This window comes from Ottowia sp. (genome assembly GCF_016703145.1).
Classification (GTDB): Bacteria; Pseudomonadota; Gammaproteobacteria; order Burkholderiales; family Burkholderiaceae_C; genus Ottowia.
The window spans coordinates 1005778-1047500 of record NZ_JADJCO010000003.1 but is presented as its reverse complement, the minus strand read 5'-3'; the positions used below and the strand labels follow the sequence as shown (position 1 = coordinate 1047500).

At 67.6% G+C, this 41723-nt stretch carries 37 protein-coding genes and 2 pseudogenes (2 of these 39 only partly in view); 9 read left to right on the top strand and 30 right to left on the bottom strand.

Going from position 1 to position 41723, the window contains the following annotated elements; translation table 11 throughout:
- On the bottom strand, positions 1 to 143 hold the start of the coding sequence (locus tag IPG65_RS08715) for a glycosyltransferase family A protein (RefSeq protein WP_293188830.1). Its footprint begins 667 nt before the window's first position; only the first 143 of its 810 coding nucleotides appear in the window; it begins with the start codon at positions 141 to 143; its stop codon lies off the left edge, out of view.
- 34 nt (positions 144 to 177) lie between these two features.
- On the opposite strand from IPG65_RS08715, the gene IPG65_RS08710 reads away from it, so the two are divergent.
- Positions 178 to 627, top strand: coding sequence for a dTDP-4-dehydrorhamnose 3,5-epimerase family protein (locus IPG65_RS08710; protein WP_293188829.1), 450 nt, complete (start codon positions 178 to 180; stop codon positions 625 to 627).
- Between the two features lie 105 nt (positions 628 to 732).
- On the opposite strand, the gene IPG65_RS08705 is transcribed toward IPG65_RS08710, so the two are convergent.
- On the bottom strand, positions 733 to 1731 hold the full coding sequence (locus IPG65_RS08705; protein ID WP_293190006.1) for a LysR substrate-binding domain-containing protein: 999 nt from the start codon (positions 1729 to 1731) through the stop codon (positions 733 to 735).
- 72 nt (positions 1732 to 1803) lie between these two features.
- Here IPG65_RS08705 and IPG65_RS08700 point away from each other — a divergent pair, with 72 nt between their 5' ends.
- The 3 genes from IPG65_RS08700 to IPG65_RS08690 all read left to right on the top strand — a co-directional run bounded on the left by IPG65_RS08700 (position 1804) and on the right by IPG65_RS08690 (position 6230).
- Positions 1804 to 2343 (top strand): DUF2917 domain-containing protein, encoded by a 540-nt coding sequence (locus IPG65_RS08700; protein WP_293188828.1) that lies wholly within the window; start codon positions 1804 to 1806, stop codon positions 2341 to 2343.
- Between the two features lie 128 nt (positions 2344 to 2471).
- Positions 2472 to 4781 carry an NADP-dependent malic enzyme gene (locus IPG65_RS08695; protein ID WP_293188827.1) on the top strand — a complete coding sequence of 770 codons (2310 nt, stop codon included), beginning with the start codon at positions 2472 to 2474 and terminating at the stop codon, positions 4779 to 4781.
- A gap of 204 nt (positions 4782 to 4985) precedes the next feature.
- Complete coding sequence (locus IPG65_RS08690) at positions 4986 to 6230, top strand: lytic murein transglycosylase (RefSeq protein ID WP_293188826.1); 1245 nt, start codon at positions 4986 to 4988, stop codon at positions 6228 to 6230.
- A gap of 62 nt (positions 6231 to 6292) precedes the next feature.
- On the opposite strand, the pseudogene IPG65_RS08685 reads toward IPG65_RS08690, so the two are convergent.
- From IPG65_RS08685 to IPG65_RS08590, 20 genes and pseudogenes are all read right to left on the bottom strand, one after another.
- Positions 6293 to 7871: pseudogene (locus IPG65_RS08685) on the bottom strand (IS66 family transposase).
- A 123-nt stretch (positions 7872 to 7994) separates the two neighbouring features.
- Positions 7995 to 8336 (bottom strand): IS66 family insertion sequence element accessory protein TnpB, encoded by a 342-nt coding sequence (gene tnpB, locus IPG65_RS08680; protein ID WP_293188825.1) that lies wholly within the window; start codon positions 8334 to 8336, stop codon positions 7995 to 7997.
- Positions 8333 to 8740, bottom strand: a complete 408-nt coding sequence (locus IPG65_RS08675; RefSeq protein ID WP_293188824.1) for a transposase — start codon at positions 8738 to 8740, stop codon at positions 8333 to 8335. Before IPG65_RS08675 ends, tnpB begins: the two co-directional genes overlap by 4 nt.
- A gap of 265 nt (positions 8741 to 9005) precedes the next feature.
- Positions 9006 to 9455, bottom strand: coding sequence for a phasin family protein (locus IPG65_RS08670; RefSeq protein ID WP_293188823.1), 450 nt, complete (start codon positions 9453 to 9455; stop codon positions 9006 to 9008).
- A 45-nt stretch (positions 9456 to 9500) separates the two neighbouring features.
- On the bottom strand, positions 9501 to 10844 hold the full coding sequence (locus IPG65_RS08665; protein ID WP_293188822.1) for an MFS transporter: 1344 nt from the start codon (positions 10842 to 10844) through the stop codon (positions 9501 to 9503).
- Positions 10845 to 10886: 42 nt separating this feature from the next.
- Positions 10887 to 12497 carry a wax ester/triacylglycerol synthase family O-acyltransferase gene (locus IPG65_RS08660; RefSeq protein WP_293188821.1) on the bottom strand — a complete coding sequence of 537 codons (1611 nt, stop codon included), beginning with the start codon at positions 12495 to 12497 and terminating at the stop codon, positions 10887 to 10889.
- 69 nt (positions 12498 to 12566) lie between these two features.
- On the bottom strand, positions 12567 to 13919 hold the full coding sequence (locus IPG65_RS08655) for an amidohydrolase (protein ID WP_293188820.1): 1353 nt from the start codon (positions 13917 to 13919) through the stop codon (positions 12567 to 12569).
- A gap of 21 nt (positions 13920 to 13940) precedes the next feature.
- A complete protein-coding gene (locus IPG65_RS08650) occupies positions 13941 to 15641 on the bottom strand; it encodes a long-chain fatty acid--CoA ligase (protein ID WP_293188819.1) in 1701 nt (566 codons plus the stop codon).
- A 177-nt stretch (positions 15642 to 15818) separates the two neighbouring features.
- Positions 15819 to 16589 (bottom strand): SDR family oxidoreductase, encoded by a 771-nt coding sequence (locus tag IPG65_RS08645; protein WP_293188818.1) that lies wholly within the window; start codon positions 16587 to 16589, stop codon positions 15819 to 15821.
- A gap of 32 nt (positions 16590 to 16621) precedes the next feature.
- Positions 16622 to 17149 (bottom strand): GNAT family N-acetyltransferase, encoded by a 528-nt coding sequence (locus IPG65_RS08640; RefSeq protein WP_293188817.1) that lies wholly within the window; start codon positions 17147 to 17149, stop codon positions 16622 to 16624.
- A 65-nt stretch (positions 17150 to 17214) separates the two neighbouring features.
- Positions 17215 to 18306 carry an alpha/beta fold hydrolase gene (locus IPG65_RS08635; protein WP_293188816.1) on the bottom strand — a complete coding sequence of 364 codons (1092 nt, stop codon included), beginning with the start codon at positions 18304 to 18306 and terminating at the stop codon, positions 17215 to 17217.
- Positions 18307 to 18309: 3 nt separating this feature from the next.
- The gene (locus IPG65_RS08630) at positions 18310 to 18735 is read right to left on the bottom strand and encodes a hypothetical protein (protein ID WP_293188815.1); all 426 of its coding nucleotides are present in this window, start codon (positions 18733 to 18735) and stop codon (positions 18310 to 18312) included.
- 68 nt (positions 18736 to 18803) lie between these two features.
- A complete protein-coding gene (locus IPG65_RS08625) occupies positions 18804 to 19640 on the bottom strand; it encodes an SDR family NAD(P)-dependent oxidoreductase (protein WP_293188814.1) in 837 nt (278 codons plus the stop codon).
- Positions 19641 to 19725: 85 nt separating this feature from the next.
- The gene (locus tag IPG65_RS08620) at positions 19726 to 20490 is read right to left on the bottom strand and encodes a class II aldolase/adducin family protein (RefSeq protein ID WP_293188813.1); all 765 of its coding nucleotides are present in this window, start codon (positions 20488 to 20490) and stop codon (positions 19726 to 19728) included.
- 93 nt (positions 20491 to 20583) lie between these two features.
- A complete protein-coding gene (locus IPG65_RS08615) occupies positions 20584 to 21717 on the bottom strand; it encodes an acyl-CoA dehydrogenase family protein (RefSeq protein ID WP_293188812.1) in 1134 nt (377 codons plus the stop codon).
- Between the two features lie 14 nt (positions 21718 to 21731).
- A pseudogene (locus IPG65_RS08610) lies at positions 21732 to 22944 on the bottom strand (acyl-CoA dehydrogenase family protein).
- A 21-nt stretch (positions 22945 to 22965) separates the two neighbouring features.
- Positions 22966 to 23880 (bottom strand): alpha/beta hydrolase, encoded by a 915-nt coding sequence (locus tag IPG65_RS08605; RefSeq protein ID WP_293188811.1) that lies wholly within the window; start codon positions 23878 to 23880, stop codon positions 22966 to 22968.
- A 31-nt stretch (positions 23881 to 23911) separates the two neighbouring features.
- Positions 23912 to 25114 carry a CoA transferase gene (locus IPG65_RS08600; protein WP_293188810.1) on the bottom strand — a complete coding sequence of 401 codons (1203 nt, stop codon included), beginning with the start codon at positions 25112 to 25114 and terminating at the stop codon, positions 23912 to 23914.
- 93 nt (positions 25115 to 25207) lie between these two features.
- A complete protein-coding gene (locus IPG65_RS08595) occupies positions 25208 to 26185 on the bottom strand; it encodes a 3-hydroxyacyl-CoA dehydrogenase NAD-binding domain-containing protein (RefSeq protein WP_293188809.1) in 978 nt (325 codons plus the stop codon).
- 20 nt (positions 26186 to 26205) lie between these two features.
- Positions 26206 to 26370 carry a hypothetical protein gene (locus IPG65_RS08590; protein ID WP_293188808.1) on the bottom strand — a complete coding sequence of 55 codons (165 nt, stop codon included), beginning with the start codon at positions 26368 to 26370 and terminating at the stop codon, positions 26206 to 26208.
- A 229-nt stretch (positions 26371 to 26599) separates the two neighbouring features.
- On the opposite strand from IPG65_RS08590, the gene IPG65_RS08585 reads away from it, so the two are divergent.
- Positions 26600 to 27631 carry an AraC family transcriptional regulator gene (locus IPG65_RS08585; protein ID WP_293188807.1) on the top strand — a complete coding sequence of 344 codons (1032 nt, stop codon included), beginning with the start codon at positions 26600 to 26602 and terminating at the stop codon, positions 27629 to 27631.
- Positions 27632 to 27737: 106 nt separating this feature from the next.
- On the opposite strand, the gene IPG65_RS08580 is transcribed toward IPG65_RS08585, so the two are convergent.
- Positions 27738 to 28916 (bottom strand): serine hydrolase, encoded by a 1179-nt coding sequence (locus IPG65_RS08580; protein WP_293188806.1) that lies wholly within the window; start codon positions 28914 to 28916, stop codon positions 27738 to 27740.
- An 85-nt stretch (positions 28917 to 29001) separates the two neighbouring features.
- Entirely contained in the window at positions 29002 to 29160 is a 159-nt protein-coding gene (locus tag IPG65_RS08575) for a hypothetical protein (protein ID WP_293188805.1), read from the bottom strand.
- Positions 29161 to 29284: 124 nt separating this feature from the next.
- Here IPG65_RS08575 and IPG65_RS08570 point away from each other — a divergent pair, with 124 nt between their 5' ends.
- Entirely contained in the window at positions 29285 to 29632 is a 348-nt protein-coding gene (locus IPG65_RS08570) for a helix-turn-helix transcriptional regulator (protein ID WP_293188804.1), read from the top strand.
- A 22-nt stretch (positions 29633 to 29654) separates the two neighbouring features.
- Here the strand turns inward: IPG65_RS08570 and glmS are convergent, their stop codons facing one another.
- Positions 29655 to 31535 (bottom strand): glutamine--fructose-6-phosphate transaminase (isomerizing), encoded by a 1881-nt coding sequence (glmS, locus tag IPG65_RS08565; RefSeq protein ID WP_293190004.1) that lies wholly within the window; start codon positions 31533 to 31535, stop codon positions 29655 to 29657.
- A gap of 134 nt (positions 31536 to 31669) precedes the next feature.
- Between glmS and IPG65_RS08560 the strand changes: the two genes are divergently transcribed.
- On the top strand, positions 31670 to 32149 hold the full coding sequence (locus IPG65_RS08560) for an Lrp/AsnC family transcriptional regulator (RefSeq protein ID WP_293188803.1): 480 nt from the start codon (positions 31670 to 31672) through the stop codon (positions 32147 to 32149).
- A 184-nt stretch (positions 32150 to 32333) separates the two neighbouring features.
- On the opposite strand, the gene IPG65_RS08555 is transcribed toward IPG65_RS08560, so the two are convergent.
- Both IPG65_RS08555 and IPG65_RS08550 read right to left on the bottom strand, forming a co-directional pair.
- Positions 32334 to 36446, bottom strand: a complete 4113-nt coding sequence (locus IPG65_RS08555; protein WP_293188802.1) for an IPTL-CTERM sorting domain-containing protein — start codon at positions 36444 to 36446, stop codon at positions 32334 to 32336.
- A 789-nt stretch (positions 36447 to 37235) separates the two neighbouring features.
- Positions 37236 to 37721: a DUF411 domain-containing protein gene (locus IPG65_RS08550; RefSeq protein WP_293188801.1), complete on the bottom strand. Its 486-nt coding sequence runs from the start codon at positions 37719 to 37721 to the stop codon at positions 37236 to 37238.
- A 49-nt stretch (positions 37722 to 37770) separates the two neighbouring features.
- On the opposite strand from IPG65_RS08550, the gene IPG65_RS08545 reads away from it, so the two are divergent.
- Both IPG65_RS08545 and IPG65_RS08540 read left to right on the top strand, forming a co-directional pair.
- Positions 37771 to 38610, top strand: a complete 840-nt coding sequence (locus IPG65_RS08545) for a creatininase family protein (RefSeq protein WP_293188800.1) — start codon at positions 37771 to 37773, stop codon at positions 38608 to 38610.
- Positions 38611 to 38668: 58 nt separating this feature from the next.
- A complete protein-coding gene (locus IPG65_RS08540; RefSeq protein WP_293188799.1) occupies positions 38669 to 39631 on the top strand; it encodes a Bug family tripartite tricarboxylate transporter substrate binding protein in 963 nt (320 codons plus the stop codon).
- A 237-nt stretch (positions 39632 to 39868) separates the two neighbouring features.
- On the opposite strand, the gene IPG65_RS08535 is transcribed toward IPG65_RS08540, so the two are convergent.
- The 3 genes from IPG65_RS08535 to IPG65_RS08525 form a co-directional block, all read right to left on the bottom strand.
- A complete protein-coding gene (locus tag IPG65_RS08535; RefSeq protein WP_293188798.1) occupies positions 39869 to 40546 on the bottom strand; it encodes a histidine phosphatase family protein in 678 nt (225 codons plus the stop codon).
- Positions 40547 to 40685: 139 nt separating this feature from the next.
- Complete coding sequence (locus IPG65_RS08530) at positions 40686 to 41405, bottom strand: VOC family protein (RefSeq protein ID WP_293188797.1); 720 nt, start codon at positions 41403 to 41405, stop codon at positions 40686 to 40688.
- Positions 41402 to 41723, bottom strand: partial view of a PhzF family phenazine biosynthesis protein gene (locus IPG65_RS08525; protein ID WP_293188796.1) — the end only. The gene runs 590 nt beyond the window's last position; only the last 322 of its 912 coding nucleotides appear in the window; its start codon lies off the right edge, out of view; its stop codon occupies positions 41402 to 41404. Before IPG65_RS08525 ends, IPG65_RS08530 begins: the two co-directional genes overlap by 4 nt.

Here is a 41723-nt window from a genome sequence, read left to right as displayed (position 1 = left end):
GCCTTGTGGGCCTCGGGCACCCCGTCGCCGACGATGAACACCTCGACTGGCACGCTCTGGCGCAGCGCACTGTCCACCGCCAAGCCGAGCAGCGGACCGTGGTCGAAGGTCGGAATCACCACCGTGGCCCGAGGTGTTGTCATAAAATGTATCTTACACCCTCGACAACCCTCTCCCATGCCCGTCCGCCCCACCGCCATCACCGGCCTGCTCGTCCTGACCTGGGACGCGGCGCGTGACGCGCGAGGATTTTTCAAGCACACCTACCAGCACAGCGAACTGGCCCAGGCGCTTGGCCGCGAACCCCGGCTGCGGCAAGGCAACCACTCGCGCTCGCAGGCCCGGGTGCTGCGGGGCTTCCACATCGAGCCCTGGGACAAGCTGGTCTACGTGCCGCGCGGCCTGGCCACCTGCGTGGTGGCCGACGTACGGCCCGACAGCCCCAGCTTCGGCCGCACTGAGTGCTTCCTGCTGGGCGACAGCCCGGGCAGGCTGGACCGCTTGTTCATCCACCGCGGCCTGGCCAACGCCTTCTACTGCCATGCGGAGACCGATTACCTGAACGACGTATCGGAGGAGTACGACCCGCCGGCCGCGGCGGCGTGGCCTGGAACGACCCGCACCTGAACGTGCCTTGGCTGGACGCGGCCCCCATCCTCTCGGACGCCGACCGCCGCCAGCCAACGCTGCAGGCGCTGTTCCCGCGGCATCCGGCGCTGGCGCCGGGAAACCTCAGTCCAGGTCGTTGATCTCGTCCGGGTCCCCCGCCTCGCCGGTGACCTCGCGCGTGGCCACCGCCTGCGCGGCCAGCCAGTCGGCGAAGGCCCTGACCTCGGGGCGGGCGGCGCTGCGCGGCGACACCAGCAGCCAGTAGGCCATGGGCGAATGCAGGCGCGCCGCCGGGAAGTGGCCGCCGGCGAACACCTCCACCAGATCGCCGCGCGCCAGGCTCTCGGCCACCAGGGGCGGACGCGCCAGCACGATGCCCTGGCCGCTGAGGGCCGCCTGCACCATCTGGTAGGCGTAGTTGAAGCTGAGCCAGCGCTTGGGCTGGGCCTGCTCCAGCCCGTTGGTGTCGAGCCAGCGCCGCCAGGTCAGCCATTCCAGGTGCGGGGTGTAGGCGTCGCCGGCCTCGATGAGGGTGAAGCCGAGCACGTCCTCGGGCTTCTTCAGCGCCGGGCCGCCCTTGAGCAGCCAAGGGCTGACCATGGGCGTGACCGATTCGCCGAACAGCCGCCGCGCTCCCGGCGACATGCGCGCGGGCAGGGCGTAGCGCACGGCGATGTCGATGTCGGCCACGTCCAGGTCGAAGGCGGTGTCCGAGGCGTCGATGCGGATGTCGATGTCGGGGTTCTCGCGCTGGAAGGCCTCCAGCCGGGGGATGAGCCACATCGACGCGAACGAGGCGAAGGTGGTCACCGCCACGTGCCGGCGCCCGGCGCTCTGGCGGATCTGGCGCACGGCGCTGTCGATGCGCGGCAGCGCCTGCGCGACCGCCTGCAGCAACTGCATGCCGGCGGCGGTCAACTCGACGGCGCGGGTGTGGCGCAGGAACAGGGACACGCCGACCTCATCCTCCAGCGCCTGGATCTGGCGGCTGACGGCCGACTGCGTGAGCGCCATCTCCTCGGCCGCGACGCGGAAGTTGAGGTGCCGCGCCACGGCCTCGAAGGCGCGCAGGTGGCCAGCCTGGATGGGACGCGAGCGCAGGTGGGTCTGGGAGTGAAGCATGGCCATTGATGTGATTTGCGAATCAATAGCGTGGCGTGAATTCATTGGACTGTCAATGGCGCGGCGCGCACCATGGCGGCCTGGATTCATTCCCGAATCAACGCACACCGGAGTCCGCCATGCGCCCGTTCGACGCCCCCCCGATCCCTCACCCTGTCCGCCGCCGCTCCGGCCGTACGCACGCTGGCGCCGGGCCAGGCGCTGGCCCTGCGGGCGCGCGCGGCGGGCGAGCTGCGCGTCGCGCGGGGCGCCGTCTGGGTCACGCTGCAGCGTCCGCGCAGCGCGCAGGCCCTGGGCGACGTGCACCTGGGCGCGGGCGAACGCCTGTGCCTGCAGGCCGGCGACCGGCTGGTGCTGGAGCCAATCCACCCCCGGGGCGCGCCGGCCCACGCGGTCGAGGCCGCCGCCTTCGACTGGGCGCCGCGCGCGGCTTGCGGCGCTGCCGATGTCTCGTGGCAAACCGCCGTGGCCGCGCCCGCTGGCGAACTGCGCCGGGCCCTGCGCGACGCCGGCGGGGCGCTGGCCCGGCTGGCGCGCGGCCTGCTGGCATGGGCCGGCCTGGCGCGCCAGCCTCGGGCGGCGCCGCGCACCGGAGCGCTATTGAATACATAGCTTCTGGCCCAATCCTAATGCGGGCTGGAGTTCGAAATGACTTGAATTTTGTGGTTCCGACATAGGGCGAGGCGGGAATTTGCGGTAGGCTAGCGCCCGCCCCCCAAGACCTATATACCGGAGACACCATGAGCAAGCCGCTGACCCCCGCCGAGGCTGCGCTGCGCGACGCCGCGCGCGAATACCACCGCAGCCCCACGCGCGGCAAGATCGCCGTCACCCCCACCAAGCCGCTGTCCAACCAGATCGACCTGTCTCTGGCCTACTCGCCCGGCGTGGCCTACCCGTGCCTGGACATCCAGGCCGACCCGTCCAAGGCGGCCGAGTTCACCGCGCGCGGCAACCTGGTGGGCGTGATCACCAACGGCACGGCCGTGCTGGGCCTGGGCGACATCGGCCCGCTGGCGGGCAAGCCGGTGATGGAAGGCAAGGGCTGCCTGTTCAAGAAGTTCGCCGGCATCGACGTGTTCGACATCGAGCTGGATGAGCGCGACCCGGATAAGCTGGTGGACATCATCGCCGCGCTGGAACCCACGCTGGGCGGCATCAACCTGGAGGACATCAAGGCGCCCGAGTGCTTCTACATCGAGAAGAAGCTGCGCGAGCGCATGAACATCCCGGTGTTCCACGACGACCAGCACGGCACCGCCATCATCTCGACTGCGGCGCTGCTCAACGGGCTGGAATTGGTGGGCAAGCGGATCGACCAGGTCAAGATCGCCGTCTCCGGCGCCGGCGCGGCGGCCATCGCCTGCCTGGACGTGATGGTGGCCCTGGGCGTGAAGCCCGCCAACGTGTTCGCCTGCGACTCCAAGGGCCTGATCTACACCGGCCGCGCGGGCGGTTTCGACGAGTCGAAGGCGCGCTTTGCCCAGCCCGACACCGGCGCGCGCACGCTGGCCGACGTGGTGCAGGGCGCCGACGTGTTCCTCGGCTGCTCGGCCCCCGGCGTGCTGACGGCCGAGATGGTGGCCACCATGGCCGGCCAGCCCATCATCCTGGCGCTGGCCAACCCCGAGCCCGAGATCCGCCCCGAGCTGGCCAAGGAGGTGCGCCCCGACTGCATCATCGCCACCGGCCGCTCGGACTACCCCAACCAGGTCAACAACGTCCTGTGCTTCCCCTACATCTTCCGCGGCGCGCTGGACTGCGGCGCGACCAAGATCACCGAGGAGATGAAGCTGGCCTGCGTGCGCGAGATCGCCGCCCTGGCCAAGGCCGAGACCAGCGCCGAGGTAGCCGCCGCCTACGCCGGCAAGGACCTGCAGTTCGGCCCCGACTACCTCATCCCCACGCCGTTCGACCCGCGCCTGATCCTGCGCATCGCCCCCGCCGTGGCCGAGGCGGCGGTGCAGTCCGGCGTGGCCACGCGCCCGATCGAGGACATGGACGCCTACCGCGCCAGCCTGGGCCGCTTCGTCTACCAGACCGGCATGGTGATGCGCCCGGTGTACGCCGCCGCCAAGGCGGTGGCGTCGGGCAGCAAGCGCGTGGCCTACGCCGAGGGCGAGGACGAGCGCGTGCTGCGCGCGGCGCAGATCGCGGTGGACGACGGCATGGCCGCGCCCATCCTCATCGGCCGCCCCGCCGTGATCGAGCAGCGCATCCAGAAGGCCGGCCTGCGCATCCGCCTGGGCCAGGACGTGCTGAACGTCAACCCCGAGGACGACCCGCGCTTTCGCCAGTACTGGGAGGCCTACCACGGCCTCATGGCGCGCGACGGCGTCACCGCCGAGGTGGCCAAGGCGCTGGTGCGGCGCTCCACCAGCCTCATCGCCGCGCTGATGGTGCGCCTGGGCGACGCCGACGCCATGCTGTGCGGCACGCTGGGCCGCTTCGACCAGCACCTGGAGCACATCCGCAGCGTCATCGGCGTGGAACCCGGCGCGCCCGGCTTCGCCGCGCTCAACGCCATCATGCTGCCGGAACGCACGCTGTTCATCACCGACACCTACGTGCACGACGACCCCGGCCCCGAGCTGCTGGCCGCCATCGCCAAGATGGCGGCCGACGAGGTGGGCAACTTCGGCATCCCGCCCAAGGTCGCCTTCCTGTCGCATTCCAACTTCGGCACGTCCAAGCGCCCCTCGGCGCTGAAGATGCGGCGCGCGCGCGAGCTGTTCCGCGAACTGGCGCCGCACGTCGAATGCGACGGCGAGATGCACGGCGACAACGCCCTGTCGGCCGCGCTGCGCGCCGGCACCGTGCCCGACAGCACGCTGGAGGGCGAGGCCAACCTGCTGGTCTGCCCCAGCCTGGACGCGGCCAACATCCTGTTCAACGTGCTCAAGATCACCGTCGGCCACGGCGTCACCATTGGCCCCATGCTGCTGGGCACCGCCGCGCCAGCCCACGTGCTGACGCCCTCGGCCACGGTGCGCCGGCTGGTCAACATGACGGCGCTGGCGGTGGCCGAGGCACAAGCGCGCCGGCGCTGACCCCCGCCTCGGGCGTCCTCCTTCCCAAGCGGGCCCGTCCGCCCGCTTTTATTTTGATAGCTGTCAGCGTAGCTTGGGTGCGGACTGGAGGCCGATTCGATTCTGAATCCGGCTCTTCCAGCCGACTCGACCGGAACGCTGCTGTTTCAAACGTTTTCAGGCTTCAGCCAGCATGCAATCTACGCTGTCCGCTATTATTTTTGAATGAATCCACCGATCTTTCCGAGGCACCACCTTCGTCCCCTGGCCTGCGCCCTCGCCGTGCTGGCCGTGTCCACGGCCCAGGCGCAGGAGGCGCCGCCGGTGCTGGGCACGGCCGAATTCAGCGCCTGCCTGGCCGGGCTGAAGGATGCGCCGGCCTTCCGCCCCATCACCGCCGCCACCTTCGCCCGACACATCGACGGCCTGGCGCCCGACCCGTCGGTGCTGCCGCTGCTGGATCGCCAGCCCGAGTTCACCCTGCCCGTGTGGGACTACCTGGCCGTGCTGGTGGACGACGAGCGCGTGGCCGACGGCCGCGCCGCCCTCGCCCGCTGGCGCGAGGTGCTGGGCCGGATCGAGCAGCACAGCGGCGTCGCCCCGTGGGTCGTGGTCGGCGTCTGGGGTGTGGAGAGCAACTTCGGCCAGAACCTGGGCGGGCGGCCGCTGGTCGCGTCGCTGGCCACGCTGTCGTGCTTCGGGCGGCGGCAGGCGTACTTCAGGGGCGAGTTCGCCGCCGCGCTGCGCATCCTGCAGGAAGGCCACATCGCGCCCGAGAAGCTCACCGGCTCGTGGGCCGGCGCCTTCGGGCAGACGCAGTTCATGCCCAGCACGTTCTTCCGCAGCGCGGTCGATTTCGACGGCGACGGCCGGCGCGACATCGTGGACAGCGTGCCCGATGCGCTGGCCTCCACCGCCCGTTTTCTGCAGAACGCCGGCTGGCGGCGCGGCGAGCCCTGGGGCTTCGAGGTGCGGCTGCCCGCCGGCTTCGACACCTCGGGCGCCGGCCGCAAGAACAAGCAGCCCATCGACGCCTGGCGCCGCGCCGGGCTCACCCGGGCCGACGGCTCACCGCTGCCAGACAGCCTGCCCAGCGCCGGCCTGCTGGTGCCGGCGCGCACGCGGGACGGCGGTCCGGCCTTCCTGGTCGGACGCAACTTCGACACGCTCTACAGCTACAACGCCAGCGAGAACTACGCGCTGGCCATCGCCCACCTGTCCGACCTGGTGGCCGCGACGGACGGCGGCGTGGCCTTCGCCGCGCCCTGGCCGACCGACGACCCGGGCCTGTCGCGCGCGCAGAACCGCGAGCTGCAGACCCTGCTGCTGGCGCGCGGCCACGACATCGGCGCGGCCGACGGCCTGATCGGCGCCCGGACGCGCGAGGCGATCAAGGCCGAACAGCAGCGCCTGGGCATGAAGGCCGACGGCCGCGCTGGGCAGAAGCTGCTGGCGGCGCTGCGCGGCTGACGGGCCGGCGTAAGCGGCTGGCGATCCCCTCTTGACGCTGGCAAGACTGAGCGCAGAAGTCCTCAAGCGGCAGGCATCCAGCGGTGCGGCAACAGTTCGTCGATGCGGTGGTTGGGGTGCGAGAGCAGCCGCTCGAGCACATCCTTGAGGTAAGCCCATGGATCGTGCCCATGCAACTTGGCCGAGTGCACCAGACTCATGACCATGGCCGCACGCTGGCCGGCCAGTTCACTGCCGGCGAACAACCATGCCTTCCTGCCCATCGCCCAGGGGCGCATGAGGTTCTCGATATGGTTGTTGTCGATGCTTACCGCGCCATCGTGCAGGAATCGCCCCAATGCCTGCCAACGTCTGAGGCTGTAGTCCAGCGCCGCAGCGATGCCGCTGCCGTCGGGCACGCGTGCGCGCTCCAGGCATAACCAAGCGTGCAATTCGTCCCACAGCGGCTGGGCATGCTGCTGCCGGTGCGCCAGCCGCTCAGCATTCGTCTTTCCACGCGCCTGGGGTCTCGACGCGGTACAGCCACGCGATGCGCTGCAGGGCTTGCTCGGCCACGGGGCTGGTGTGGGCCTTGGCCAGTTCATCGAACTTGCGCCGCGCATGTGCCAGGCATCCCGCCTCGATACAACCCTGGCGTTTGAACACGGCGTCGTAGCCTGCGTAATCGTCGCAACTGAGCGTGCCCCCCCATTGGGACAGGAAGTCGGCTGGGTATCTGGAGCCCCGACCTCGGCAGAAGTCGTAGATGACACCCGGCATCGCGTCATGCTCGCCTCTGGCATAAGCCCACACATAGGCCTTGACGGTCTTGCCCGCACCGGGATCGAGCATCCGCACCGGTGTCTCGTCGGCGTGCAGCACCGCAGCGCCCAGCACGAAGGCGCGGTGCGCCTCGTACAGGGGCATCAAGCTGGCGCTGGCCGCGCCGGACCAGGCCGCCAGCGTGGAGCGCGGCGTGTGCACGCCCGAGCGGGCGTTGATCTGCTCTTGCCGGTAATACGGCAGGTGGTCCACGAAGCGGCTGACCAGCGTGTGCGCGAGCAACCCGGCCGTGGGCTGGCCCTTGTCGATGATCTGCGGCAGCACGCTCTCCTGCACGAGGCTGCCTTCGCCCTTGCGCAGGCAGCACTTGCAAACCCACTTGCCGCGGATGTGGCGGTGCACGAAGAACTCCGCCGGCACGATGTCCAGCCGCTCCGAGACGTCCTCGCCGATGCGCGTCATGGGCTGGCCGCAGCCGAAGGATGGGCACAAGGTGCTTTCGGGTTCGTGGCGATGCTCGACACGGCGCAGGTGTTCGGGCAGCGCCTGGCGACGCGGCTTGCGCGGGGCCTGTCCGTCGGCTGGCGGTGCCGATGCCTGGCTACCCTTGCCCTGCAGGGCATGGAGCTGGGCCTCCAGGCTGGCTTGATCCTCGGCCAGTGTCTCCTCGAATAACTGGCGCTGCTCGGCGTTCATGGCCTCGGTCCTGGCGCCGAACCTCCAGGCCTTCAGCCGCGCCAGCTCGAACGTGATGCGCTCGATCCTGGCGTCCTTGAACTTGAGCGCCTGCGCCTGCTGGGCGATCTGCTGGTCGCGCGCGTCGATCTGCCTCGTTTGCTCGGCCATGTGCGCAAGCATCTGCTCGGCGAGCCGGGCCATCGCAGCAGGGTCCAGGGCACGCAGGTCCTGGGCCTTGAGTGCGTGCAGATCGAGCATGTCTTGATTGTGGAATGCCGACCACTACAACGCCATCGGACATTCTCGGATTGCCTTGCCTGCGGCTCACATCCGCGTGATGGTCTTGAGTTGCTCCAGGCGTTGCCAAGGCAGCCCCAGCACCAAGGCGTCGAACTGTTCGCGCGTGAGCGTGATGCAAGAGGCGCCCGCCGCACCTTGACGCGGCCACACGAAGCCGCCCAGGTGCAGGCGCCGCGTGGCGCACCATACGCCGAAGCCGTCGTGCACCACCAGCTTGATGCGGTTGGCCCGGACGTTGGCGAAGAGATAGCCGTGGTGTGCGTGGGCGGCGCCAAAGACCTGGACCACGCGCGCAAGCAGGCTGTCCACTCCTGCCCGGATGTCGATGGGCTGCACTGCCAGCCATACGGCATCGATGCGAATCACAGCAGTACCTCGCGCAGCCAGGCCGCGCAGGAGGAGGCTTCGCTGGCCGGCCAGTGCACGGTTACCTGAGTGCCTGCAATGCTCAGCTCAATGCAGATGCTTGGCGCTGTCTGGCTGGTACCTGGCTCGATGGAGATGGGTAGGAACATCGTGGCGCCGTGGTGTTCCTGGACGCTTGCGCCGCAGGTGGTCGTTTGAGCATCGTCCGTCCCATGGTCATCGCGCACGCCCGCATCGCTGATCCAGCGTTGCAGCAGATCGGGTCGGATGCCGTGTGAGCGCGCGATGGCAGAGATCGTCTGGCGCGACTGCCTGTAGCTTGCGATAACACGATCCTTGAACTGCTGATCGTGCCGGAAGTAGGGGCGTGCAGCCACGTCCGGGGAAAGGGAGGTCGTGCTCATGGAGACTCATGCAGAAGTTGACATCGGCACGAGGCTCCTATGCCTATGGCCAAGGAGCAAGAGGGGATCGCCAGCCGCTTACTCGCCAGCCGCTTACGGGCCGGCCGCGCGTCGAGCGTGAACAACCTGCGCTGAGCGCCACACGCTCATCGCCAGACGAAAAAGCGGCTTGCGCCGGAAGCGCAAGCCGCTTTCAAGTCAAATTGGCCTCAAGCCCGCATAGGGATGACGCCAACAGCTATCTAAACGATAGCATTTTGGGTGCTTACTTCTTGCCCTGCATCAGCTTCTGCAGGTTGGCCATGTTTTCCTGCATGCGGTCCTGCACCACCTTCCAGGCGTTGGTGCGCGTCTCCGTCTCCATGGCGGCGATTTCGCGGAAGTTGTCAATGGCCTGCTGCACGCCGCGCTTGGCCGCGTCGGACTGCTTGGCCAGCGCGTCGGGGCTGACGGCGCCTTGCATCGCGCCCTGCCACTCGGACAGGTTCTCGCGCAGGATCTCGGCCTGCCGCTGAGCCAGGGCCTTCATGCCCTCGTAAGCCTGGCGGTTGGCCTCGGCCAGGGCTTCGAGGTCCTTGCGCTGCCATTCGACGAGCGCGCTGACATCGACGCCGGGCAGCTTGAACTGCTCTGCCAGCTTGGTCAGGTCGGCGAGGGACGGCAGCTCGCCGGTCAGGCCGGGAATGGTGCTGGAGGTTTTCTTGCTGGTTGCCATGAATGGGTTTCTCCGGTGAATGGGTTGTTGGCAGGGAGCGATTCGTCACGCGGCGGCGAGTGCGGGATGAGCCGCAGTTCTGGCCTTGACGACGGCCATGAGTATGAGGCCAGCCACGAACCAGAGGGCAGCCACCAGATAGAGCGAGGCGATGGGGGTGCCGGTAGCGGTGTTGACCATAGCCACCACCGAGGGCATGACCGCGGGCCCCAGGTTGCCCAGGCTGCTGACGAGCGCGATGCCGCCAGCGGCGATCTTCTTGGGAATGATCTCGCTGGTGGACGTGAAGAACAGCGGCGTGGCCGACGACTGGCCGATCGAGAGAATGACCAGGCCCAGGAGGTTGAGCGCCAGCGAGCCCTGCGTGAAGATGACGATCAGCGCGCCGGTGGCAGCCAGGGTGCAACAGAACATGAAGTGCTTGCGCCGTTCGTTGTGCTTGTCGGAACTGCGCCCGATCAGCACCATGGACACCATGGCGGCCGCGGGACCGAGGGACGAGAGCAGGCCAACGGTGAACACGTCCTTCACGCCCCAGCCCTTGATGAGCGTGGGCGTCCAGAACACCATCACGTAGGTGGCACCGAGGAACAGGAAGTACACCAGCGCCATCATCCACACTTGGGGGCTAGTCAGCAGCGCGCCGAACGAGCCGTGCGATGCGCTATGGCCGCTGGCGGCCGCGTCGTCGTCGAGCACCTTGCGCAGGCGCTGCTTTTCTTGGGTGCTGAGCCAGCCGGCGTCTTCAGGCTTGTCCTTGAAGTAGAAGAAGGCCACGATGCCCAGGATGGATGCGGGCAGACCTTGCGTGACGAACAGCCACTGCCAGCCGCGATAGCCCATCAGGCCGTCCATGTACTTCATGATGGCGCCCGACAGGGGCCCGGCGATCAGATAGGCAATGGTGGCGCCGGTCATGAAGAGGGCGATCACTTTGCCGCGCCGGGGGCCGGGGTACCAGTAGGTGAGATACAGGATGATGCCGGGGAAGAAGCCCGCCTCACACGCGCCGAGGATGAAGCGCAGGATGTAGAACACCGTCGGCGTGGTGACGAACATCATGGCGGAGGCAGCAATGCCCCAGCAGAGCATGATGCGCAGCAGCGTCTTGCGCGCGCCGACCTTCTCCAGCATCAGGTTGCTGGGCACCTCAAACATGAAGTAGCCGAGGAAGAAGACGCCCGCGCCGAAGGCATAGGCCGCGTCGCTGAAGGCCAGCGTTTCGCGCATCTGCAATTGCGCGAAGCCGATGTTGACGCGGTCGAGGAAGGCGATGATGTAGCAGACGATCAGCAGCGGCAGCAGGCGCCAGCTGATCTTGGAGAAGAGCGCTTCGTCCTCGGGGGAGTATTGGACCGCAGGTCCTGATTGTGGCAGGGGGGGAGCCATGGTTTGTCTCCGTGTGATGATCTATGTGTGGGGGGAGCGCTTTCAGGACGCCTGCTCTGTGGCTTCGCGCTGCTTCTTGACGGCAGGCTTGCGCGCCGTCGCTGCCGCCTTCTTCGCAGGGGTGGCTGCGCGGGGTTTGCGGGCGGCTTTCTTGGCCGCTGCCGGAGCAGCATCCGCCGTGGCGCCGGCTTTGGCCGGCTTGTCCTGCGACGGTGCCGCGGCGGCCGCGGTGATTTCCTGACCAGGCAGGCGCGCGATGTCCTGGAGGGCGGCGCGCATGTGCTCGATCAACTCGTAAGATTCTTCCTGCGACAGGATGCGTCGGCAGGCGGTGAGGCCGAAATCGAGCGAACCGGCGTAGCTTTGCACCGTGATGTTCAGCGCGCTGCCGTGGTAAGGGATGGAAACCGGATAGAAGCTCACCATCTTCGCGCCCGCCACGTACAACTGGACTTGAGGCCCGGGCACGTTGGAAATCAGCACGTTGGCCATCGGCGGCAGGCGCTTGGCCAGGTTGGAGCGGCCGTACAGCGACGCCAGGCTGGTCATGAGCCAGGGCGAGCCGGTCATGGGCATGTCGACGCCAAGCACCGGCTTGAGTTCGCGCACGACGGCCTTGCCTGCCTCGGACGAGGCATGGATCGCCTTGAAGCGCTCCACCGGATCGGCGAGGTCGGTCGCCAGGTCCACCCGCACCATCGACACCTGGTTGTTCATCGAGTCGTCGTCCGCTGAGCGCAGGCTGACGGGCACGGCGGCGATGAGCGCCTCCTTGGGCAGCAGGTCGCGCTGCTTCAGGAAGCGGTTCAGACCGCCGCTGGCCATGGCCATCACGATGGTGTTGACGGTGCCGCCGACCCGCTTGCCGAGCGCCTTCATCTCGTCGAAGGGCAGCGACATGGTGGTGAAGGAGCGCTGGTTGGTGATCGAATCGTTGAAGATCGTCTTGGGTGCCAGGCCAAGGGTCAGGGGCCGCTCGCCCTGGGCCGTCCGCTGGCTGGCCAGGACGTTGCCGGCCGTGGTGAACGCCCGCGCCGCCGTCGGCAGCAGCTCGGCCAGCTTGCGGTATTGCTGGGCCGTATTGGAAACCGCGGCCTGCAGCAGTTCGGCCACGCCGAGCTGGTAGCCCTTGCCGCCGCCGGCCCTGCGCCGGGGCGCGGGCACTTCGCGCATCTTGGGCGAAATATCGTACAGCACCTTGGCAATTTCGGTGCCCGCCTTGCCGTCCACCCCGCTGTGGTGGGCCTTGGAGTAGAAAGCGACGCGGCCATCCTCGAGCCCCTCGATGACGTACATCTCCCACAGCGGCCGACTGCGGTCCAGCAGGGTGGAATGCAGCCGCGCGATCAGTTGTTCCAGCTGCTGCATCGTGCCGGGCCGGCGCAGCGTCAGGCTGCGCACGTGGTAGTCGAGGTCGATGTCGTCGTCGTCGATCCACACCGGCTCGGCCAGCTCGAACGGCATCTGCGCCAGCTTGCGCGTCAGCACCGTGGCCAGGTGCATGCGGTTGCCGATCATGGCCTTCACGTCTTCGTAGTAGTCACCCTTGTAGCCTTCGGGGAGTTCCAGAAGGATCAGGCTGCCGACGTGCATCGGCGTTTCAGGCGTCTCGAAATGCAGGAACGAGGCGTCCAAGTTGCTCAAGTGGTCCATACGGGTACCTTTGGGAGAGAAATGAGGGTCGGCGTCAGAGCGCCGATCCGGATGGGGTTGCGATGCTTCTTATTTTGGCTGGATCAACTGATCGAGCGCCAACGCGGCCAGCGCCTTCGCTCCCACGGGCATGGCGTCCTCGTCGAAGTCGAACAGCGGCGAGTGGTTGGGCGCCGGTTGGCGGTTCTTGGGCGGCGCGGTCAGCAGGAAGAAGAATCCGGGCACCTTGAGCTGGAAGTCCGAGAAGTCCTCCGATCCGCTGACCAACGGAACCTCGGCCGCCAGCCCCCCCGTGGCCGCCTTCAGGACCGGCACGGCCTGCTTGGACAACTCGGCCGGATTGACGGTGGGCGGGTAGGCCACGGCGGTGAAATGCACTTCAGCCTTGGCGCCGCTGGACGCCGCGATCGACGTGGCCGTGTTGGCGATGCGCTTTTTCGCGTCAGCGCGCAGATCGTTGTCGAAGGTGCGCAGAGTGCCCAGCATGTCCACGGTGTCCGGAATGATGTTTTCGCGATTGCCGCCATTGATGGCGCCGATGCTCACAACCGTCGGTACCGCCGTGATGTTGAGCTGGCGGCTGACGATGGTCTGCAGGCCATTGATGATCTGCGCCGAGGCCACGATGGGATCCACGCCGTCCCACGGCCGCGAACCGTGCGTCTGGCGGCCAGTCACCTTGATGGTGAACCCATCGGCGCCCGCCATCAGCGGGCCGACCCGGTAGCCGGCGCCGCCGGTCTTGCCAGCGGGTGAAATGTGCAATCCATAGATCGCATCGACCTTGGGATTGTCCAACGCGCCTTCGGCGATCATGGCCTTGGCGCCAAAGAGCTCATGCTCGTGCTTGGGCTCCTCCGAGCGTCCTTCCTCGGCCGGCTGGAAGATGAACTTGACGGTGCCTGGGAGCTGAGCGCGCATGCCGGCCAGCATTTCGGCCACCCCCATCAGGATGGCGGTATGGCCGTCGTGGCCGCAAGCGTGCATCACCGGCGAATCCTTGCCGAAATTGCGCGCCACGACCTTGGAGGCGAAGGGAAGCCCGGTGTTTTCCTTCACCGGCAGCGCGTCCATGTCGGCGCGCAGCGCCACGACCTTGCCGCCGGGCTTCCCGCCCTTCAGCAACCCGACCACGCCAGTGCCGCCGACGCCGGTCTTGACTTCCATGCCGAGCGCGCGCAAGTGGTCGGCCACCAGCTTCGCGGTGCGCACCTCCTGGCCGGACAGCTCAGGGTGCTCATGGATGTCGCGACGCCAGGCCACCATCTTGGACTGCACGGCGGTGGCGCGTTTATCCAGGTCTTGCAGTTGGGCTGCATCGATGGTTTGCGCCGATGCAAGGCCGGAAGACAGACCGGCGGCAACCGTGACAGCCGCCAGGGCAATGGCTCGCGCATGGCGAACAGGACTTGCTTTTTTCATGAACATCATCCGTTGAGGAACTCAGGCGGTGGCCGCGCGCTTGCGCGCTTCTTCATCAACCAGATCCTTCTTGGACAACTTGCCCACGGCGGTTTTCGGCAGTTCAGCCCGGATTTCAAGCCCATGCACCATTTCGTGCTTGCCCAGCTTGTCCTTCAGGAAATCCTGCAGCTGCTGCAGCGAGAACGGCTCGGCACCCGACTTGAGCGTCACGAAGGCTTTGGGCGACTGCCCGCGGTACTCGTCCGGAATACCGATCACCGCCACCTCCTGCACCGCCGGGTGCATGTAGATGGCCTCCTCCAGCACGCGCGGATAGACGTTGTAGCCGCTGCACAGCAGCATGTCCTTGGTGCGGTCGACGATGAAGACGTAGCCGCCCTCGTCCATGTAGGCCACGTCGCCAGTGCGGAAGAGCCCGTCGAAGGTGGTGTCCTTGGCCGTCGCTTCCGGGTTCTTCCAGTAGCCCTTCATCACGTTGGGGCCCTGGATGCACATCTCGCCCTTTTCGCCCGGCGACACGTAGCGGCTCGGGTCTTCCAGCGACAGCAGCTTGATGACGATGTTGGGCAGGGGAATGCCGCAGGAGCCGGGCTTGCTCTTGTGCATGGGCGAGAAGGTGCCGGTGGGCGAAGTCTCGGTCATGCCCCAGCCCTCGGAAATCTCGGCACCGGTGATGGCGGTGTAGCGCTGGGATACTTCGACCGGCAGGGGCGCGCCGCCGGAGCCGCAGAACTTGAGCGAGCGCAGGTCGTAGTTGGGCGTGTCCGGATGGGAGATCAGGGCCGTGAACATGGTGGGCACGCCGCAGAACAGGCTGATCTTCTTGTTGGCGATGTCCTCGAGCGCCGCTTTCGGGTCGAAGCGCATGTGCTGCACGATCTCGGCGCCCAGCGTGATGCCGAACAGCATGTTGACCGTGAGAGAGAAAATATGAAAGGGCGGCAGCACGCCCAGCAGCCGCTCCTTGCCGAATTCCAACAGGGGCGGGTCGTAGTGGGTGGACTCGGTGTACTGCGCGCAGGCGGCGCTGAGGTTGCCGTGCGTGAGCATGGCGCCCTTGGGCAAGCCGGTGGTACCGCCGGTGTACTGGAGCACCGCGATGGCATCGGCCGGATCGGCGATCGGGTGGCGGGTGTAGGCGCCGTCGTTGTCGAGCAGGCTGGCGAACGTGACGTGCCGATCGTCCCACGTGACATCAGCGGTTTCCTTGGCCGCTTTCATCTTGGCGGCCACGGCATCGGGCATGGCGGTCATCTCCGCGACGTTGCCGACGATGAGTTTTTTGAGGCGCGTGTGGCCGAGCATGGCGGCCATTTGCGGATACAGCCCCGCCAGATCGAGGGTGAACAGGAAGTCGGTCTGGCTGTCCTCGATCTTGTGCTCAAGCACCTTGGCAGCATCAAGGGGCGAGTAGTTGACCACCGTGCCGCCGGCCTTGAGGATGCTGAAGAAGGCGATGATGGTATGCGGCGAGTTGGGCAGGAAGATGCCCACGTGCACGCCGGGACCCACGCCGAGCGCTTGCAGGCCCTTGGCGCAGCGGTCGGTGAGCGCGCCCAGCTCCCCATAAGTCAGGCCCTTGCCCATGAAGTCGATGGCCGGCCTGTCGGGAAAGCGGGCGACCGTGTCGTCCAGAACCTGCTGCACCGGAGTGAGCTTGATGTCGAGATCCCACTGCATGCTCGAGGGATAGGAAGCCAGCCAGGGCTTGTCGTTCATGTCTTGTCTCCTTCTTTGTGAAAACGGACTCCGGCTGCGGCGCGCGCGCCGCGACAGGAATCAGGATAAGTCAGCCGGCCCAGACCGCTGCGGTCGAACGGCTTACAGGTGCACCAACTGCGACATCCGCGAAGGCCATTCCAGCGCGGCGGCCCACATCGGCGCGTCGAAATCGCCCTAGAGCGATGAACACAAGTGCCCACCGTCCACAGGCACGCACGCTCCGGTCATCCAGGAGCCTGCTTCCGTCGCAAACAGCAGAAACAAGCCATTGAGCTCTTCGGGCTTGCCCAGGCGGCGCATGGGAATGCGCTTGATCAGCGCCTTGCCGTAGTCGGTCTCCCACATCACATCGGTCATCTCGGTGCCGATGTAGCCAGGTTCGATCGCATTGACGCGAATGCCATAGCGGGCCCACTCCAGGGCCAGGCTCTTCGTCATGTGCACCACGGCCGCCTTGGAGGTGGAGTACGGCGTGATGCCGTTCATGACCCGCTCGCCCTGGATCGACGCAATGTTGATGATCGAGCCGCCGCGGCCTGCAGCCGCCCAGCGCTGCGCGGCGCGCACGGCCACCAGCCAGACGCCACGCACATTGATCGCCATCAGCGAATCGAAATCCGCCGTGGGCAGCTTCAGGGCCACGCCGTCATTGGAGACGCCGGCATTGTTGACGACCACGTCGAGCATATCGCCCGACGCATCGATCTCGGCGAATGCGGCGTCGATGGATTCCTCGGAAGCCACGTCCATTTCCAGCACCGTGACCTCCGGTGCGCCCAGTTCCGTCAACTCCTTCGCCAGCGCATCGAGCCGGGACTTGCGCCGCGCCCCAATCACCACCTTGGCCTTGCAGCGGGCCGCCAGACGAGCGAAGTTCTCACCCAGCCCCGACGAAGCCCCTGTCACCAGCACCCGCTTGCCCGCGAGCATCGCACCCATATCCATGCTTGTCTCCTTCTTTGGTTGTTTGCTGCGTGTCAGCCGCCCAGCGCGTCGCTCACGCCGTACACGTCCTGGCGGGCTGCCACGGCATCGACGTCGTGACTGAGCACCACCAAGTCATGCATCGCCCCGTTGCGGTCGGCGACGTGATGGTGCAGCAATGCCTCGGCCTTGAAGCCCAGATCCTCGAAGACCGCGATGGCACCCACTTGGTCGGTCGTCATCTGCGCGATGAGCTTCTTCAGTCCGAGCTCCAGCGCCTGGACGAAGCACTCCTGGATCAGGGCGCGCCCAAGACCCTTTCCTCGCCCTGACGGCGACACCAGCACACGCAGTTCGCCCACGTGCCTGGACCAACTCATGGTATCGGTGAAGATGGTCGTGCAACCCACCATCGTGTCGCCCCTGCGTGCGATCAAGCTGACGACCGCCCCCTTGTCCACTGCCCGCATCCAGGCATCGATGACCTTCGGATGGCTGATGTCCCGCGGAACGAAGAGCAGATCCTGAGCCGGCAAGCCGGCGACGAACGTCACCAGTGCCTCTCGGTCGGCACTCGTCATGCGGGTGAGATCAATGGGGGTACCGCCACAGTCGATGCGGCGAGGATAGGTACGTGATTTTTCAGTCATAGCGAGCGCCCCTCCAGCCAGGCGTCAAGTTTCGGCCACATGCGTTTGACAGCGTTCGCGCCCGCGGCAATGCTGACATGGCCGCCCGGCAGGACGACCTCCTCCTTGTCGGTCGAGCCGACACGCTCCACCAGCGGCTTCGCGCAATCCGGCGGAACGATGTGGTCGTACTGCGCGACCACGTGCAGCAGCGGCACAGTGATTTTCTCCAGTTCGACCAGTTGCCCACCGATGCGCAATGTACCCTCGTACAGGGCATTGTCGCGCAGCAGATCCTTGGTCGTCTGCTTGAAGTAGCCGCCCGGCAGCGGCAGCGTTTCGTTGCCCCAGCGCTCCATCATCCGGTACCCCTTGACGAACTGGTCGTTCCAGAGGTTGTCCCAGAGTTTGACTTGACCCGCTATTCGGCTGGCTGGCCGCAAAGCCTCGAAACCGCTGGCGACGACATCGGCCGGTATCACGCCGTTCTTTTCGACGAACGCATCAAGGTCAAACGCTTTCTCGCTCGACATCGCCCGGAACAACTCCATCTTCGAGTAGTCGATGGGCGTGGTGAAGCAGGCCAAATTCTTCACCGGCCCATCGGGGTGCAGCGATTGGTAGATCACCGACAGCATCCCGCCAGCGCAGTAGCCCACCAAGTTGACGTCTGTTTCGCCCGAATCCTGCTGCACACGGCGGATGCAATCGGGAATGAAGTCCAGTGTGTAGTTCTCGAGCTTCAGGTCGCGCTCGCTCATCGTCGGCGGGTTCCAGTCGATCATGTAGACGTCGTAGCCGCGCTTGAGCAGGAACTCGATCAGGCTCTGCCCCGGCGTCAGATCAAGGATGTAGCCCTTGTTGGTGGGCGCCATGACGATCAGCAGCGGTATGCGGTAGACCTCGTCCGCCATGGCATGGTAGTGCACCAATTCCAGCGTGCCGCGCCGGTGCAGCATGGTCTTGGGCGTGCGGCCGACGGCAGGCGGCGGCGCGCCGAGCAGTTCCATGCCCTTGAGACCGCGCTGCACGGCACGTTCGACCTCCTGGCGCAAACGTTCGGTGAGGGCCGGATCGGCCTGTGGGGGGGTAGTTGCTTTTGTGGCCATCGCTCAGGTCTTGCTGCGGCGCTTGGTGGACTTCGTGGCCGCAGGCTTGGCGGCAGCGGTTGCCGGAGCCGGAGGCGGGACGTCTTGAGACGGCGCCACAGCGCTCTGAGGCCGGCGTGTCCGTGCGGGCTTGGGCACGGAAGTGTCTTGGGGCAGCAGCCGATCGATCTTCTCCTCGATGCGCTGCAGCGACTCCATCACCTCAAGCAACTCTTTGCGGCTGGGCAGGTTGGAGCGGCGCAGGTAGGCCTCGACCATTTTCTCGAACACTTGCTGCATGCCCATCGTGACGGCCGAGGCCTGCTGCAGCGAGCGGGCGACTTCCGGCGACTTCATGCTTCCCGCAGCCAAGGTATTGGCGTCGTTCTCTAGCTTGGTCACGGCATCGCGCCACATCTGCAGCGGATCAGGAAACAACGAAGATGCCATCTCAAATCCTTTCAAGGATCGTGGGTTAATGGGCGTGGCGGCGGAAACGGAAACGCATCACGACAAAGCTACACCGTCCGCCGAGTCGCAACGCCCGCAATGTAGCGTGTCACCCAGCGCGGCGTCACCTGGGCCCATGCGGCCGTGAGTTGGTTTGGCAGCCCGGGCACCACCACGGTCTGTCCCGACATCAGGGCGCGGTAGCCCTGTGCCGCGACATCGCTCGGATCGGAGAGGAATTGCTTGGGGAGACCGCGCACGGCGGCCGAGCCAGCCTGGATCTCGGAGATCATGGGCGTCTCGGTGAATCCAGGGCACAGCGCCGTGACCTTGACCCCCGTGCCGCGCAGCTCTTCCGACAGCGCCTCGGTCAGCGACAGCACGTAGGCCTTGCTGGCCGCGTAGGCAGCCATCGTCGGCACCGGCTGGAACGCCGAGAGCGAAGACACATTAAGCACCCGCCCGACGCCCCGCGCCACCATGCCTGGCAGCAGCCGGCTGGTCATCTCGGTCATGGTGCGCACGTTAAGGTCGACCAGCCCGATCAGCTTCTCGGGCTGGGCATCGGCGAAACGCCCCACGTCGATGACGCCGGCGTTGTTAACCAGGATGCCGATCTCCTCGCCACCGGCTTGCGCCGCCTTCACCGCCGCCGCCGGCCCTCCCGGCTTGGCCAGATCCTGCGCAATGACCTGCACATCCACCTGGTGCTCGCGCTCCAGTTCGGCGGCCAATGCGGCGAGCGCCTCGCGCCGCCGCGCAACCAGCGTCAGCCGATGGCCATGCCGGGCGAACTCGCGTGCCAACTCGGCACCGATGCCGGCCGAAGCGCCTGTGATGAGTACACGGCCAATCTCCTTGCCGCCGATACGAACTGCCTCTCGGGCTTTTTGCCGCGTGACCATCAAGTTGTCTCCGTCATTTTTGTCTTGTCTGTGGTTGCGCAACCGCCGCCATTGTCAACGTCACCGCCCTACATATCAAGCAGGGCTACTGCTTATAGCTGGGATCGGTACGATCCAGCCTGCGCAGCAATGCCGGCCACGCCAAGTCGGCGCCCTGCCCAGCCGTCACGGTCTTCATGACCGCAGCCAAACCCTGGAGAATCGCAGGATTGACGTGCACCAATTCACCGCCAGCCTGCGCATCGATCTGGATGCGGCAGGTGTTCTCGAAGTTGTACATGTTCAGGAAAGCCTCGGGGATGGTGCTGCTCGCCGTGAGCAGGCCATGGCTTCGCAGTACGAGGTACGTTTTGTCGCCCAGATCCTGCTGCAGGCGAGGCTTCTCGTCGTCGCGCAAGGCAACGCCCTCGTAGTCGTGATACGCCAGCGAGGCCAGCACGAAAGTGCTCTGCTGGCTGATGGGCAGCACGCCGCATTTCTGAGCGCTGACGGCCACGCCGGCGCGACTATGGGTGTGCAGCACGCACTGCACATCGGGACGTGCCTCGTGAATGCAGCTGTGGATGACGAAGCCGGCTGGATTGACGGGGTAAGGGGACTCGATGAGCTTGTTGCAGTGCATATCGACTTTGTTCAGGCTGGAAGCCGTGATCTCGTCGAACAGCATCCCATAGGGATTGATGAGGAAGTGATGCTCAGGCCCGGGGATGCGCGCGCTGATGTGGGTGAAGACGAGGTCGCTCCAGCCGTACAGCGCCACCAGGCGGTAACACGCCGCCAGATCCACCCGCAGTTGCCATTCTTCAGCGGAAACCAGTGAACGGACATCAGGTCGAATGGCGGTGTTCATGAGAGGTGTGTGAAGCAAGACGATGAACGGCAGAAAGCCTGAATCCTGGTGAGCGTCCTCGATGTCCGCGGAACCGCTCCCATTCGTGTCATTTCAGACCCGGCCCAATGCAATGTAGCGCGCGAGGTGATGGTCGTCGTCCCCGAACTGGTGATCGATCATGACCAATCGCTTGGCGTAGTGCGACAGAGGCAGCTCCCAGGTCATGCCGATGCCACCGTGCAATTGGATCGACTCCTCGGCCACCAGCGTGCCGATGCGGCCGATAGTGTACTTGGCCGCCGACAGCGCCCGCTCGCGCCGGATCCGGTCCTCATCGTCCAGCGCAGCCGCGGCGTTGATGAGGGCCGAGCGCGCCTGCTCCACCTCCAGCAGCATGTCGGCCATGCGATGCTGCAGCGCCTGGAAGCTGCCGATGGGCACGCCGAACTGCTTGCGCGTGCGCAGGTATTCCAGCGTCGCCTCCTTGGCCACGTCCATCGCGCCCACGGCTTCGGCCACCAGCGCCACGAGCCCTGCGTCGATGGCACGCTCCAGCACCGCGAAGCCTTCGCCTTCCGCGCCGAGCAGCGCATCGGCGCCCAGCGTCACGCCCTGCAGCGTGACCTCGGCGGCACGGCCGCCATCGATCACCGGATAGCCGCGCAGCGAGACGCCAGCGGTTTTGGTCGGCACGAGAAACAGCGCGATGCCGGCCTCGTCGGTGACATCGCCCGCCGTGCGCGCGCTCACCAGCAGCAGATCGGCCGCTTCAGCCTGCGCCACGATGGCCTTGGCTCCGTCAAGCACCCAGCCGTCGCCCTTTTTCTGCGCCCGCGTCGAAACCCGCGCCAGCTCGTAGAAGGAATCAGGCTCGCCATGCGCCAGCGCGGCGATGCAGCCGCCCTCGATGATGTCGCCCAGCCGCTCGCGCTGCGCCGGGCTGCCGGCCGAAGCGATGGCGCGTCCGACGATCAAAGCGCCAAGAACGGGCTCGACGGACAGCGCACGGCCTAACTGCTCGAAGACGACGGCGATGTCGAAGCCACTGCCGCCATAGCCGCCATCGGCTTCGCTGAACAAGGCGCCGAGCGTGCCCAACTCGGCAATCTGTTTCCAGCGCTCGGGGCTGTAGCCCTCGGCCGACTGCGCGATCTTGTTGCGTGCCTCGAAGGCGTATTGCTCGCGCAGGAAGCGGCCGAGCGAGTCGGCCAGCATGCGCCGGTCTTCGGTGTGTTCGAAATTCATGCCTGTTCCCCCGCTCAAAGTCCCAGAATCATCTTGGAGATGATGTTGCGCTGAATCTCGTTGGAGCCGCCGTAGATCGAGGTTTTGCGCATGTTGAAATATTTGGCGGCTGCATAGGCGGCGCCAGCCGGGCCAACGGCTGGGGCGTCGTAGTGCTCGTCCTCCAGCGCCGCCTCGATGAAGGGCAGCGCATAGGGCCCCATGGCGCGCCGATAGAGCGACGACAGTTCCTGCTGGATCTGCGTGCCGCGGATCTTCAGCATCGAGCTCTCCGCGCCCGGGCACGCCGCCGCCTTCCACGGCCGCGATGACGCGCAGGTTGGTGGTCTTCATGTTTTCCAACTCGATCTCCACCCGCGCCAGTCGGGCGGCGAAGGCCGGATCCTCGGCCAACGGGCGGCCGTTCTTGCGCTGCTTCGCCGCAACCTGCTTCAGCCGGCCCAGCGCGGCCATCGAGCCGCCGATGCCCGCGATGTTGGTGCGCTCGTAGGTCAGCAGGTACTTGGCACAGGTCCAGCCCCTGTGCTCCTGGCCCACCAGGTTTTCGGCGGGCACGCGCACGTCGGTGAAGAACACTTCGTTGACCTCGCGGTCACCGTCCAGCGTCACGATGGGACGCACTTCGACGCCGGGCGCCTTCATGTCCACCAGCAGAAAGCTGATGCCCTCCTGCTTCTTGGCCTTGGGATCGGTGCGCACCAGGCAGAAGATCATGTTGCCGTGCTGGCCCAGGGTGGTCCAGGTCTTCTGGCCGTTGACGATGTAGTGGTCGCCCTGAGCGTCGATGCCGCGGACGGCGGTCGTCTTGACGGAAGCCAGGTCGGATCCGGAACCAGGTTCGGAATAGCCCTGCGACCACCAGTCGGAGCCGTCGAGGATGCGCGGCAGCCAGCGCGCCTTCTGCTCTTCGGTGCCGAACTTGATCAGCACCGGGCCGAGCATCGACAGCCCGAACGGGACGATGCGGGGCGTCGCGGCGAGGGCGCACTCGGTGTCGAAGATGAAGGATTGCCCCGGCGTCCAGCCGGTGCCGCCGTACTCCTTCGGCCAGTGGTTGGCCAGCCAGCCGCGCGCGTTGAGGATGGCGTGCCATTCCTCCTGGTCGGCCTTGGTCAAGCGCTTGCCCTGGCGCACCTTGTCGGCCAGGCGCTTGGGGTACTTCTCGGCCAGGAAGGCTCGCACCTCGGCACGGAAGGCCTCCTCCTCGGGCGTGAAACTCAGATCCATGGTTCGCTCTCCTTGCAATGGTCAGTCGGTCCAGACGGCATGTTCTGCGATGGCATCGACGATCGGCGTCCAGGTTGTCCTGGGCAATGCGTGCCCCATGCCCTGAATGGTCACCATGCGTGCGCCAGGCACGCTGCGCGCGACGTCGATGCCGCATTCGATCGGTACCAGCGGGTCGACGTCGCCGTGGATGACGAGCGTCGGGGTGCGCAGTGAGGCCAGGCGCTCCCGGCGGCTGCCCGACGCGATGATCGCCGCCAGCTGCCTCGCATAGCCCGCAGGGTTGAGGCCCCGCTCGAAAGCGCGTTCGGCACGCGCGGCATCCAGCGCCTCCTCGTCGGGGTAAGCGCCCGCACGCAGAATCTTCATGACGCGCTGCTGGCGTTCGATGTAGCCGGCCCTGTCGGTCGGTGCCGGCGTCAGCAGAACCTGCAGCGCCTCGGGCTTGGGAGGCGGCAGGCCAGGCGCCCCGCTCGTGGACATGATGGACACCAGCGTACGCACCCGCATCGGATACCGCAGCGCCAGCTCCTGCCCGATCGCCCCGCCCATGGAGGCGCCGACGATGTGGGCGCTGCCGATGCCCAGGGCGTCGAGCAGGCCGACCGCATCGGCTGCCATGTCGGCCAGCGTATACGGGACGCTGGCCGCGTCCACCGGGACGCCGCTCATCGCCTGCGTCAGCAGCTTCCCGATGTCGGGAACGCCGGCCGCGGCAAGGCGGGCCGATTGCCCGATGTCGCGGTTGTCGAAGCGGATCACGCGGTAGCCCCGCGCGGCAAGCTGCTCGCAGAAGACTTCGTCCCACGCGATCATCTGGGTGCCCAGCCCCATGATCAGCAACAGCGGCTGCGCAGCAGGGTCGCCGAAACTGTCGTAGGCCAGTTCGATACCGTTGGACTTGGCAAACAACGTAGGGGGTGGATCGCGGCGCATGGTGTCGAGTGAAGGAGAAGGAAACAAAAGGTCAGGCGACGATCCTGGCTTCGCGCAACTGCGCGATGGCCGAGTCGTCGTAGCCGGCTTCGCGCAGGATCGCATCGCTGTGCTCGCCGAGCGCCGGCGGCTTGCGCGGCTTGGATTTCTCGATCCCCGCCACATAGAGCGGGCTGTCGATGGTCAGCGTGGCGTCGTCCTCGAAGGGCACCAGCACGCCCGCATCAAGCATCTGCCGGTCCTTCGGGAGGTCGGCCATTTCGGCCACGCACTCGAACACCACGCCGGCTTCATCGAGCCGCTGGCGCCAGTCCTCGCGGTCGCGCGTGGCGAAGGCGGCATCGAAGATGGCGATCAATTCGGCCGAGCGGCGGAAACGATCGGCCTGCGTGGCAAAGCGCGGGTCGTCGACCAGTTCGGCGTGGTCCATGCATTTGGCGAAGGCCGGCCAATCGCGCGCCTCGTTCACGATGACCAACACCAGCCAGCGCCCATCCCCGCAGCGGTAGTACGCGCTCAGCGCGTTGAGCAGTTTCTCGCGCGGCGGCCGCGGCGTGAAGGTGGCACCGCACAGAGCCGCCTGCGCCATCACGCCGTTGGACCACAGGCCGTTGGCCAGCAGCGAAGACCCCACCTGCGCGCCGCGGCCGGTGCGCTCGCGTTGGTACAGCGCCAGCAGGATGGCCGCGAACAGCGAATTGCCGGACGGGTGGTCGCCCATGCCGGTGACGGCACGCGCCGGTGGTGCGCCCGCATCGGTGCGCACCATGTCCATCAGCCCCGAGCGCGCCCAGTACGCGGTGAGATCGAAGCCGGGCTTGTTGACCTCGCCGCCGGTCTCGCCATAGCCGGTGAAGGAGGCGTAGATCAGCCGCTCGTTCAGGGCGCAGATGCGCTCGGTATCGAGCCCCAGCTTTCCGCGCACCGCCAGCGGGTAGTTGGTGATGAACACGTCGGCCCCGGCCGCCAGCTTGTGCAGCACGGCCTGGCCCTCGGCCTTGCCAAGATCCAGCGCCAAGCCGCGCTTGCCGCGGTTGTCCAGCAGCCAGTTGTAGGCCTGCTCGGATTGCGGCATCCCCGGCATCTTGTGGACGTGGCGGTAGGGATCGCCGGCACCCGGCGGCTCGACCTTGATGACGTCGGCGCCGAAATCACCCAGCAACGTGGCCGCCAGCGGTGCGGCGATGAAGCTGCCGCAATCGATGACCTTCAGGCCTTCGAACATCCTGCTCATGCGCGTGTCTCTGGTTTCTCTTTGTTTTTTCGGGCACTGGAGACACCCGCCGTCGCCAACGCGCGTTTTCCGTTCAGAGAACCACCCACCTTCTCAAGCCTTCTTGTCGGAGAACGACACGGCCGATTTGGCGTGCAGCAGCGCGATCTGCGTGTCGTCGCGCTGGCGCTCCATCTGCTCCATCGGCGTGTTGGCGTAGGCCGTGTCGCCCTGGTCGATGATGAGCTGCGCGAGCTCGTCGGTGTATTCGACGGGCGAATGGTTGGCCCAACTCGACTTCATGCCGTGGCCGAATTGCTTGAAGTAGCCCCTCAGGCCGGTCGGCCCGCCGCCCATGTGGAAAGAGCTGAACGGTCCGTTGACGGCCCAGCGCAGCCCGACGGAGTTGGTGACGCAGTCGTCCAGCTCATCGATGGTGACCACGCCTTCCTGCACGAGGTAGCACGCCTCGCGGAAGATCGCCCGCTGCAGGCGGTTGACGACGAAGCCGCCGACTTCCTTCCTGATGACGCGCGCCACCTTGCCCAGCGCGGTGTAGAAGGCCACGCTGTCCTCGGTGGCCCGCGGGTCGGTCTGTTCGCCAGGCACCACCTCGACCAGCGGGATCAGGTGGGGCGGGTTGAACGGGTGGCCCACCAGCAGGCGGCTGGCGTCCTGCATTTTCTTGGCCTGCAGCGTGGCGGGACGCGCGGAGCTGGACGACAGCAGCAGCGCGTGCTTGGGCACGGCCTTTTCGATGCGCGCCCAGAGATCCTGCTTCCATTCGGTGCGCTCGGGACCGTTTTCCTGCACCAGATCGGCGCCGGCCACGGCGCGCTCCAGGTCGGGCTCGAAGCTCAGGTTCTTCTCCAGCCCTTCGTGCGGCAGGCCGAGCTGGCGCAGCGAGGGCGCGGCCTTGGCCAGGTAGTCCTTGACCACGGCCTCGATCTCCGGATTGGGATCGTTGATGACCACGTTCAGCCCATGGGCCAGGAACAGCGCCGCCCATGAGGCGCCGATCACACCGGCGCCGATGATGCAGGTGTTGTGGTAGCGGTCCAGAATGGCCGCCTGCTGCGAGGACTGGGACATGGTTCGGGTCTCCTGCGCTTTCAGTGCGCGATGTCGAAAGTGATCGGGCGGCGCGTGGCGCGCAGCGCGTCGGGGGAGGACAGGAGAACGGGGCACTTGCGCCCTTCAAGGCAAACGGTCTCGCACGGGAGCGCCGGCAGGCCCAGGGGCGCCGCCAACCGCGTCAGACTGTCTTCTTGTTTCAAGGCTTGTCTCCTGCCGCTGGGCGTTGTTTTCGTCGATGCCGCAGACGGTCTGACAATCTATCTCAGTCGCCTTCCCAGCAGAAGGTGGATTTTGACCGGTTGCCAGTGAATTCGGGACACCATCGCATGGGGGTAAACACGCAGTGACATCTGTCCTCTTGGCGATTCTGCGTGGCCGGCGCCGCCTGCGGCACTGCTAGCATCGCGGCCTGAAGAACCCGACAGCCCCATGCGCCGCCCCCCGCCCGACGTCGAGCCGTGTATCCACACCCCGCAGCGGATCGCGGCCGTCGCCGCCGTGCTGGCCGAGGACGGCGTGGCGCCGGCGCAGACGCTGGCCCACAGCGGACTGGATGCGTCGGCGCTGCGCGCACCGGAAACGCGCGTGTCCTACCGGCAGATCGCCACCGTCTTCCGCAACGCCCTCCGGCTGGCGCGGGACCCCGCCGTGGCGCTGCGCGCGGGCGCGCACATGCGCCTGACGGCCTACGGCCTCTACGGCTATGCGCTGCTGAGCAGCACGACGCAGGCCGAGGCGATGGAGTTCGCGGTGAAGTACAACCGCGCCATGGGCCCGGTGGCGGATATCACCCACGTGATCGAGCAGGGCGTCGAGAGCTTTCGCTACGACGCGCTGCTCACGCCCGACTCGGCCGACCCGCTGCACCGCTTCGCGCTGGAGTTCACCTTTTCCGCGCACCTGTCGCTCAGCCGCGACCTGTTCGGCCCGTCGTTCAGCTTCGAGGAGGTGCGCGCGGCCTATGCCGCGCCCGACCACGCGCCGGCCTACGGCCAAGTGCTGGGCTGCCCGGTGCGGTTCGACCAGCCCTTCAACGAACTGCGCATCGGCGCCGAATGGCACCAGCGCCAGCCGAGGCTGCCCGACGCGGCCACGCACGGCATGGCGCGCGAGCTGTGCGGGCAGTTCCTGGCCGAGCTGCCCCATTCAGGGGGCATCGCCTCCACGGTGCGGCGCACGCTGGTCGAGCAGATGCCCTGGCGCTTTCCCCGCATCGACACCATGGCCCAGACGCTGGCGCTGGAGCCGCGCACCCTGCGCCGCAAGCTGGAGGCGCAGGGCACGTCGTACCGGGAGATCCTGGCGGAGGTACGCCGCACGCTGGCCATCGAATACCTGCGCAAGACCCGCATGACCACCGAGGAGATCGCCAGCCGCCTGGGCTACAGCGACTCGGCCAACTTCCGGCACGCCTTCGTGCGCTGGACCGGCAAGGCGCCGCACGAATACCGCCGCGGCTGACGGGGCGGCGCTGCCGTGGAGACCGGGCCAGCCACCGATGCTTGGTCAAATCAGCCTCCAGCCCGCGCTGTTACTTCGTCGAAAGCTACCAATTAAATAGCATTAATCAATACCCCAAGCCCTTGTACGCCAGGGCCTTGAACTCGAAGCAATAGGGGTTGCCGAAGCCGAAGTAGCGCTGGGTCATCAGCACGCCGGCGATGTTCAGGCGCGGATGGATCCACCAGATCGTGCCGGCCAGGCCGCCCCAGCTCACCTCGTCGGTGGCATGGGGCGGGTCGAAACGGCCAGGCGTGGTCAGCACCGACGAGCCCAGGCCGAACACGCGGCCGGGGTTGACGGGCATGTTCGGAAACTTCACGCACAGCCCCGGCGCGATGTGGTCGCGGCCCATCAGCGCCAGCGTCTCGGGTTTGAGCAGCGTGGGGCCGCCGGGCATCAGCGACTGGATCAGGCGCACCGTGTCGCCCAGCGTCGAGACCAGCCCGCCACCGCCGGTCTGGCGCAGCTTCGGGCTGGTGTAGGCGCCAGGGAATGGGGCCGCGTCCATGCGGTTCAGGCCGGGCTTGGTCGGGTCCATGAAGTCCACGCCGCCGTACAGCGCGGCGAGCCGGCCGCGCTTGGCCTCGGGCACCCAGAAGTCCGTGTCCACCATGCCCAGCGGGCCGCAGATGCGCTGCTGGAAGAACTCGCCCAGGCTCTGGCCCGACACCACCTCCACCAGCCGGCCCAGCACGTCGGTGGCCAGCGAATACTCCCACTGCTCGCCGGGGTGGAAGTTGAGCGGCAGCGGCGCCAGGGCCTGGATGAACTGCGCCTGCGACAGCAGCGGGTTGTGCACGCCGGCCTGGGTGTAGGCATTGAACAACAGCGTGCCGGGATCGAAGGCGCCGTAGCCCAAGCCCGAGGTATGCGTCATCAGGTGCAGGACCGTGATCGAGCGCCGGGCCGGCTCCACGTCGTCGATGCGCGTGGCGCCGAGGCGCAGCACCTGGCGGTTGCCGAGTTCGGGGATGTAGCGCTCGATGGGGTCGTCCATGCGCAACTTGCCGTCCTCCATCAGCAGCAGCACCGCGCATGAGGTCAGCAGCTTGGTATTGGAGAAGACCCGGAAGATGTGGTCGTCGCGCAGCGGCACGCCGGCCTCCATGTCGGCCTGCCCGCACACGAAGCGGTCCACCACCTCGCGCCCGCGCAGCAGCACGGTGGAGACGCCGGGCAGAAAGCCCCGGTCGACCCGCGATTGCATCGCGGCATGGAGTTCGTGGAACGGGGACTGGGACATGGGGCTCCTCGGTTGTCGTGGGACGAAAACCGCGCATTGTGCCAAGGCCGCGCCGCCCCGCCGGCCCCTGGTGGACAGCAGGCCGTCAGGCCGACGCCTTGCCTTGCTGCCGCCGCTGCTGCAGGTAGTCCTCCAGCCCGCGCCGGTACATGTAGCGCACGAAGTTCGCCATGCTGCGGCCCTCCGCCTCGGCCAGTTCGGCGATCTGCGCATGCTCGTCCGCCGGGACGCGGAACGGGATCAAGCGGCCCTTCGCGGCAGGCGTCCCGGCGGCCTCATGATTCGTCTTTGCCATATAGACTTGTCTACCTTTAGCTATAGATTGATAAGGTCGATATGCACGATATATGGTGCATACCAACTTTAACATGCCAAATAAAGCAAGTATCGGCAAGCGGCTGCGCGAGCAGCGCGAGGCGCTCGGACTCACCCAGGACACGCTGGCGGCGCGGTTGGGCAAGTCGCGCAACACCATCGGCGCCTGGGAGCGGGGCGAGCAGTACCCCAGCGCCGCGTTCATGGCGCAGGCGCCGGAGTGGGGGTTCGACATGATTTACCTGCTGACGGGCCGGCGCGCCATCGAGGCCATCCGCGAGCTGACCGCCGACGAAGCCGCCCTGCTCGACACCTACCGCGGCGCCACGGACGACGGCAAGGCGCTGGCGCGGTCCGTGCTGGGCATGGCGCAAAAGCCGGGCGCCAAGGCCAGGGGCTGACACCCGTCCCGGCGCCGTCGCCTTACTCCACCGTCACGCTCTTGGCGAGATTCCGGGGCTTGTCCACGTCGGTGCCGCGCGCGATGGCGGTGTGGTAGGCCAGCAGCTGCAGCGGCACCACGTGCAGGATGGGTGACAAAAGGCCGTAGTGCCCGGGCATGCGGATGACGTGCAGGCCGTCACCGCTGTCGATCCGGGTGTCGGCGTCGGCCAGGGCGTAGAGCACGCCGCCGCGCGCGCGCACTTCCTGCATGTTGCTCTTGAGCTTTTCCAGCAGCGCGTCGTTGGGCGCGACGATGACCACCGGCATGCTGCTGGTCACCAGCGCCAGCGGGCCGTGCTTGAGCTCGCCGGCGGCGTAGGCCTCGGCGTGGATGTAGGTGATCTCCTTGAGCTTGAGCGCGCCTTCCAGCGCGATGGGGTAGTGCAGGCCCCGGCCCAAGAACAGCGCGTTCTCCTTGGCGGCGAACTGCTCGGCCCAGCCGATGATCTGCGGCTCCAGCGCCAGCACGGCCTGCAGGGCGGCGGGCAGGTGGCGCATGGCCTTCAGGTGCGCGGCTTCCTGCTCGTCGGTGAGCCGCCCGCGCGTCCTGGCCAGCGCCAGCGCCAGCAGGAACAGGCCCGCCAACTGGGTGGTGAAGGCCTTGGTGCTGGCCACGCCGATCTCGACGCCGGCGCGCGTCAGGTACGCCAGCCGGCATTCACGCACCATGGCGCTGGTGGCCACGTTGCACACGGTGAGCGTGTGCCGCATGCCCTGCGCCTGCGCATGGCGCAGCGCGGCCAGGGTGTCGGCGGTTTCGCCGGACTGGGAGATGGCGACGACCAAGGTGTCAGGGTCAGGCACCGAGTCGCGGTAGCGGTATTCGCTGGCGAACTCGACCTGGCACGGGATGCCGGCGATGCCCTCCAGCCAGTACTTGGCCACGCAGCCGGCGTAGTAGCTGGTGCCGCAGGCCAGGATGAGCACCTGGCGCACGCGCTGGAAGGTGGCGTGGGCGCCCTCGCCCGGCGCGTGGTTGGCGGCGGCCTCGAACAGCTCGGGCACCACGGCGCCCACGCCTTCCAGCGTGTCGGCGATGGCGCGCGGCTGCTCGAAGATCTCCTTTTGCATGTAGTGGCGGTACGGCCCCAGCTCGGCGGCGCCGCTCATGGCCTGCACGGTCTTGACCGGGCGCGCGGCGCGGCGGCCATCGCGCCCGACCACCCAGTGCTTGCCCAACTGCACGTCGACCACATCGCCCTCTTCCAGGTAGACGATCTGGTCGGTCACGCCGGCCAGGGCCATGGCGTCGCTGGCCAGGAAGTGCTCCTTGCCGTCGGCGCCCAGGCCCAGCACCAGCGGCGAGCCCTGGCGCGCGCCCACCAGGCGCTGCGGCTCGTCGCGGTGCAGCACGGCGATGGCGTAGCTGCCGCGCAGGCGCCCCGCCGCGGCCTGCACGGCGGCCATCAGGTCGCCGTCGTACAGGCTGTCGATGAGGTGGACGATGACCTCGGTGTCGGTCTGGCTGCTGAACACGTAGCCCTTGGCGGGCAGCTCGGCGCGCAGCTCGTCGTGGTTCTCGATGATGCCGTTGTGCACCAGGACGACGCGGGCCGGGCGCTCGCCGGCGTCCTGCGCGGCGGGACCGGGGCTGACGTGCGGGTGCGCGTTGTCCACCGCCGGCGCGCCGTGCGTGGCCCAGCGCGTGTGGGCGATGCCGGTCAGCCCTTGCAGGTGCTCGCGCTGGCACTGCTCGGCCAGGTCGGCCACGCGCGCGATGCCGCGCACGCGGCGCAGCCCGCTGGCCGTGTGCGCGGCCACGCCGCAGGAGTCGTAGCCGCGGTATTCGAGCCGCTGAAGGCCCTGCACGAGGATGGGAACGATGTTGCGCGTGGAAACGGCGCCGACGATGCCGCACATGGGATGGCCCTCCTGATCGAAGATGGCCATCCTAGGAGAGTCGGAAAGAAATTAATCGTCATTGTTAAATTAAATAAGGAATAAATGTTCGCACTTGCATGTAGAAGAAATATTCAGTCAAAATATGATCCATCATGGAACTGGATAACATCGATTGGTCCCTGCTGGCCGCGCTGCAGACCGACGCCGGACAGAGCAACCAGGCGCTGGCCGAGCGCGCCGCCGTCTCGCCGCCCACGGCGTTGCGGCGCGTGCGGCGCCTGCACGAGGCGGGGCTGATCGCCGGCCAGGTGGCGCTGCTTCACGAAGACCGCGTGGCCGCCGCGCAGGGCCACGGCCTCACGGCCATCGCCGAGGTTTCGCTGGACCGCCAGGGCGCCGAGCACCTGGACGCCTTTGAGCGCCGCGCGGTGCGGGATGAGGCGGTGCGCCAGTGCTACCGCGTGGCGCCGGGGCCGGACTTCGTGCTGGTGCTGCGCGTGCGCGACATGCCCGACTACCTGCTGCTCTCCGAGCGCCTGTTCACGCAGGACGCCAACGTGCGCAACGTGCGGGTGTTCTTCTCGACGCGGCGGGCCAAGTTCGACACGCAGGTGCCGCTGGCGCGGCCTTGAATCCACACATCAGATGCTACCGATTCAATAGCTATTGGCGCATATTGGATGCGGGCTAGCCCCAATGCTGCTCAGATAAGCGCTTTGTAGGAGCGGCTTTGGCCGCGAAGGCTGTTCGCGGCTCCTCAAGTCGTGGGCTGATCAAGCGCGGACCTGGCTGCGAGCCATGCCGTCAGCGTGCGGCTCAACGCATGATTTTCCGCCCCCGGCACAAGCCCAGCGCGGCAGCCAGCAGCGTCAGCAACGCCAGTGCCCAAGGGCCCAGGCCCGGCACGGGCACGGGCACTGGCGCCACCGCAGCCGCTTGCAGCGGGCCGCTGGGGTCGGCGATCGTGCCGTCCTGCGTCCAGTCGTCATCGCCCAGCCCGCCATCGGTCACGCTGAAGGTGGCGGTGTGGCCGCTGACGACGAGGCCATTGGGCGCGAAGTAGCTGCGCGTGTCGCTGTCGCGTTCGGCTGGGCTGGCGAAGCCGTGTTTCAAGTAGTCGCCCGCAGCGGTTGACAACGGCTCGGGCCAGGTCACTTCCATTGTCACGGTGCTGCCCTCCTCGCAGCCCAGCAGCTTGAACTGGAACAGGCCTTGCGGCAACGCCCTGCCCCGCGGCAGTGTGGCGGGCGCGGGCACGAAGGCGGTGGCGCCAGGCGTGGGGTCAAAGCTGCACGCGTCGCCGCCGCCGGTGAAACTGGCCGTGCCGGGGCCGCCCGTGCCGCTGGCGGGCACGGTGGTGCCGCTGAACGTGTCCTGCCTCGTGAGCAGCACCGATTGCGTGACTTGCGCGGCATCTTCGTGGCGCTCATCGCCCGGCTGGTTGGCGGCGATGGTGCAGGGGCCCAGTTGCAGCACGGTCACGGTGGTGCCGCTCACGCTGCACACGCCATCCGGCAGCGAGGTGTAGGCAATGGGCCGCGCCGGGTCGGCGTGGCTGCTGCTGGCCTCGGGGCTGATGGCGAAAGTGTCGCCCGGCACGGTGCGCCGGGTGGCGGGTTGCTGCGCATCAAAGGTCAGCGTTTGGGCGATGCCCACGATGCTGAAGGTGCGCGAAATGGCGAGGGCTGCCGGGTGCGGGCTGTGCGCTGCCTGGCTGGCGGTAATGGTGCAGTCGCCCCGGGTCAGTGCGGCGACGGTGCCGTTTGCCACATCCACGGTGCAGATACGGGGGGTGCTGCTGTCGTAGCGGATGGTGCCGCCCGGCACGCTGCTGTTGGCGGGTTGGTCCGATGTGTCGTCCACGGTGAGCGTGGTGGGTGCGGGGTTGTGCCAGGTCAGCACCGGGGTTGCGCCCAGCACCACTTCAAAGCTCAGCGGGGTGTTGCTGGCAGCGTTGAAGTTGGCGTTGCCATTCCAAGCCGCAGCGATGGTGCAGGTGCCCGGTGCCACGGCCATGACCACGCCACTGGAATCAACGGTGCAGACCGCCGCGTTGCCGCTGCCAAAGCCGATGATGGCGCCCGCTGGCACGGGCTGGCTGGTGAAGCTGGCGGCCAACGTGCGCGTTTGCTCTATGACGAGGTTGCCGGTGTCGCCCGTCAGCGTGATGACCGGCGTGGCCTTGGCAACCGCGATGGTGCAGGTTTGCGCGGCCTCATTCAGCGTGTCGGTGGCGCTCGCATTCACGAGATAGGTGCAGCTGCCCGCGCTGGTGATGCGCAGCCTGGATACCGGCGGCTGGCTGCTGGTGTCGGTATCCAGCGCGCAGGCGTTGGATCCTGGAGCCAGCGAGAACATGAGCGTGCCTGGCGTCTGGCCGAGTGGGTCGGTGGTGATGCTGGGCGTGGGGTAGTCAAAGTTCGCATTGCCATAGACCTTGCCGGTGGGCGCATTGCAGGTAATGGCCTGGGTGCCCTTGTCGGCGCAGGTCACCAGCACGTCGGTCACATCTTCCGTGGCGCTGGTGCCGCTGCCGTTGGGCGAGATGGTGCAGAACTGCTCGTCGGACACCCCGGCTATCGTCAGCGCATAGGGGTGGTCGTAGGGCATCGCGTTGGGGATAGAGAAGTCGCCGTCACTGAATGCAATTGCCCACTCGTTGTTCAGAACGAGTGCGAGGAAGCCCGCCAGGCCGGTGACGCTGCCGCTCATGCTGTAGGCCTTGGGCGAGCAGGTGAATGCGACCGTGACGGAGGCACTCACGGTGCCGCTGGCGGTGCCATTTGCTGTGCAATTGTGGTGCGGCGCTTCGGCACTCAGCGCGTAGTTGCTGCCTTCGATGAGGCTGCCGGTGACCGGCTGGCCATTGCCCACGGGCTGCCCAATGGCGGTGCCGTTGTTCTTGATCGTGGCCAGTTGATTGTTGACGAGGCCAGTGACGCTCGCGCTCAGCGGATGGGTGTGGAGCGTGTAATTCACCCTGATGGTGGCCGCCGTCTGCACGTTGGCCATGGTGCAGGTGTTGCCGCTGACGCTGGTGCAACCGGTAAAGCTGACGCTGTAGCCGGCGTTGAGCGTGGGCGTGCAGGTGTAGGTGCTGCCCTGCACGGCGCTGGTGGCGCAATGGGCCACGCTGCCGCCCGCCGGGTCGTTCACCTGAAGGGTGACGGGAACGGTCACCAGAAAACCGAAGCTGGCCGTGACGTTGCGATGCTGGCCCATGTTGACGATGCAGACACCCGTGCCGCTGCAATCGCCGCCCCAGGCGAGTAAGGATTGGCCGGAGACGGGCGTGGCGGTCAGGATGATGTTCGAGGTGGTGGCTTCGCCCGCATAGGTGGCACTGCACGTGCCGCCGCAGGCCGTGATGCCGCCCGAGGGCGACGCAGGCGTTGCGGTCACGCTGCCGGGGCCGGTGACTGAGGCGGTCAGCGTGTAGCTACTGCCCGGTCGCAGCTCCACCGCGCCAATGTCGCAGGCGTTGCCTTGGGGGCGGGCCACGCCGCGCTGGTCGGTGCCGGTGCAAGCGCCGCCTGCGTCAATGGCCGGGCTGCCTGTCTGCGGCAGCCTCACATCGACCATGCCGCCGTGCAACACCGTGGGCAGGTTGGCAAGGTTAGGGGCGGTGCTGCTGACAATGCCGCCCGTAAAGCCGCTGTGGCTGGCTACCAGGTTGGTGTCGCCGCTGCTGGTGCTGCTGCCCGAGTTGATGCTGTGAATCACCAGCGCCTGCGCACCCCCGGTGCCGCTGCCCGCATCCACGATGCTGTGGTTCAGCTCAAGCGTGGCGCTGGTGCCTGTGCAGCTATTGCCTCCAACGTTGCAGCGCCCATCGCCCAGGCTGTAGATGCCTGTGCCTGTGCCGTTGGCGCTGCCTGCTGGACGATACTGGCTGCCCCCCGCCTTTACAGTGTTGCCCGCCACGGTGACAAAGTTCAGCGCCATCTGGCCCGTGTAGTTGAACAGTGCGCCGCCATACCCCGAGCCGGGGAAGCCAGTGGAGCTATCGCCGCCCTGGGCATCGTTGCCGCTAAAGCTGACTTGGCTGAGGGTGACGGTGCCGGCGTCGTTGAACAGCGCGCCGCCCATGCCGCCGCCGCCACCACCGTCGCCACCGCGGGAGCCTGCGTTGCCATTGCCGCCGCCGAAACCACCATTGTTACAGCCACCGTTACCTCCACCGCTACAGCCACCGCCACCGCCACCGAAACCAGCGGCGGCACCGCCGCCAGCACCACCACCACTGCCCCCGCCGAAGCCGCCGGGGCCGCCAACAGTGGAGTTTGGGTCGTTATCGATGCCGCGACCGCCACCACCGCCGAAGCCACCGCCGAAGCCGTTGCTGCCGCTGCTCCCGCCGTTGCCACCATTCGGCCCACCACCATTGCCGGGGCTACCGCTAGCACCCACGCCGCCACCCCCGCCGAGGGAGTATGGCTGGCGAGGGACGCGGAAGGCAGCACTGCCGCCGTAGCCGCCAAGCGCCGTATTGCCGGTGAAAGTACCGCGCTCCACGGTGAGCGTGCCCCGGTTGAAGATGGCACCACCCGCACCCAGCGCGCCGCCGCCAAAGTCGCTGTCCCCGCCTCGGGCCACGCCACCGCTCAGGGTCAGGCCGCGCAGTGTCAGGCTGGCACCCCGGTTCACGTCAAACAGGCGGAAGTTGGCCGCATTGCTGTCGCGCTGCAGCACCACGCCCTGGGTAAGGCCGACCGTGGCGTCGATGGTCAGTGTTTTGCCGCCGGTGATGAAGAAGGCGCTGGGGCCGAACTGCTGCGACAGGGTGCCGCCATCGCTACAGGTGGTGGCATTGCTGGTCACGCAGCCCAAACCGTTGCTGAACGCGGTGAGAGTGATGGTCTGGCCGTCGAGCGGCTGGTCGAAGGTGATGGTACTTTGCGCATCGGCATGGGCCCATGCATCGGCCACCGCTTGGTGCAGTGAGCCAGGCCCCATGGCAGCGGTATTGGTCACCGTGAAGCTTTCCGCTTGCGCCGAGGCTGCCGCCCACGCCAGCAGGGCCACGCCCAGGAATCTGCGCGGCCAGCGGCGAGCGCTGGCGAATGGGCACGGCTGTAGCCACGGAGGGCGGCGGGGCGGGTGGGTATTCATGCTGTTGGCCCGGTAGTGAAATGAAGCCGCCCGAGCCTAGCGGAAACGGCGCGCCGCCGCCATCACGTAAATTAGTGAATCTGCGTGTTTTTCGATGTATCTGTGGTGCCCAGGCTTTGCATCCCTCCGCAGGAGCGGCTTTGGCCGCGAACAGCAAGGCGAGCGCGGACATTCGCGGCTAAAGCCAATGCCGTGCACTTGATTACGCTACCGAAGTAGCCCGCCACGTTCCATGAGCGCGAGGTGCCGGCGCATGTGGTCGTCTATTACGCCATCGCCTTGGCGCTGTGCCTAGCCGAGGTTTCGATTGATGTCGTTCGTGCATGCGGTGCGTGTCGTGCGCCGCAAACTCCCCGCTTTCAACGCCATTGCCTCCTGTGCAGAGCAAAGCGTTCCATGAGCATGTGCCGGAGGAGATCTTGCACGAGCGAGTCGCCCAGCGCCGCGGCCGACGCAATCAGCGCGGCGTCAAACGAAAGATGAGCAACTGGCCTCTTCGAAAACGTCACGCCAAGCCCCTGGCGTCGGCCTTCTTCAACGCCTCAATTCACATCATTGAGTGACGAGTATTGTGGCTAGAGTTCGATCTGACTCAAAATCTAGCGTTCAACCATGGCGTTGGAACACCCGGCTGCCGCCATCGCGCAGCACCAGCAGCGTGTCGTACCTGTCGCGCCGCCCGCCGTAGGCCGGGCCGTCCATCCCGGGCGAGCCGACGGGCATGCCGGGCACGGCCAGCCCCAGGGCCTGGGGCCGCTCGCGCAGCAGGCGCCGCATCTCGGCGGCTGCCACGTGGCCTTCGATGACGTAGCCGCCCACCAGCGCGGTGTGGCACGAGCCGTACCTGGCCGCCAGCCCCAGGCGGACGCGCACGGCGTTGTTGCCGGTGTCGTGCGCGGTGACCTTGAAGCCATGCTGCTCCATGTGCGCGATCCAGTCGTGGCAGCAGCCGCAACTGGCGTCCTTCCACACTTCGACGGCGGTGGCCGCGGGCAGGCGCTGCGCGCGCAGCGGTGCGGTCAGCAGGGCGGCGATGCCGCCGGCGGTCAGCTGCAGCGCGCGACGGCGGGGGGTGAAAAGCGACGATGTCATGGCCGCATGGTAGCGGCTGGGGCGTGGGGAGTCTGCGTAAGATGCGCCCATGCCTGCCCTGCCGCCGCTGCCGCCCCGCACCCGCCACTGGTCCGACCTGGCGACCACCGACTTCGCCTCGCTCGACCTGGCGCGCGCCATCGCGGTGCTGCCGCTCGGCGCGACCGAGCAGCACGGCCCGCACCTGCCGCTGTCGGTGGACGCGAACCTGGCGCACGGCATGGTGCAGGCCGCCACGGCGCACCTGCCGCCCGACCTGCCGGCGCTGTTCCTGCCGGTGCAGCGCATCGGCTTCAGCCCCGAGCACGGCGCCTTCGCCGGCACGCTGAGCCTGAAGGCCGAGACCGTGATGCGCCTGTGGACCGAGATCGCCGAGAGCGTGCACGCCAGCGGCGTGCGCAAGCTGGTGCTGTTCAACACCCACGGCGGCCACGTCGGGCTGATGGACGCGGTGGCGCGCGAGCTGCGCACGCGGCTGGGCATGCTGGTGGTCGGCGTGAGCTGGTTCAACCTGCCTTTGACGGCACCCGACGGCAGCGACGTGATGGCGCGCCTGCCCGTCGAGGAGCAGCGCTTCGGCGTGCATGCTGGGCAGGCCGAAACGGCGATGATGCTGGCGCTCAAGCCCCGGCTGGTGCGCCAGTCCAGGGCGCGGGACTTCGCCTCCACCTCGCGCGAGCGCGCACGCGACTTCCCCATCCTGGGCAACGGCCGCAGCGCCAAGCTGGCCTGGGCGATGCAGGATTTGAACCCCGAGGGCGCCGCCGGCAACGCCGCCGCCGCCCGGCTGGAAGACGGCCTGGCGCTGATCGACGCAGCGGGACGCGCGCTGGCCGGGCTGCTGGTGGAGATCGACCGGCTGCCGGCCGGCACGCTGCACGGCGCGTGAGCGGCTGGTGCTCCTAAAATCGGCGGCTCGCTTTTTGCCCCGGAAACCAGGACCGCCCATGCTCAGCCGCCGCCGCTTCTCCGCCGCCCTGTTGTCCACCGCCGCGCTGGGCAGCGCCCGGGCGCAGTCCGAGGCGCCAATCCACCTGCTGGTGGGCTTTCCGGCCGGCGGCGGATCGGACGTAATCGCGCGGCTGCTGGCCGAGAAGCTGCAGTCCGCGCTGGGCCGCCCGGTGCTGGTGGACAACCGCCCCGGCGCGGGCGGGCAGATCGCGGCGCAGCAGCTCAAGGCCGCGCGCGCCGACGGCGCCACGCTGTTCCTGTCGCATGACCACACCATCTCGATCCTGCCGCAGGTGGTCAAGAAGCCCGGCTACGACCCGCGCGTCGACTTCGAGCCGGTGGGCGGCTTCGCCACCTTCGTCAACGGGCTGGCGATGGCGCGCGGCACGCCGGCACGCACGGTGGCCGAGTTCGTGGACTGGGTGCGCTCGCGCGGTGGCCACGGCGCGGTGGGCATCCCGGCGCCGGCCTCGACGCCTGAGTTCCTGGTGCGGCTCATCGGCCAGAAGTACGGCCTGGGCCTGACGCCCGTGCCCTACAAGGGCAGCGCGCCGATGATCGCCGACATGCTGGGCGGCCAGATCCCGGCCGGCGTGGGCTCGGTACCGGACTTCATCGAGTTCCAGCGCGCCGGCAAGCTGCGCATGATCGCCGTGCTGGGCGGCCGGCGCCAGGCCGCGCTGCCGGACGTGCCCACGTTCAGCGAGCTGGGCTTCAAGGGCTTGGAGGACACGCCCTTCTACGGCATCTGGGCGCCGAAGGGCACGCCGGCGGACTTCATCAACCGCTTCACGCGCGCGCTGGACAAGGTGGTCGCCCTGCCCGAGGTCGAGCGCCCGTTGACCGAGCTGGGCCTGTCGGTGGGCTACATGAGCCCGCGCCAACTGGACGCGCGCGAGCGCGCCTACACCGAGGTCTGGTCACGCATCATCCGGGACAGCGGCTTCCAGCCGCAATGACGTGCCCCCACGCTCCCCTGCTCCGCGTGGTCCGCTGCTCCCCGAGGGGGCTCCCGCCAGCAGCCCGGCGAAGCCGGGCCGCGACGGGGACTGGCCTGGCCTGCTCCGCGGCCTTTGGGCTCTCTGGACTTTGCGCGTGTCGGGCGCGTACCAGCGCCGTCGATCACCGGATTTCAGTAGAAATCGGGCGCTATCCCGCATGGATACTTCGCCTATAGCTATATTTTATATAGCAAATCAAGCGTAGGTGATCCAGTCCCGGTACGGCTCGGCGTCCAGGTGCGGCAGGGTGTTGTAGCTCACCAGCGCGTGACGCTTGGGGTTGAATGCCAGCTCGGTGACGGCGGAGTTGCGGTAGCGCAGGTTGAGCTCGATGGTGGTGTCGGGCGAGGTGCCCAGCAACTGGCCCACGGCGGTGGAGATCGGTCCGCCGCTGGACACCAGCAGCACGTCGCCCGAATGCTGGGTGCGCACGTGGTCGAGCGCGCTGGTCACGCCGTGCACGAAGTCGCGGTAGCTGGGCATGCCCTGCGGCTCGGTTTCGCCGCGCATCCACGCCGACAGGCCGTCGCGCAGGATGCGGAAGTGCTGGCGGTACAGCTCGGGCGTGTCGGCCTTGGGCAGCGGCTCGGGGTGGATGGCGTGGATGACGGCGTGGCTGTCGTATTCGTTCAGCCCCGGCCAAGCCAGGCGCGGCCCATTGAGCCCGGCGCCTTCGGCGATGCCTTCCCAGGTCTGGATCTGGCGCCGAAGGGTGCCGGTGAGCACGGCGTCGAAGCGCAGCTTGTCGCCGAAGCGCTCGCGCAGGTACTGGCCCAGGCGCAGGCTCTGGCGCCGGCCCAGGTCGCTGAGCTGGTCGTAGTCGTCGGCCCCGAAGCTGGCCTGGCCGTGCCGCACGATGTAGAGGGTTCCCATGGGCCGCGATTGTGACGGCGCCCGCCCGCCCTCGGCGACGCCGGCCGTCGTGCGCGTGACACGCGGCGCGCGGACGCCCGGGACGCGGGACTCGAAAAAAACGCCTTGAGCCTCTGTACCGCCGCGCTGAACGCGGCGTTCACACGCTCGTCAGAAGAACCAGGCCGCTGGGCGTGTCGAAGCGCAGTTGCGAGGCGGCGCGGGCGCCAGTGTGCGCGGCCACCCGGCCGAGCCCCACGGCGGCGCAGGCGGCCAGCAACTGGGCCGCGCGCGGGTGGATGATCAGGCCTGCGCGCAGCGTCACGCCGCTGGCGGGCAGGTCGTCGGTGGGGTGCTGACCGCCCCATTCGATCAGGGTGGGCAGCAGGCCGTGGAACAGGCGCTGGCCGTCCGGGCGCACGCTGATCTTCCAGCGCAGCGCGCCTTGCGCGGTGGCGCGGCTGGCGGCCAGCACGTCGCCGCGGTCGATGCCCTGGGTGGCCAGGGCGGTGACGGCGGCGTCGATGTCGGGCACGCGCGCCACCCAGTGGATGAGCTGCGGGCCGCGCCGGCGCACCCGCTGCCGCAGCGCGGGGTCGTCCATGTCGAACCAGCGGGCGCGCGGGCGGCCCTGGGGGCCGGGGGCGGGCTCGGCCTCGGGGTCGGTGGCGATGATCTCCAGGTAGCGGCGCGGAAACGCTGGCGAGCCCAGATGGAGCAGCAGATTGTGCGTGCCGAACAGCGCGTGCCGCCCGCCTTCGACGGGCGAGGCTCCCAGCGTGGCCCGGCACCAGGCGGCGCCTTCGGCCAGCGTGTCGGCCATGACCACCAGGTGGTCGAGCGTGGGCGCTGCCGGGTCGGAGGCCTCGGCGCCGGTCACAGGGACACGTCTCCCCGGATGCACGGGACGCACTGGCCGCCCACCCACACCTGGCCGCCGGCATCGCGCGCCACGTGCACGCGCCCGGCGCGGCCCAGCGCCGTGCCCTGGGCGGCGACGTAGGCGGCGGGCAGCTCGCCGGCGTCGATGAGCCATTCGGCCAGGCTGGCGTTGAGGCTGCCGGTGACCGGGTCCTCGGGCACGCCGATGGGCGCGGCGAAGGCGCGCACCTCGATCAGCGGCGCCTCGCCCTGCGCCGCGCCAGCACCGAAGGCGCGCGCCTCGCGGTTCGAGCGAGATATCAAATGCATAGCGCCC

Excerpts from the sequence above, each read along its gene's own strand:
- IPG65_RS08625 (WP_293188814.1), bottom strand. The coding sequence starts at position 19,640 with ATGGTCACGCGGCAAAAAGCCCGAGAGGCAGTTCGTATCGGCGGCAAG.
- IPG65_RS08560 (WP_293188803.1), top strand. The coding sequence starts at position 31,670 with ATGGAACTGGATAACATCGATTGGTCCCTGCTGGCCGCGCTGCAGACC.
- IPG65_RS08635 (WP_293188816.1), bottom strand. The coding sequence starts at position 18,306 with ATGGCCACAAAAGCAACTACCCCCCCACAGGCCGATCCGGCCCTCACC.
- IPG65_RS08655 (WP_293188820.1), bottom strand. The coding sequence starts at position 13,919 with ATGAAAAAAGCAAGTCCTGTTCGCCATGCGCGAGCCATTGCCCTGGCG.
- IPG65_RS08585 (WP_293188807.1), top strand. The coding sequence starts at position 26,600 with ATGCGCCGCCCCCCGCCCGACGTCGAGCCGTGTATCCACACCCCGCAG.
- IPG65_RS08695 (WP_293188827.1), top strand. The coding sequence starts at position 2,472 with ATGAGCAAGCCGCTGACCCCCGCCGAGGCTGCGCTGCGCGACGCCGCG.
- IPG65_RS08570 (WP_293188804.1), top strand. The coding sequence starts at position 29,285 with ATGCCAAATAAAGCAAGTATCGGCAAGCGGCTGCGCGAGCAGCGCGAG.
- IPG65_RS08670 (WP_293188823.1), bottom strand. The coding sequence starts at position 9,455 with ATGGCAACCAGCAAGAAAACCTCCAGCACCATTCCCGGCCTGACCGGC.
- IPG65_RS08595 (WP_293188809.1), bottom strand. The coding sequence starts at position 26,185 with ATGTCCCAGTCCTCGCAGCAGGCGGCCATTCTGGACCGCTACCACAAC.
- IPG65_RS08700 (WP_293188828.1), top strand. The coding sequence starts at position 1,804 with ATGGCGGCCTGGATTCATTCCCGAATCAACGCACACCGGAGTCCGCCA.
- IPG65_RS08660 (WP_293188821.1), bottom strand. The coding sequence starts at position 12,497 with ATGGACCACTTGAGCAACTTGGACGCCTCGTTCCTGCATTTCGAGACG.
- IPG65_RS08545 (WP_293188800.1), top strand. The coding sequence starts at position 37,771 with ATGCCTGCCCTGCCGCCGCTGCCGCCCCGCACCCGCCACTGGTCCGAC.
- IPG65_RS08615 (WP_293188812.1), bottom strand. The coding sequence starts at position 21,717 with ATGAATTTCGAACACACCGAAGACCGGCGCATGCTGGCCGACTCGCTC.
- IPG65_RS08650 (WP_293188819.1), bottom strand. The coding sequence starts at position 15,641 with ATGAACGACAAGCCCTGGCTGGCTTCCTATCCCTCGAGCATGCAGTGG.
- IPG65_RS08675 (WP_293188824.1), bottom strand. The coding sequence starts at position 8,740 with ATGAGCACGACCTCCCTTTCCCCGGACGTGGCTGCACGCCCCTACTTC.
- IPG65_RS08550 (WP_293188801.1), bottom strand. The coding sequence starts at position 37,721 with ATGACATCGTCGCTTTTCACCCCCCGCCGTCGCGCGCTGCAGCTGACC.
- glmS (WP_293190004.1), bottom strand. The coding sequence starts at position 31,535 with ATGTGCGGCATCGTCGGCGCCGTTTCCACGCGCAACATCGTTCCCATC.
- IPG65_RS08620 (WP_293188813.1), bottom strand. The coding sequence starts at position 20,490 with ATGAACACCGCCATTCGACCTGATGTCCGTTCACTGGTTTCCGCTGAA.
- IPG65_RS08705 (WP_293190006.1), bottom strand. The coding sequence starts at position 1,731 with ATGCTTCACTCCCAGACCCACCTGCGCTCGCGTCCCATCCAGGCTGGC.
- IPG65_RS08645 (WP_293188818.1), bottom strand. The coding sequence starts at position 16,589 with ATGGATATGGGTGCGATGCTCGCGGGCAAGCGGGTGCTGGTGACAGGG.
- IPG65_RS08535 (WP_293188798.1), bottom strand. The coding sequence starts at position 40,546 with ATGGGAACCCTCTACATCGTGCGGCACGGCCAGGCCAGCTTCGGGGCC.
- IPG65_RS08710 (WP_293188829.1), top strand. The coding sequence starts at position 178 with ATGCCCGTCCGCCCCACCGCCATCACCGGCCTGCTCGTCCTGACCTGG.
- IPG65_RS08640 (WP_293188817.1), bottom strand. The coding sequence starts at position 17,149 with ATGACGAGTGCCGACCGAGAGGCACTGGTGACGTTCGTCGCCGGCTTG.
- IPG65_RS08605 (WP_293188811.1), bottom strand. The coding sequence starts at position 23,880 with ATGCGCCGCGATCCACCCCCTACGTTGTTTGCCAAGTCCAACGGTATC.
- IPG65_RS08600 (WP_293188810.1), bottom strand. The coding sequence starts at position 25,114 with ATGAGCAGGATGTTCGAAGGCCTGAAGGTCATCGATTGCGGCAGCTTC.
- IPG65_RS08630 (WP_293188815.1), bottom strand. The coding sequence starts at position 18,735 with ATGGCATCTTCGTTGTTTCCTGATCCGCTGCAGATGTGGCGCGATGCC.
- IPG65_RS08665 (WP_293188822.1), bottom strand. The coding sequence starts at position 10,844 with ATGGCTCCCCCCCTGCCACAATCAGGACCTGCGGTCCAATACTCCCCC.
- IPG65_RS08580 (WP_293188806.1), bottom strand. The coding sequence starts at position 28,916 with ATGTCCCAGTCCCCGTTCCACGAACTCCATGCCGCGATGCAATCGCGG.
- IPG65_RS08690 (WP_293188826.1), top strand. The coding sequence starts at position 4,986 with ATGAATCCACCGATCTTTCCGAGGCACCACCTTCGTCCCCTGGCCTGC.
- IPG65_RS08540 (WP_293188799.1), top strand. The coding sequence starts at position 38,669 with ATGCTCAGCCGCCGCCGCTTCTCCGCCGCCCTGTTGTCCACCGCCGCG.